Consider the following 40,773-nt stretch of genomic DNA (forward strand, 5'->3'; position numbering starts at 1 on the left):
GGCCACGGACAGCACCAGCGCGGAGAGGATGACCAGGAGCCCTATGGAGCGCGATCGCGCGCGCGGGAGTCGGAGGGAGTTCATCGGAGCGGGCCCTTCAGCGGCGGGGGGAATTGAAAGGTTTGTTGCCAGTTAGAACGCTTCCCGCCCCGCTGTCAAGGGGCGCCGACGCCCGAGTGGACATCTGCGGTGCGCAGGCCGACGGCTACCATCGACGGTGATCGTTCCCGTCAGCCGACCCACCGCCTGACCAGGGCGACGTGGTGCCCCGCACAACACGCACCCGCCCATCACGCACGAGAGAGCACCATGCCCCTCCTCCACCAGCACCACGGCACCGGTATCGACATCCGCGCCATGTCGGCTTCGGACGCCGGCCAGGTCCTGGCGATCTACCGGCAAGGCCTGGCCACCGGGGACGCCAGTTTCGAGACCACCGTCCCCACTTGGGCCGAGTTCGACGCCGCCAAGCTCGACAGGTACCGGTTCGTCGCCACCGACGCCGCCGCGGCCCCGGGCACCGACGTGCTCGGCTGGATCGCGGCCAGCCCGGTCTCCGACCGCTGCTGCTACGCCGGAGTCATCGAGCACAGCATCTACGTCAGCCCGCGGGCACGTGGCCGGGGCGTCGGCGCTTCGCTGCTGGACGCGTTCATCGCCGCCACCGAGGCCGGCGGCGTCTGGACCATCCAAGGCGGCGTCTTCCCGGAGAACACTCCGAGCCTGCGGCTGCACGCCAAAGCCGGATTCCGCACCGTCGGCACCCGCCGGCGCCTCGGCCGGTTGCACGGCACGTGGCGCGACGTCGTCCTCATCGAGCGCCGCAGCTTCACCGCCGGCGCCTGAGCGCCCGGCGGGCGGACCTGGAGGCGTTCCCGCCCCTCGACATCTGCTGGATCAGCACTCGATCGAGCGGATCCGGTCCATGACGGTGCACGCGACCGATACGAACCCCGCCAGGTCCTCGGCGGAGACGCCGTCGAACAGCCAGTTGTAGCCGTCCTCGTACTCGCTCGCCAGGCCGTCCATCGTCTCGGTCCCCTGGGCGGTGAGGGCGACCAGGACGGCGCGCCGGTCGGTCGGGTGTCGGCCGCGCTCGGCGAACCCGTCGGCTTCCAGCGCGTCCAGCAGCCCGGTGATGTTGCGCGGGGTCACGCCGATCAGATCGGCCAGCGCCCGCTGCGTCATCGGGCCGCGCTGGTGCAGCGCCCACAGCACCGACGCCCGCGCCCGCGTGAGGCCACGCGCGGCCATCCCGCGCTCCATGAACTCTGACGTCATCGCGGCCAGCTCGAACAACCGCTCCAGCGCGCCGGGCCCGGCCGCAGCTTCGGCATCAACTTCATTGTGTACATACTTCACTATGTCGTACCCTCCTGAAAGGAGGCTAGCCCGAGTCTCGGGAGGGACGCCATGAGCCACCACCATCCGCTGTTCGCCCGCTTCTACGCCCGCACCAGCCTGCTGATGGAACGCGGCCTCGGTCCGCACCGCCGTGCCCTGCTCGACGGCCTGGCCGGACGCGTCCTGGAGGTCGGGGCAGGCAACGGCCTCAATTTCGCGCACTACCCCGGCACCGTCACCGAGGTCATCGCCGTCGAGCCCGAACCCCACCTGCGCGCCCTCGCCCAGACCAGAGCCGCCCAGGACAACGGGCAGATCAAAGTGCCGGTCAAGGTCGTCGACGGCTGGGCGGACCGGCTCCCCGCCGACGACGGCTCGTGCGACGCCGCCGTCGCCTCCCTCCTCTTGTGCTCGGTGCCCGACCAGGCCACCGCCCTTGCCGAGATCGCCCGCATCCTCAAGCCCGGCGGCCGGCTGCGGTTCCTCGAACACGTCCGCAACCCGCACACCGGACGGCGGCGCCTCCAGCAGGCCCTGGACGCCACGGGAGTCTGGCCGTGGTTCGGAGGCGGCTGCCATTGCTCCCGCGACACCCTCACCGCCATCGAGAACGCCGGCTTCACCACCGGCCATGTCGACACCTTGACCAGCGCCGACACCGGCATGCCGTTCCCGGCGGCCCCGCAGATCCTCGGCACCGCCACGCGCGCGTGACCCCGGGACAGAACGGATCCATCGTGAACACGACCCCGTTGATCCCGTTGACCGAGGCCGACTTCGACGCCGAACTGGCCCGCACGGCCGAACCGCTCCTGGTCGGCTTCTGGGCCGAAAGCTGCGGTCCCTGCCGGGCCCTGGTCCCCGTGCTGGAACAGATCGCCGCCGAGCACGCCGGACGGCTGCGCGTCGCCACCGTCCGCCTCGATGACAACCCCGGCCTTGCCCGCCGCTTCCGGATCATGGCACTGCCCACCGTGATCATGTTCATCGGCGGGCGCGAGGCCAAACGCATCACCGAGGCGACCACCAAAGCCGCACTCCGCCACGAACTCGCCTCGACTGGCACGTCCCCATCGTGGTGGGGCCTGGTCGAGTAGTTCTGCGGGCACGCGCTGCGCCGGCCGTGCGTGCGTGCTGACGGCGCCCGCGATCGTGATCGGCACCTGTTGGCGCGGCCAGATGTGGCCTGTGCCGTGAGGGTGGGACCGGCACCAGCAGGGCCAACGCGCTTTGGGGCGAGATGTTGCGCTATGTCGAGAGGCTTTCGCGCTCTCCGGCTCGGTGCTAACGTCCACACTGATTCAGTGATCTATAGAAAGTTGGAGAAGCGTGATGAGCACTCCAGCCGAGCAGATCGTCCGACTCACCTCCCTCTCACCTGGCGCGGGGTGTGCGTGCAAACTTCCGCTGGCCTCGCTCGAGGAGCTCATCCGTGAGTTCGGGGAGTCGGTGCAGCCGGCCAACACGGACCTGCTCATCGGGATGGCGGAGGGCGACGACGCCGCGGTCCTGCGGCTCGACGACGACCGTGCCCTGATCCTGACGACCGACTTCTTCACGCCGATCGTCGACCGGGCCTACGACTGGGGACGCGTCGCCGCGGCGAACGCCCTCTCGGACGTCTACGCGATGGGCGGCCGCCCGCTCATCGCGCTGAACCTCGCGGCATGGCCCGGGGCGGACCTGCCGATCGAGCTGCTGGCCGAGGTGATGCAAGGGGCCGCCGCGGTCGCGAGCGAGGCCGGGTGCATGGTCGTCGGCGGTCACACCATCGACGACCCGGTGCCCAAGTACGGGATGGCGGTCGTGGGCATGGCCCACCCTGACCGGCTCTTCGCGATCGACAAGGCGATGCCCGGCGACGAGCTCGTCCTGACCAAGCCCCTGGGCACGGGAGTGATCGCCACGGCGCTCAAGCGGGGGGCGGCGGAGGAGGAGCAGGTGAAGGCGGCGGTCGATTCGATGACCACCCTCAACGCCTCGGCCTCGGAGGCGGCGCTCGCCGCGGGCGCCCGGGCCGCCACCGACGTCACCGGGTTCGGCTTACTCGGACACCTGCACAGGATGCTCCGGGCCAGCGGCGTCAGCGCCGAGATCCACGCGCGGGAAGTACCGCTGCTGCCCGGGGCGTTGGAGCTGGCCTCGGCGGGCTTCGTCTCGGGGGGAACGCGCGCCAACATCTCCTTCCTCGCCGACGCGGTTCACGTCGACGACGGCGTCAGCGAGGACCTGTCGGTGCTGTTGCACGACGCGCAGACATCCGGCGGCCTGCTGATCGCTTGCCCCGGTCCCTCGGCCGGGCTTCTCGCGGACTTGCGTGAACGCGGGCTGCCCGCGGTCGCGGTGGGGCGGGTCACCGAAGGCGCGGCGGGCGAAGTCGCGGTCGGGAACGGCTGAGCATCGATCATGAACACCGATCCCCGCCGGGCACTGCCGAAGATGGACGCCCTTCTCGCGCACCCGGACGTCTCGGCGCGCCGGAGGACGTGGGGCCACGACGCCGTCGCCGACACGGCCCGCAAGGTCCTCGCGAACGCGCGGTCGAACCTGAAGGGGGATCCGGCGCCCTCGCTGGACCAGCTCGCCGCCAACGTCTCGAAGGAGCTCGACGGTCTCGCGGCCGGGCGGCTTCGCGGCGTCATCAACGCCACCGGGGTCGTGCTCCACACCAACCTCGGACGCGCTCCTTTGTCCCGCGCCGCGCGCGAGGCGATCGAGGCGGCGGCGGGCTACTCGACCGTCGAGTTCGATCTCCGGACGGGGGGCCGGGGCAAGCGCGGGACCGCGGTCAACGCGCTGCTGCGCACGTTGACCGGCGCGCCTGCCGGGCTCGTTGTCAACAACGCCGCCGCCGCGCTGATGCTGACGCTGGGGGCGCTCGCCCGGGGCGGAGAGGTCGTCGTATCACGTGGGGAACTGGTCGAGATCGGAGGCGAGTTCCGGATACCGGCCATCATGCAGGCGGCCGGAGTGGACCTCGTCGAGGTGGGCACCACGAACCGCACTCATCTCAGCGATTACGCCAACGCCATCACCGACCGCACGGCCCTGCTGCTGGTCGTTCACACCTCGAACTACCGGATCGAGGGGTTCACCGCGCGCCCCGGACTCGACGCGCTGGTGAGGCTCGCCCGGGAGCACTCGATACCGCTCGTCCATGACGTCGGGTCGGGCCTGGTCAGTGGCGCGCTCGGGGACGAGCCCACCGTGCTGGAGAGCCTGCGCGAAGACGCCGACCTGGTCATCTTCTCGGGCGACAAGCTGCTCGGCGGTCCCCAGGCGGGCCTGGTGGTCGGCCGGGCGGAACTCGTGGGGCGGCTCGCGAGGCATCCGATCGCGCGCGCGGTGCGCATCGACAAGCTGACGCTGGCCGCGCTCGAGGCCACGCTGATGACCCATCTCGCGGGCACCCTCGACGATCTCCCGGTGTGGCGGGCGTTGCGGTTGACCCCCGAGGAGATCCGCCCCCGGGCGGAGTCGCTCGCCCAGCGGCTGGGCGGGCCCGCCATCGTGCGAGAGGGAACCAGCATGGCCGGCGGGGGAAGCCTGCCCGGCGAGGGCCTCCCCAGCATTCTGGTGGAGATCGATCCGCGTCCGGCCCGCGAGAAGACGCTGCTGGAACGGCTGCGCGCCGCCGAGCCGCCGGTCATCGCCCGAATGGAAAAGGGCAGGGTGATCGTCGATTTGCGCACGGTTCCCGTGGAGCAGGACGAGGAGCTTTCGCGCATCATCCAGAATGCCCTGAAAGAGTCGTTGGAGTCCCTTCCCGAGAAACGAGATAAATGCTAATATGAATATGTAAGTCACCTGGAGGTGTTGAGTTCCTGGTGGGCTCTCTGTGATTGCGAGATCGCAGAAGGCGCATAGCGCCTGGCGGGTTCGATTCCCGGCCGCCTCCGCCAATGTCGATCGTTGCCGACAAGGAAGAAGTGGCCTTGCGTTCTTCTGACCTCCACGGAACGCTCAGATACGCGGTGTCGTTATGGCCGCAGTCCTGGTCGGCGGCGACCCCACGGGAGCCGGGTGTCGGAGAGCTCTACGCAGGCCTGTTCGCCGATGTCATCGCCGGTTATCAGCGTCTCCTCGGCCATGATTCCAGCGCGTCGACCGTCGTTCCCGGCGATGAGGCACCGGTCTATGAGCACATTTCGTCGCCGCTGGGGCTCGCCGTCGACCGGGGAGGCGCCGGACGGTCCCTCGGGGAGGATCCGCGATGGCGGGGCTGCAGGGAGAACGGCGATCTGTACATCGGCGAGTACGACGGATGGTACTGCGAAGAATGCGGCCTGTTCTATGAACACCATGAGGTCTACGACGGTCCCAGCTGCCGTGTGCACCGGCGATCGCTTTCGCGGATAAAGGCCGACTGCTGGCTCTTTCGTCTCTCCCGGTATCAGGAGAGACTGTCCGACCTTTACGACGAGTTCGAACGGCGGTGCGGTCGGCCATTCGTCACGTCGGCCGGCCGGTTGGAGGATATCCGCAAGCGGCTCGCTTCGGGAGTACGGGACGTCCCCATCGAAGCCGTCCCCCGGAGCGCGGATCCGGCCGGTGAAAGCAGCTCCGCAAGGCGTTGTGAGCCCATCCTGGCGCTGGCGGGTTCACCCCGGGCGCCGGAGGTCACGTACGTTGTCACCGCTGATCGCGTCTGGCACTGCGCCGCCGTCTGGCCCGCGCTGCTCATGGCCGCCGGTGAGCGGCCACCGGCGGGCGTCGTCGCGTGCGGGCCCTCAGACGGGCTACCGCGCGGCGATGTACCCGCGTGGACGAGCCTGCCGCCTCAAGTGATCGCACAGGAAATCGGAGCAGAGGAACTGCGGTACCTGCTGCTGCGGGCGCCCGCCCTCGCCGTGAACGGCGTCTGCTCGGCCGAAGCGCTCCTCGACTGCTACGACGACGAGCTGGCCAGGGGCATCGGGAACCTCGCGGCCCGTGCCATCGCCCTGGCCGCGGGACCCGGAGGCGCGGGGGCGGTCCCGCGGCCGGAGATGGTCGAATTCCCCTTCGACGCACGGCTTCCCGAACCTCATCAAGGCGCGCTCCGGCCGGAGTCCCTGCTGGGGGAGATCGCCTCATTGGTGAAGGCGGGCAACGCCTTCATGGACGAGCGCCGTCCCTGGGAGTCGGAGGGGGACGAGCGCATGTGGGTCCTCTGGCACGTACTCGAACTCTGCCGCGTCGCCGGGCATCTCCTCAGCCCGGTGCTCCCCGCACGGTCACGTCGGCTCCTGGACCTGATCGGGGCGGCCGGCCAGCCGCGCTGGCCCCGTTGGGGCGGCCACGACGGGGAGTTCCATGTGCGCGGCGAGTCCGAGCCGCTGTTCCCAGGTATCCCTGGCCGGCGACGGCGGAGGCTGCTGGAGGACTGGTCCCTGCGCGGGCCGCGACGCCCCGAGATCACGGGGGAGGACTTCGGCCGGCTCGACCTCCGCGTCGCGAGAATCGCCGAGGCCGAGACCGTCGAAGGCAACGGTGGGCCGGTCCTGAGAATCAGGCTCGACCTGGGCGACACCCCGACGACCGTCTTCAGCACCAAACTGCTACCGGCGTTCGAGTCCGGGGCCCTGATCGGGCGGATGGTGGTCTACCTGGCGAACCTCGAAGAGGTCGAGATCGCGGGGTTCACATCGAAGGGAATGGTCCTGACGGCGACGGACGCGCGAGGCGAAGCACTGCTCACATTCGACCGCGTGCACGAGCCTGGAACGGTGATGTTCTGATGTCGCACCCGGCCCCGGCCTCCGCCAAGCCCGACATCACTTACGAGACGTTCTCAGAAATCGAGCTGCGCACCGCCGACGTCATAGGCGCCGAGTATTTCAGGGGAAAACCCAACCTGATCCTGCTCTCCGTCGACCTCGGGTACGAGCAGACGCAGATGATCGTCGGGAAGGGGCTCCCGGACCTTTACGAGCCCGCCGACATCATCGGCCGGCAGGTGATCTGGATGGCCAATCTGAAACCGAAGAAGATCATGGGAGGCATGTCCAAGGGGATGATCGTCGCGGTAGGTGACAACCGGGTCGACGGCTTGGTCGTTCCCGAGCGCCGCGCCGATCCGGGGGCCCGCGTTCAATGATGCGCCGGGCGAGCGCGCGGGCGTCACCCGATCCGGCCGGCGCCGTAGAAGCAGGCGGAAACATGAAGGTGCTGTTCGTCTTTCACGATTCACCGTACGGAACAGAACGTACCTACAACGGGCTGCGCTGGGCGAAACAGCTCGCTGAGCGTGAGGACACCGAGGCTCGGATCTACCTCTTCGGTGATGCCGTCATAGCGGCTGCCGCCGAACAGAGAACCCCTACCGGTTCCCACAACATCGGCAAGATGGTCGACCAGTTCGCCTCACTGGGCGGCGAGGTCGGAAGCTGCAAGACCTGCCTCAACGCCCGCGGGATCATGAGCGAGCGGCTCCGGGATTCCACCCGCCTCGCCTCGGTGGCGGATCTCGGCGAATGGACGGTCTGGGCGGACAAAGTCATCAACGTGTGACCCTGGATGCGGGCGATGGAGGATCTGGCGCGCAAGGCCGCGCTGTACGAGCAGTTCGCCCGGGTGGGCAAGGCGCTGGCGAGCCCCGTACGCCTGGAGCTCCTGGACCTGCTCGCCCAGACCGAGCGCAGCGTGGAAGAACTGGCCGGCGCGGCGGGCATGAAGATCAGCAACACCTCCGCCCAGCTGAAGCTCATGGCGTCGGCGGGCCTGCTCACGGCCCGGCGCTCCGGTACCCGGGTCTACTACCGGCTCGCGGACGAGCAGGTGATCAGCCTGATGAACCAGGTGAAGGAGTTCGCCGGCGCCAGGATCGCCGAGGTGGAGCAGGCCGCGCGCGAGTACCTGGGTGACATCGCCGCCCTGGAACCGATGGCCTGCGACGAGCTGGCCAGGCAACTGGCCGGAGGCGATGTCGTCGTGCTGGACGTCCGCCCCGAACCCGAGTACGCGGCGGGGCACATCCCCGGTGCGATCAGCGTCCCCCACGACCAGCTGGCCGCGAGGCTGGCCGACCTGCCGGTCGGCACGGAGATCGTCGCGTACTGCCGGGGCCGCTATTGCGTTCTCGCGCCGGACGCCGTCCGGACGCTGCGCGATCACGGATACGCCGCTCGCGTGCTGGACGGCGGGCTGCCCGAGTGGCGGCGGTCGCAGGCCCTGACGTAGGGGAGAGGAGCCGGGGAGCGGCGCGTGGCCGCCAGGCGGGCCACAGGAGGTCGAGCCGCCGCCCGCGAGGGTCAGACGCCCAGGCCGAATCTCTCGGCGTATCGGCGGATCTCGTCATAGTCGGACGGGCTCACCTTGGCATAGCTCTTCGCACGCAGCAGATCGAGCAGTGCGGGGTCGTCGATCCTGGTGAAGGCTCCGGTGATCTCCTGAATCGCCCGGGACCCGACCTCGGTCCGGACGACCCAGGGGTATCCGGTGACCCGGCGAGTCTCGATCGCCCGGAGCGCGCCCTTGGGGACCGATCCCTCTCCTTCGAGGCGATGGAGAATCCGGAGCTCGATTCCGCCGGCCTCCGTGGCACCGGTGAGGACCGACTGGGCCACCGCGTCATGTCCGCCCGTGAAGCTGACCTTCGACAGGGGCGGGCACGAGGCGGGGTCCCGCGAGTCGGCTTTCACGCCCGCGTCGGCCAGCATTGCGCGGGGATACAGGCTGCCGGACGTCGAGCTGATATCGCCGAAGGCGAAGGACGCCTTCGCCGCGACCAGGTCCGCGGTGGTCCGGTAGGCGGAGCCGCTCTTCACGACGACCGCGGAGAGGTATTCACGTGTTCCCGTTTCCCGGTCGATCTCGGTGACGACCGGTGTGAGCTTCACCTTGCGTTCGGCCTGGACGTAGGTCAGACCGCCGAGATAGGCCAGGTCAAGGCGATCGGAGGCCAGTGCCTCCACCACTCCGGAATAGTCCGTGGCGACGAACAACTCGATTTCGGCATCGAGTTCGCGCTCCAGGTATGCCTGGAGCGGCTTGTAGCGCGCACGCTGCTTGTCAGGTGCGATGTTGGGTATGAGGCCGACCCGCAGCTTCTTCGGCACGCCCTTCTCGTTGACCGAAGCGCCGCCGGCCGAGCAGGCGACGAGAACGAGCAGAGATACCACGGCGGCAAGCGTGGCTAAGACGCGTTTCATGATGACCCCCGGTCACCCCGATTTTTTGAGTCCGCAGTCCGCCGTCATCGGCAGAGGACACGTCAATGCGAGTGCATCGGGGCTTCCAGGCCGGCAACCGCACAGTAACAAGGCACTGAACGATCCAAAAGAGCCTACTTTTGCGTGGGCTGTCACGGACGGTGCATCTCTGCAGTTACGCGGCCTGACGGATGCACCGAAACCGGTATTAGTTGATCACCGATTGGGCTCCGCTTCTGTTCGTGCCGTGCATCGTCCGTCACCCTGTGCTGACCTTCTTCATCCCTGGCTCCGGTACTGAAGAAGGACCGAGCCGAGACCTCCCGGCGAGGCCCGGGCCTCGCCGGCCGCCAATCCGCCGTGATCATGGCCGCCATCGGCCAACGTTATATAGTTCTTTAGATTACTGCTATGGTGACGCTCGGGTAGATCGGGATCGTCCTGGCCGGCGCCAGTATCCGACCCCTGTCTTCGGAGCCTGCATGAGCGGCACATCACGACCGCGCCACCACTTACCGGGCGACCCGGGCCGCCCAGGCCCTCCTCACCGCCACCGCCCAGATCGCTTCCGCCATCGCGCGTGCGGTTCGGGGGGCTGACACGGTGCGCCTCGAACTGACGAACGTGACCGTGGAGCTCGGCACGCAGCGCCTGCGCGTGCTCGACGACTTATGCCTCGACGTCGGAGAGGGCGAGAGGGTCGCGTTGCTCGGCCCCTCCGGCGTCGGCAAGAGCACCTTGCTGCGGCTCATCGTCGGAGCACCGGCCGTCGCCCCCCGCACGGGCGCGGTCCGCGTCGACGGTGTCGACCCGTTCGGGCCCGAGCGCGAAGCCAACGTCGTCCGGCGGCAGACGGGGTTCGTCCGGCAGAGGGACGACCTGGTGCTCGGGCTCAGCGGCCGGACCAACGCCCTGATGGCGACCACACCCGGCTGGAAGGCGGGGGACTGGCTCTCGGTGTTGCGGGGCAGAGCACCCCGTGACCTCGAAGCCGCGCTCACCGACCTCGCTCGCCACTACGGGATCGAATCGCGCTTGAACGCCCGGGTCGAGGACCTCTCCGGAGGCCAGCGGCAGCGCGTCGCACTGGTGCGGGCGCTGCTTCCGCGTCCACGGCTGCTGCTTGCGGACGAGCCCACCTCCGGGCTGGACCCGGGGAACACCGACGTCGTCATGAGCGCGCTGCTGCGCCCCGGCGGCCCGACCCTCGTCCTCGCCACTCACGACCTCGCGGTGGCGCGGAGACTTCCCCGGATCGTCGCGCTGCGGGACGGCCACATCGTCCATGACGGATCGCCTCCGGACGACGAGTCCTTGGCGCGCATCTACGACCTCGAAGCCGAGGTGGGATGAGCGCCCGCGCGAGAGGCCATCACCTCGCGTAGCGAATCGCCAACGGCCGGCCGTCCCGGCGAACCCAGGGAGCACAAGGCGTGCCGAAGAGACAAGACACAGAGGCCAGCCGGGTACGCCGGATTCCAGCCGCTGAACCTCTGGCTCCTTCCCCGCCACCGCCGCGTACCCGGCATCGGCGGTTCCGCTGGTGGGCCGGGCTTCTCACCGTGGTCGCCGTCGTCTGGTCCCTGCGAGGCACCGACGTCGGTCTCGGGTCGCTCGTGCAAGGGCGGGAGGGCGCCGCCCGGCTCCTGACCGGCCTCGTTCCGCCCGACCTCAGCGAGCCCATGCTCAGGATGGTGGCCCAGGCCGCCTTCGAGACCCTGCAGATATCGATCGCCGCGCTCTTCCTCGGCGCCCTGATGGGGCTGCCGCTCGCCGTCCTCATCGCCGGCAATGTTCGCGGCCCTCGCTGGCTCTCCTCGTCCGCGAGGGTCACCGCGGCGTTTCTCAGAGGGGTTCCCGAACTCCTCTGGGCGCTCCTGTTCGTCGCGACCGTCGGCCTCGGCCCGGCGGCCGGCGTCTACGCCGTCTCCCTCCACGCCGCCGGTCTCCTCGCGAAGCTCTGCTCGGAGCAACTGGAGGCCGTCGACCCGGCCCCGGTGGAGGCGATGAGACTGACCGGGGCCTCCCGGCACGCGACCATGCTGCTGGCCATCCTCCCTCAGGCCCGCAACGGGATCGTTTCGATCCTGCTCTACCAGTGGGAGTGCAATATACGCAGCTCGGCGATCATCGGTTTCGTCGGTGCCGGTGGCATCGGGCAGGCGCTCGGGATCTCATTGCGATTGTTCCGGTACGAAGAGCTCGCCACGCTGCTGGTGGCCGTGCTCATCCTGATTCTCGGTGTGGACCGCATTTCCCGTGGACTCCGCAGCCGCATGGGTGCGGCGACACGCTAGCTGAAGGAGGTTTCGTATGGCACGTTTGGGAATGCTCATCGATCTCAATACCTGTATCGGCTGCCACGCCTGCTCCGTAGCCTGCAAGGCGGAATTCGACGTTCCCCTGGGCAGCTTCCGGGACACGGTCAAGTACGTGGAGGACGGCGCCTACCCGAATGCCACCAGGCATTTCATTCCGGTCCTCTGCAATCACTGCGAGGACGCGCCCTGCCTCAACGCCTGCCCGACGGGTGCCGTCGTGCGGCTGGACGACGGTGAGATCACCATCGACGAAGGCGACTGCAATCTCAACCGCTTCTGCATGTCCGCCTGCCCCTATGGCGCGATCTACGTTGACGAGGACAAGAGCGCCGCCCAAAAATGCACCTTCTGTCAGCACCGGACGGAGGAGGGAAGGCAACCGGCATGCGTGGACGCCTGCCCCACTGGTTGCCGGATCTTCGGGGATCTCGACGATCCCGACAGCAAGATCGCCAAAAAGGCGGCCCGGAGTGAGACCCGGTCCTGGAAGGAGGAGAAAGGTACGCGGCCGCGCGTGCTCTATATCGATCCACGCGGAGCCCTCGACCTGATCGCGGACGAAGGCGTTCAGGTGGACACGTCCGGCGAGATGAGCGGTGACTAGCGATGGCCTTCTCGGCCGCGAACGGCCATCCGCTCCCAGAACCGCCCTGGGGCGTTCTCCTCGCCGTCTACTTCGTCATGGTCGGCATCCCGAGTGGGATCACGCTCTACGCCTGGTGGATCAACGTCCAGGGCGCAGCGGTCGCCGCGCCCGTCGAGCGCTATGGCTCGTGGGCCGCGCTCGGCATCCTCGCCGCCGCGAGCCTGTTGCTGGTCATGGACCTGGGGCGCCCGAGCCGCTTCTACCTCACGCTCACTCGCTTCGACAATCTCGGCTCTCCGATATCCGTCGGTGCGAAGCTCATAACGATCAAGATGGTGCTGCTGGCCATCGCCGTCTATGCCGTCGAACAGCGAAGACGTCGGCCCGAGCCTTCTGAAGGCCAGGTGCCGTCCCGCTTCGGTACGTGGTGCATGAAGGCGGTGCCCTACCTGCTCCTGGCCACGAGCTTCGCGCTCGCGATCTATCCGGTGTCCGTGCTGTCACGATCGTGGGCGTCCCCGCTGGCGCACACCAGCGGGGCGGCGCTCATCTTCCTTCTCACCGCGCTCCTGATGGGCGCGGCCGTCGTGATGCTGCTCTCGTCCCTCTTCCCGCCGGCGCCCGGCACCCGGGCCGACCGCCGATTCTGGAGGCGCGATCCGCTGGTCCTGCTCGGCTTCTACTGCGCGGCCCTGCTCTTCGAGGGCCTGTCCCTGCACGGTGACCCCCCGAACCGCAGGCTGCTGGCCGAACTCCTGACAGGCGGCCTCGCGCCCGCGTTCTGGGGACTCGTGGTCTTCGTGGGCATCGCCGTCCCCGCGGCCGGCACCGCGCTCCGCTCCCGGCGCGCGGCCTGCTTCGTGGCCGGCACGGCGCTGCTCGTCGGCACCGCCGCGGCCCGCTACCTGGTCTTCGCGGCGGGGAGGTGAACCCCATGCCCGATCCGTCCTCTCCCGATCCGGCGCAGGGCTGGACCCCGACCCGTCGCGACGTGCTGCGCGCGGGGCTCGTTCTGGGCGCCGCCACCAGCGGATTGGCGACGATCGACGTCATCGACCGGATGCGGGAGCGGCCCGCCGCGACCGGCACCCTCGCTGCGGGGGTGCGGCGCATCCCGTCGATGTGCCAGATGTGCACCACCGCCTGCGGGATCATCGCCAACGTGCGCGATGGGAGGCTCCTGACCATCGAAGGCAACCCGGAGGACCCCAACAGCCAGGGCTCCGTGTGCGCGAAAGGAGTGGCCGGTCCGTCCGTGCTCTATGACCCCTATCGCCTTCTCTATCCGCTCCGCCGGGTCGGCAGGCGAGGGGAAGGGCGATGGCGGCGCATCACCTGGGACGAGGCGTACACGGAGATCGCGTCGCATCTGCGTGCGATCCGGGAGAGCGGGCGCCCGGAAGAGTTCGCCTTCCAGCAGGGGCGCAACCGGTCCAAGGACGTCGTGCGCCGGTTCCTCAACGCCTTCGGCACGCCCTCCCATTTCACGCATCGGGCTCTGTGCTCCCTGAACCGCCGCGCCGCCATCCTGGCGACGATCGGAGAGTCCGACTGGGACCTCGGTGACTACGAGCACAGCCGCTACATCCTGAACTTCGGCTGCAACTGGGCCGAAGCCCACCAGGGCCATATTCCGGTCGCCATTCGGATGATGCGCGCCCGCGAGAACAACGCCGCCAAGATCGTGACGTTCGACGCGCGCCTGTCGAACACGGCCGCGCTGTCCGACGAGTGGTTCTGCATCAAGCCCGGGACCGACGGGCTGGTCGCCCTGGCCATGTCGAACGTGATCTGCAGCGAGGGCCTGTGGAACAAGTCATGGTTCGACACCTGGTGCAACTATCCGGCCGACGACTATGCCGAACACCTTCGCCCCTACACTCCCGAGATGGCCGCCCAGGAGAGCGGCATTCCCGCCGAGGTCATCCGCCGACTCGCACGGGAGTTCGCCGAGGCGGCGCCCCGCTGCACGACGATCTGCAACCGCGGATCCCATGCTCACCGCAATGGCTTCTACAACGACCGGGCCATCACACTGCTGAACGCCCTGGTGGGAAACATGGGACAGGTCGGCGGATGGTGCTGGCATCCGAAAGCCGAGTGGGATGACGACCAGTTTCCCGAACCCGGACCGGTTCCACCGAAGCCCACGGCGCGAAGCGTCATCGCCGAGGCCAAGGACTGGCCCCTCGCCAACGCATGGCAGGGCAGGGAGATGAAGGTCAGCCAGATCGTCTACCAGTGGATCAAGGAGCGGAGGCAGCGGGTCTCCGCGCTCATGACCTACAACTGCGATCAGGCGTGGGCGTGGCCGGAGGCGCGGCTGGTCCGCGAGGTGCTGACCGACGAGAACCTGATCCCGTTCCACGTGTGCGTGGACGTGATGTACTCCGAGACGGCGCATCTCGCCGACATCGTCCTTCCCTGGACCACCTACCTGGAGCGATGGGACATCGATGCCAGGCCGCCCCAAGGACTCGTGGACTATGTGGGGCTCCGCCAGCCGGTGGTGAAGCCGCTGGGCGAGTCGAAGGACATTCGCGAGATTTTCCCGGCCCTCGCTCACCGGATCGGTGGCGGCATGGAGCGCTACTTCCCATGGCGCACCGCCGAGGAGTACTTCGCCGAGTACTTCCGGCCCGTCCCCGGCGGGGGCCTCGGCTACATGCGCCGGCATGGCGCGTGGCAGGACCCCGCGAAGAAGCCGCGCTACAAGCCGTACGAGCGGCGGCTGACCGCCGCCGAGCTCAAGGGCGCCGAGACCGACCCCGAAACCGGGATCATCTACAAGGGGACCGACCCGAAGACCGGACGGCGTCTGGGCATCGGAATCATGATCGACGGCGTCCCCAGGCACGGCTTCGAGACACCGTCCCGGAAGGTCGAAGTTCGTAGCGAGTTCGTCGCCGACAAGGGGAGGGCGGTCGACAGGACCGTCGATCCGCTCCCGGTCTACGACCCCATTCCCAGCCACCGAGCCGGCCTGGGCGATGACCGGCTGATAATGATCAGCTTCAAATGGAACGTCCACAACGCGCACCGCACCGGCCAGTCGAAGTGGCTTCAGGAAATCGTCCACACCAATCCCGCGTGGATCAACAGGGCCACCGCCGAGCGGCTCGGCCTGGCGGAGGGCGACTGGATCGAAGTGACGAGCTTCCGCCCGAATGACCCGATGGTCCCCAACGGCGACGGCTCGGTGCTCGGGTCACTGCGCACGCGTGTGCATATCACCGAAGGAGTGCACCCTTCGGTGATCGCCATCTCACATAACTTCGGCCGGCAGTATGGTGGCCCGATCGCCACGAACGGACGGGATCAGGCCCGAAACCCCGGGTACGGGCAATCAGCGGATGGCGATGCGGAAAACTGTTGGTGGGCGGGAACTCTCAGCGTCCCCCAGAACGACATCATGCCGATCTACCCTGACCCAGTATCGGGTCAGCAGGCTTACCATGACACGGTCGTGCGAGTTCGCAAGGCGTAATGGAGACATGAGATGAGCGGCTTCGACGATGCCGACCTGGGGGCCGCGCGCAACCTCTACGCTTTGGCATCCCGGCTGTTCGCCGCAGAGATCGACCAGCCCCTGTATCGCGGTCTGCTCGCCGCGGGCGAGGACCCGCGCCTCCGGCCGATGGGATTCGTCCTCATTGAACCGAGCCTCAGGGCGATGGGGGAGGAACGGGCGATGCTCGAACTGTCGGTGGAGTACTGCCGGCTGTTCATCGGTCCACGCCCCGCCTGCCCGCCCTACGGATCACTGCGGCGCAATGAGGCCATGGTCGGAGGGCGCGCCGAGCGGGGGATCAACCAGTTCATGCTTCGGCACGGGCTGTCCGTCCGGGTACCGGCCGCAACGCCCATGATCGCGAACGACCATCTGGCGGTGGGCCTGGCCCTGCTCTCCTACCTCCACCACATTCAATCTGCCGAGGCGACGGACCCAGACGGCGCCGCCAGGGCGAGAGACGCCGCAGAGGAGTTGTTGACCCGGCATCTGCTTCCATGGGTACCGGACTATCTCGCCGAGCTTCAGGCCAAGGCGCTTCTGGCCCCCTACAGCTCGGTCGCGCAGGTGACGGAGTTCTGCCTGCGCACCGAGGAATCGGCACTTCGTCCGTCGGGATGAAAGGGCCGGAGCGGGGCGATGCCCACCGGTCAAGCCGTGGACGTCTCCACCGGCAGTTCGTCAAGGCGCCATTCGAGAAAACCGTCCTCCAGGCAGAATGCCGGATACCCCTGCTCGCGCAAAAGCCGTACGGCCTTGGGGGCGAGCACGCAGTAGGCGCCACGGCAATAGGCGACGATTTCGAGATCGGAGGGAAGTTCGGCCAGACGGTCCGGCAGCTGGTGGAGCGGGATGGAGACCGCCCCGGGGATGTGCGCGGCCGCGTACTCGGGCTCGGGGCGCACGTCGAGGACGACCACCTCACCCGTCCTGGCGCGCTCCAGCAGGTCATCTCTGCGGACGTGCTCGACGTCCTCGCCGAGGTAATCGGTCGCGGCGCGGGCGGCGGCGGGGTAGCGATTGATCGCGGTGACCCGCAGCTCCCTCAGGAGCGCCGCGACGTCGTCGCCGGCGAGGCGGTAATAGATGCGATTCCCGTCCCGCCGGGTCGTGACCAGCCCGGCGGAGCGCATGCGCTGCAGCTGCGCGGAGGTGTTGCCGAGCCGTGCGGACGCGGAGTCGGCCAGCTCTTCCACGCTGCGCTCACCCTGCGCGAGTATGTCGAACAACTCCAGTCGCAGGGGGCTCGCCAGGGCCTTGCCGACGACGGCGAACGCGGACAGGAGAGCCTGCTTCTCCTCGCTTGACATAGAGCTATTCTACTGTTCAAAATCTATCTGGAAAAGTAGCGAAATGTGAGATCGGCCGCCCAGCGTCGCGGATCGCTCCTTCGCCGCGCACGTCCCCCGAATCGGGGCAGTGGGGCGCGGACACGGACGGAGGAGCTCGTGATCTACCTGGACCATCAGGCCACCACGCCGGTGGACCCTCGCGTGCTGCAGGCCATGCTGCCCTACCTGACCGGAGAGTTCGGCAACCCTTCCAGCTCCCATGCCCACGGCCGGCGCGCCGCCACGGCCATCGAGCGGGCCCGCGAGCAGGTCGCGCACGCCATCGGCGCCCGGCCCACCGAGATCGTGTTCACCGGCTCCGGGACCGAGGCCACCTATCTGGCCCTGCTCGGTCTCCCCGCCGCGCGGCGAGACCACGGGGATCACATCGTCACCACGGCTCTGGAGCACCCCGCCACCGCGGGCGCGTGCGGGGTGCTCGCCGATGCGGGCTACAAGGTGACGACGGTGCCGGTGGGGCCGGACGGTCTCGTCGATCCCACGGACGTCGAGGCCGCGGTCACGGACCGGACCGTCCTGGTCACCATGATCCACGCGCAGAACGAGATCGGTACCGTCCAGCCGGTCACCGAGGTCGCGGAATTGGCCCATCGGCACGGCGCCCTCCTGCATATCGACGCCGCGCACAGCCTGCCGGCCATGCCCGTCGACGTGGCCGCACTCGGTGCCGACCTGGTGACGGTGGTCGGGCACAAGATGTACGCCCCCAAAGGCATCGGCGCGCTCTATGTTCGCGAAGGCGTCGACTTGGTGCCGCAGTTCCTGGGCGGCGGCCAGGAGCGTGGCCTGCGCGCCGCCACCGAGAACGTGCCCGGGATCGTGGGCCTCGGCCGGGCGGCGCAGCTTCTCGGTGAGCAGCGCGAGGCGGACGCCGCTCGGATTCTTCGCCTGCGCGATCGTCTCCATGAACGGCTCGAAGAAGCCATACCCGAGTGCGCGGTGAACGGTTCACTCACGCAGCGCATCCCGGGCAACCTGAATGTCCGCCTGCCCGGCGTTCCGGCCGACCAGCTCATGGAGGCGGTCCCCGACGTCGCCATCTCCGCGGGCGCCGCATGCCACGCGGGCAGCACCGAGCCCTCCGCGGTGCTGCTGGCCATCGGCCTCAGCCCCGAGCAGGCGCGCTGCAGCGTACGCATCGGTATCGGGCGCTTCACGACCCAGGCGGAGATCGACGAAGCCGGAGGCCTTCTCGCCGACGGCGCTCGCAAGCTCCTCCCGGCGGCCGGGAGAGGCCGGTGACGACAGATCCGGCCACCGCCGTCCGCGTCCTCGCTTTAGGTGCGACACCGTTCCTGGCGGCCGCCGACACCGTGAGCATCGGTATTCAGGTCGTGGAGAACCTGCGCCACCCCGACGATCTGATTCCGGCCGCCTTACGCGCGATGCCGGACGTGCTCGTCATCGACACCGCAGTTCCCGACCTCGACCTGCGGGGTGCCGTCGAAGAACTTCACCGTGCGCTTCCGGCTTGCTGCATTCTGGCCCTCGTTCGTTTCGACAACGACGACGATCTCGACGCGGCGCTCGGCGCCAGAGCATGCAGCCTTGTCAGCAAGATGATCTCGCGCGAAGAACTCGAACACACCGTGAGGCGGCGGTACGAGGATCACGGCCGGTTCATGAAGCTGGGCGGGTGCAGCTAGCCTCCATGGCTCTCGCCGGGCGTGCCCGCGACGCGTGGCCGTCCGCCGGCAGTTCGGGGATCATCTGGTGGTCGCTGCTCACCTTGCGTGGTGAGGAAGGGCCAGCGCCAGTGGCGGGACGATGATGATCGCGACGACGATGTGGCTGATCGACAGGACGACTTTGGTCGCGGTGCTGCCGTCGCTGACGGCGGGCAGAACGAAGGACATCGCGCTCAGCCTGCTCGGTGCCGGAACCGCCATGGTCTACCCCACCCTCTTGGCCGCCATCGGCGACGTCACCCACCCCACCTGGCGCGCCAGTGCCGTAGGCGTCTACCGCCTCTGGCGCGACGGCGGCTTCGCCATCGGTGCCCTGCTCGCCGGGCTGATCGCGGACGCCTACGGCATCAGACCCGCCATCTGGACCATCGCCGTACTCACCGCCGCCACCGGCCTGCTCGCCGCGGTCCGGATGTACGAGACCCACCCCCGAACATGACGGGGTGAACACTGAGCCCGCCGCGTCCAGGGATCCGCGGCGGGGTTCAGCGCGTGGTCAGGGAGCGGATGGTCCTGGCGGCGGCCGTGTGGACGTCCGCCTTGGAGTGGCCGAGGTGGGTGACGGCGCGCAGGAGCGTGGGGTGGTGCGAGTTGGACCACAGGACGCCGCCGGCGCGCAGCCGGTCCCGGGCCGCGTCGCGGGCGAGGCCGAGCGGCGCGACGTCGAGGAAGACGAAGTTGGTGTCGGTTCCGGCGGGATCGACGGGCAGGCCGCCCTCGGCGAGCAGGGCGGCGAGGGTCCGCGCGTTGGCGTGGTCGTCGGCGAGCCGGGCGACGTTGTTCCGGAGCGCGTAGCGGGCGGCGCCCGCCAGGACCCCGGCTTGGCGGAGCGAGCCGCCGAGCATCTGGCGGATCCGGCGGGCGGGGGCGAGCACGTCGGCGCGGCCGGCGAGGGCCGCCCCGGCGGGGCAGCCGAGGCCCTTGGAGAAGCAGATGGCGACGGTCCGCGCCCGCGCGGTGATCCGGGCGGCCGGGACGTCGAGCGCCACGGACGCGTTGAAGAGCCGGGCGCCGTCGATGTGGACGGCGAGCCCCAGCTCGCCGCAGGTGTCGTAGAGGTCGTCCAGGGCGGGGAGGGGCCAGACCCGCCCGCCGGAGACGTTGTGGGTGTTCTCGACGAGGGCGAGCGCGGTGCGGGGCCGGTGCTCGGAGTCCCGGAGCTGGGCGATCTCGCGGACCTGGTCCCCGGTGAACACTCCGGCCGTCCCCGGCAGGCCGGTGACGACGGCGCCGGCGAGGAAGGCGGGGCCGCCCGCCTCGTACCGGAACATGTGGCTGTGCCGCTCCCCGACGATCTCCTGGCCGCGCTCCACCAGGCACAGCGCCGCGATCTGGTTGGCCATGGTCGCGGAGGGGACGAACACGGCCGCCTCCTGGCCGAGCAGCTCGGCGAGGTCGTCCTCCAGGGCGAGGACGGTGGGGTCCTCGCGCTCCTGCTCGTCGCCGAGCGGGGCGGTGGTCATCGCGCGCAGCATGCCCTCGGTGGGCAGCGTCTTGACGTCGGAGCGAAGGTCGATCATGAGGGCCCCTATCCGGCGAGGTATCCGCCGTCGACGACGATCTGGGCGCCGGAGACGAACGAGGCGCCCGGCGAGCAGAGGAACGCGACCACCTCGGCGATCTCCTCCGGCCGCCCGCGGCGGCCGAGCGGCGGCAGGCCCGAGACGCCCGAGCGCGCCCGGTCGGTCTCGACCAGCTCGACGAGCCGGTCGCTGCGCGGGGTGCTGATGTCGCCCGGGTCGACCTGGACGACCCGGACGCCCGACGGCCCGAGCTCGATGGCGAGCGCCCGGGTCAGCCCCGTCATCGCGGACTTGCTGACGGTGTAGGCGGAGGCGTCGAGCTGGCCCCGGTGCGCGGCGATCGACCCGATGTTGACGATCGTGCCGCCGCCCGCCGCGACCATGTGCCGCGCGGCCTCGCGGGCGCAGGCGAACGGCCCGGCGGTGTTGACCGCGAGGATGCGCGCCAGCAGCTCGTCGGACGTGTCGAGCAGCGGCGCCTTGGCGGGGGCGCCGGTCACGGCCGCGCAGTTCACCAGGATCTCCGGCGGGCCGTGCGCGGCGGCGGCCTCGGCGACGGCCGCGCCGATCGCGGCCGGGTCGCCCGCGTCGACGGCCATCACCTCGGCGGCGCCCGCGAGGTCGGCGCGGGCGCGTTCGGCGGCGTCCGGCCCGGCCTCGAAGACGACGACGGTACGGCCGGGTGCGGCGAGCCGCCGGGTGATGGCGGATCCGATGCCGCCTCCGCCGCCGGTGACGATGGCGCTTCTGCTCATGGAACGTTCCTCCGGGTCAGGTGAAGGAGGCGGGGAGCCGCCCCAGGTCGAAGGCGGCGAGGGCCTGCTCGATGTGCCAGGACGCGTCCGCCATCACCGGCGTGCCGTGCCCGGGGAGCAGGACGTCGGGCCGCGCGTCGCGGAGCCGTTCCAGCGACCGCCGCAGCTCCTGGACGTCGGCGTCCGCCGCGCCCGGCAGGACGATCCGTCCGCGGCTGAAGAGCAGGTCGCCCGTGCAGGCGTAGGTCGTGCCGCCCGCGGTGAACAGGTAGGCGGTGTGGTCGGCGCTGTGCCCCGGCGCCGGCAGCTCCCGGAGCGGGCCCAGGTCCGCCGCGTCCGGCGTCAGCACGTCCGGGCAGGACGGGAACCGGTAGCCGGGCGGGTAGATCCCGGCGCGCAGCGCGGCGTCGAGGCCCAGCGGGCCCGGGTCGGCGGCGCGGACCAGCTCGGCCGTGCGCGCCCCCGCGATGATCGGCGTGCCGAGCGCGGCGAGCCCGGCGGCGCCGCCCGCGTGGTCGGCGTGCGCGTGGGTGAGCACGCCGCCGCGCAGCGGAAGATCGCCGAGCGCCTCGCGGACGCGGGCGAGCAGGACCTCCTGGTCGAGGCCGCTTCCGGTGTCGGCGAGCCAGGCGCCGTCCGCGCCGCGCAGCAGGTAGACGTTGCTGTCGTAGGCGTTGCTGAGCCCGGCGCCGAGCCGCCCGCCGCCGACCAGGTCGACGTTCGCGTCAAGCCGCACGGCGGTCCGCCCCGGCGACGATCGCGGCCACGTCGCCGGGCGCCACGCGCAGCTCGTGCCGCAGCATCATGACGATCCCGGACGACGAGGCCCGCACGACCTCCGCCCGCCGCCCGCCGTCGTCGTACACGGCGCCGATCCGCTGCCCGGAGCTCACCGCGTCCCCGGCCGAGACGGACGAGGCGAACGACCCCGCGACGGTGACCAGGACGCCGGTGTCGGTGTCGCCGTCCCCGCCGGTCACGACCGTCCGGCGTCGCGGCGGCGGGCCGGCGAACGACACGGGCTCGACGGCGCCCGCCACCTCCAGCAGCCGCATGGCGCCCCGGACGTAGAGGTCGAGGTCGGCCTCGCGCAGCGCGCCGCCCCCGCCGCTCTCGAAGTAGGCCCACGGCTTCCCGAGCGCGTCGGCGTGGCTCACGGACCGGCCCGGCGCGACCGACGCGTGCGCCCACAGGTACGGGAACGGCGTCGTGCGGGCCGCGTCCAGCAGCGGGCGGCCGCCGAGCGTCCGGCCCGCGCCGAACCCGCACATCGGGGGCATCCGGTAGCGGCGCCCGGCGGAGTGCAGGTCGATGAGCAGGTCGCAGGGCTCGATCAGCTCGCGGGCGATCGCGTGGGCGATCCGCGCGCTGAGGTCGCCGCCGGGGTCGCCGGGGAAGACCCGGGCGAGGTTCACGCCGCCGTCGCCGTGCCGCGTGCCCGCCGCGAGGGCGGGCGGGTTGGCGCGGGGCAGCACCGTCACCGTGCCGTGGACGTGCGCCGACGCGAGCGCGTCCGCGACGCGGTACGCGGCGAGGACGCCTTCCGGCTCGTCGCCGTGCACGCCGCCGAGGATCGTCACGGCGGGCCCGCCGCCGGAGCCGAACCGGACGGTGTCGAGGTCCAGGTCCGGTCCGGCCGCGAGCCGTTCCTTCACCGCTGTCATCGCGTGTTCCCTTCTCAGTTCCGGCGTGCCCGGATCGGCCAGGTGTCGACGAAGGCCGTCCCGTCGTGCACCGAGTACCGGCCGAACAGGTTCACCGCGGTGCAGGCGTGGTTGGGGATCACGGCGACGCGGTCGCCGGGCGCGATGCCGTGCGGCTCCGCCGACGCGGCGAGCCCGTGCTCCTCGTACAGCTTCTCGATGACGATGCCGGGATGCCCGTCCACCAGGCCGAAGCCCGGCGTCAGGGGGGTCATCCGCTCTGCGGGCAGGCTCTTGGAGCCGGCGTCCAGGACGAGCCGGTCCGGGGCGGGGACGTCCACCACCGTGCTGATCACCGCGAGCGCGCACTCGGCCGCGTCCGGGCCGCCGAGCGCGACCTGGGTGGCGTCGTAGAAGACGTAGTTGCCGTAGCGGTACTCGTCCGCGCGGCCGGATTCCAGGCGGGCGAGCGGGGTGACGCCCGCGCTGAGCACGGGGGCGCCGATCCCGCGCTCGGCCAGCGCCGCGCGCGTGCTCACCAGGGCGTCGTCCTGCTGGTCGCGGACGGCGGCCAGCCCCGCGGCGCCGGTGGCGGCGTAGGCGTGCCCGGCGAAGGTCATCAGCCCGCGCAGCCGGACGCGCCCGCCGAACGGGGCGGCCGCGACCGCGTCGGCGGTCGGACGGCCCGGCGCGGTGCCGAGCCGCCCCGTCCCGGAGTCGATCTCCCAGTAGACGTCGAACTCCGCGCCGGCCGCCGCGAGCGCGCCGACGTGCTCGGGGCGCGAGCAGGTGACGGCGACCCCGCCGCGCCCGGTCAGCGCGGCCAGCGCCCCGGCGCGCTCGCCGGGGACGGGCGGGTAGGCGACGAGGACGTCCTCGAACCCCGCGTCGAAGGCGAGCCCCGCCTCGGCGGCGGTCGCGACGGTCGCCCGGGTCGCGCCCGCCGCGACCTGCGCACGCGCGATCTCGACGGACTTGTGGGTCTTCAGGTGGGGCGTGGAGCGCCCGCCCTGCGCGGTCACGCGTTCGGCCATGCCGCGGACGTTGGCGAGGAGCCGGGGATGGTGGACGGCGAGGAACGGCGTCGGCGGCCCGCCGTCCGCGCACACCGCGGCCCAGCCGTCGCCGCCCGCCACGCGCTCGCCCGTCTCGCGCCCGCCCGTCACGCGTCCGCCCCGGGCAGGGCCGTCCTGCCGTTGATCTCCCGCGCCAGCTCGGACACCGCCCGGCCCATCTCGCGCTCCAGGTCGGGCGACATCCGCTCGACCGACACGATCAGGCTGAGGGCGGCCGCCGGCGCGCCCGGCGGGCCGAGCGCGGACGCGACCCCGGCGATCCCGTCGAAGAACTGGCCCCGGTCCACCGAGTAGCCGCGGGTGACGGACTCCTCGACGTCGCCGGTGATCAGGGCGCGAACGTCCTCGGGCAGCGCCGACCAGCGGGGCCCGGTGCACAGGTCCCGCCTGCGGCCGGGGTCCAGCCGGGCCAGGACGGCGCGTCCGGCCGCGCCCTCCCAGATCGGCGCGGTGCTGCCGAGCCGGGCGCTCGGCGCGAACGGGATGCTGCTGTCGGTGCGCTCCACGTAGACCATCTCGTCGCCGTTCGGGACGGAGAACGCGGTGGCGGCGTCGAAGCGCCGGCCCAGCTCGACCAGCGCGGTCACGGCCTCCCGCCGCATGGTGCGGTGCGAGAGCCGGATCGCCGCCAGCCGCAGCGGCAGTTCGCCGATCTGCCAGTTGCCGGCCTGGTCGCGCTCCACGAGCCCGATCTCGGCGAGCCCGGTCAGCAGCCGGTGCGCCGAGCTCTTGCTGAGCCCCGCCCGCTCGGCGCATTCGGCGAGGCCGAGGACGGGTTCCTCCTGACTGAACGCGGCGAGCAGCGCACCGACGCGATCGACCACTTGCACCACGAACGCCTCCAAGAATGCCTTGACCGGGGAGCGGCAGCGAGATTAGGTTGCCACAACATCCCATTGAGTGGAACTCCAAACCATAGAATGGAACGCAGAAACCGTGGTGAAGATCATCCGTGGCGGCCGCGTCGTCGACCCCGGCACCGGGACCGACGCGGTGCTCGACCTGCTCATCGAAGGCGAGCGGGTGACGGCGCTGGCGGCGCGGATCGAGCCGCCGGCCGGCGCGGCGGTGTTCGACGCCACCGGCCTGCTGGTCCTGCCGGGCTTCGTGGACATGCACACCCACAGCGACTTCACGCTCCAGCACGACCCGTCCGCGCCGTCGCGCCTGCACCAGGGTGTGACCACCGACGTCACCGGGAACTGCGGCTTCTCGCCGTTCCCGCTGCCGCCGTCGAGCATCGGCTTCGGCTCCTTCTTCAGCTCCCGGCTCGACCGCGGCTTCCCCGACCTCGCGTCCTACGCGGCACACCTGGAGTCGCTCGGCACCGGCGTGAACGTCGCCCCGCTCGTCGGGCTCGGCGCCGTCCGGGAGCACGTCGCGGGCTCCGACCCGCGCCCGCCGTCGGACGAGGCCATGGCGGAGATGCGGCGGCTCGTGGCCGAAGGGCTCGACCAGGGGGCGTTCGGTGTCTCCAGCGGCCTCGTCTACACCCCGGGACGGTTCGCCGCCGCCGACGAGCTGCGCCGGATCATCGCGCCGCTGCGCGGGACGGGCCGGTTCTACGCCACGCACCTGCGGGACGAGCGGGACGGCCTGGTCGCGTCCGTGGCCGAGGCCATCTCCACCGCCGAGGACGCGGGCGTCGACCTGCAGATCTCCCACCACAAGGCGCTGGGCAGGGCCAACTGGGGGCGCACCGAGGCGACCCTCGCGATGGTCGACGAGGCCAACCAGCGCGGCGCCATCGACGTCGCCGTCGACTACTACCCCTACACCTCGGGCAGTACCGGCGTCTCCAGCCTGCTCCCGCCCGGCTCGCTGGACGGCGGCTGGAAGCTGCTGCGCGAGCGGGCCGGGGAGGGCGCCGAACGGCTCCGGCTGCTCCGCCACCTGGACGGCGCCGCGCAGTTCCGCCCGGACGAGATCATCGTCGGCCGGTCGGGGGCGCGGCCCGAGGCGTCCGGGCGGGCGCTGCCGGAGTACGCCGCCGCGCTCGGCCGGGACGCCGTGGACGTGCTGCTGGAGCTGATCCTCGCCGAGGGGGAGCGCCTCACCATGATCGTCCCGGCCGCGTCGCGCGACGACCTCGCCCGCGTGTCGGCGCACCCGGCGGCCATGCACGGCAGCGACGGCTGGCTGATGACGGCCGAGCAGGCGCGGCACGAGCATCCGCGCAACCTGGCGAGCACGGCCGAGGTCCTGGTCCCCGCGCTGCTCGGCCGGACCTCGCTCGACCGAGCGATCCGGCACCTGGCCACCGTCCCCGCCCGGCGCCTGCGCCTGGACGATCGTGGAACGTTCCGAGCCGGGTGCTACGCCGACATCGCCGTCGCCGACCCGGCCCGCGCGGCGGCCTACGAGAACGACGGGGGACCGGAGGCCCGGCGCGGCTACCCCGACCTCATGCGCTGGGTCTTCGTCAACGGCGAGACCGCCATCGAGGACTTCCGCCCCACCGGTCGGCGCGCAGGCAAGGTCCTGCGGGCGGCATGAGCATCCCGACGCGAACGGAGCAATCCATGGCAACCAGCAACCCCTCCGCGGTCACCTCGCGCGTGACCAGGCGTTCCTTCCTCCGTGGCGGCGTGGCGCTCGGCGTCGTCGCCGGTCTCGGCGGTTCGGGACTGCTCACCGGCTGCGGGTCCGGCGACGACGGCGGCGGCGACCCCAACGACCTCCAGATGCACCACGACGCGGCGGTCGGCCCGCTGTTCAAGCCGTACGTGGACCACTTCAACCGCAGCTACGCGCCGCTCAAGCTGGGCACGTCGTACGTCGCGCAGGACTACCTCACCGTCACCAACCAGCAGCTCGCCGGCGGCAACGCGTCCTACGACGTGCTCTTCGCGGACGAGGGCTACCTGGAGTCGTGGTCGAAGAACCAGTGGGTGCGCTCCCTCAAGGACCTGCCCGGCCTGGACAAGCTGGTCGCGAACATGAACCCCGGTGTGGCCGAGGCGCTCAAGGGCCCCGACGGCGACATCTACGCCCTGCCCTACTTCCAGGGCGCGGAGCTGTTCGTGGTCAACACCGACCACCTGAAGAAGATCGACGCGTCCCCGCCCGCCACCTGGGAGGAGTTCCTGGAGCAGGCGCGGGAGCTGAAGTCGAAGGGGATCAGCCAGACGCCGTACTCGCCGTACTGGATCAAGTACGCGTTCCTGATGTGGCACCAGTTCGCGGCCGAGGTGGCGTCGGAGGGCGGCGGCTCGCTGTTCGACCCGTCCGGCAAGCCGGTCCTCGTCGGCAACGCCGCCGCGCGCGCCACCCTGGAGCGCTGGCGGACGCTCTACTCCGAGGGCCTGGTCCCGAAGGACCTGTTCACCACCGACTACGGCGGCGTGACCAACATCTTCGGCGGCGGCAAGAGCAGCTTCTCGATGCGCTACCAGGCGCAGGTCGTCGGCTGGAAGGACCCGAAGCAGAGCTCCGCGGCCAAGGCCGTGAAGAATATCGCCATGCCCGGCAAAACACACCAAACGCATAGTTTCGGCGCATACTGGATGCTCTCCTACGAGACCGAGGGCGACAAGAACGCCGGGACGCTCATCGACTACCTCGGCGGCGCGGGCAAGGACGGCTCCTACCACGTGCCGAAGAACCTCGTCGCCACCGAGCTCGGGCTCTCCAGCGGCTACAAGAGCGTCGACTCCGACCCGGCCGTCCTCAAGTCGTGGGCGAAGTGGGCCGACGTGGACGCCCTGACCGCCCAGCTCGCGAAGACCGTGGCCCTCGGCCCGGTCACCACCCGGACCTGGTACCCCAAGTTCGCCGACAAGGCGTGCGCCGTGCTGCAAGAGGTCGTCCTCGGCAAGAAGTCCTCTGATGAGGGCCTCAAAGAGCTGAGCGACTTCGCGGGCGCGCAGAAGTAGCCGTGGCGACGACGCAACGAAGCGAGCCCGCCGCCGGCGGGGCGGCCAAGCCCCGCCGGCCGCGCTGGAACGGTCCGAAAGGCCGGCCGGGCGGATCCGGCCGGTCCGGCCGGACCGGCTACGGGCGCGGCGAGGCCAGGTTCGGCATCGCCATGGCCCTGCCCGCCCTGATCGTCACGCTGGTCCTGCTCGCCTACCCGCTGGCGTACTCGTTCTGGGTCAGTCTGCACGAGCAGACCCTCGGCAGCCGCGCCCCGGCCCGCTGGGTCGGCTTCGACAACTACACCGCCGTCCTGAGCGACCCGGTGTTCCTGCCGTCGCTGACCCGGACCGTCCTGTTCGCGGCCGTCGTCGTCGTGGGCACGCTGGTGCTCGGCACGGTGTTCGCGCTGGCCCTGAACCAGGACTTCCGCGGCCGGTCGGTGGTGCGGGGCGTGCTGATCCTGCCGTGGTCGCTCTCCCAGATCACGCTGGCGCTCACCTTCGGCTGGATCTTCAACTCCACCTTCGGGCCGCTGAACGGGGCGCTGAAGCAGGCCGGGCTGATCGACAAGTACGTCGCCTGGTTCGCGTCCGGGCAGGTCGCGCTGGCGGTGATGGCGGTGGCGTTCGTGTGGAGCCTGGTGCCGTTCGCCACGCTGCTGATCCTGGGCGCGCTCCAGACCGTCCCGGAGGACCTGCACAAGGCGGCGCGGATCGACGGGGCGGGCCCGGTCCGGCGGTTCTTCTTCGTCACGCTGCCCTGGATCCGCGACACCATGCTCGTGGTGTCCGTGCTCGCCCTCATCAACGCGTTCCTGGCGTTCGCGCTGATCTACATCCTTACCGGCGGCGGCCCCGGCACCGAGACGACGCTGCTGTCCTGGTGGGGCTACACCACCGCGTTCCGCGACCTCGACCTGGGCAAGGGCGCTGCGATCTTCTACCTGATGACCCTGGCGATGGTGCTGCTCGCCGCGCTGACCGCGCTCGGCATCAGGGGCCCGCGCCGCAGGCGCGAAGGGAGGACCGCGTGACCGCCGCCGCGAACCGCGCGCGCCTGGCGAAGCGGATCGGGGTGCGCGCGCTGCGCACCGGGATCGTCCTGGCGCTGCTGGCCTGGGTGCTGCTGCCGTTCTACTTCCTGCTGCTGGTGGCGCTGACGTCGCGGGCCGACTCGCTGCGCACCCCGCCGCGGTGGATCCCCGCCATGGACTTCGGGAGCTTCCAGCAGATCTTCGACTCGGCGTTCAGCGGCGCGCCGCCGAGCAACCCCAGCGACCTGATCGTCCCCGGCATGCAGAACAGCGCCGTCGTGGCCGTCTGCGTCGCCGCGCTGAACATCGTGATCGCCGCCACCGCGGGCTACGCGTTCGCGCGGTTCCGGTTCCCCGGTTCCCGCGCGATGCCGGGCCTGATGCTCGGCAGCCAGCTCGTCCCGGTGTTCGCCCTCGTCGTGCCGTTCTACGTGATGCTCCACTCGATGGACCTCGACGACACCAGGACGGGCGTCATCATCGCGCACCTCGGCTTCACGGTGCCGTTCTCGGTGTGGATGATGCGGGCCTACTTCAACGGGATCCCCGTCGAGGTGGACCGGGCCGCGATGATCGACGGCTGCACCCGCTGGCAGGTCTTCGCCCGCGTGGTGCTGCCGCTGGCCCGCCCCGGGATCATCAGCGTCGGCCTGTTCTCCTTCATGGTGTCGTGGAACGACTTCCTGTTCGCGCTGGTCCTGAACTCGCGGACGGACGCGATGCTCATCCAGCCGGCCATCTCCGGGCTCTACAACGTGCGCGAGCAGTCCTTCGGCATCATGGCCGCCGGCACGCTGCTGGCGGCACTGCCCACCATGCTGCTCGCCCTCGTCTCGCAGCGGTTCCTCGTACGCGGCCTGACCTCAGGCGTCGGAAAGGTGTGACGCGTGTCCAGTATCGAACTCCGGCAGGTCACCAAGCGGTTCGGTGACACGCTGATCGTCGACTCCATCGACCTGACCATCGAGGACGGCAGCTTCACTGTCCTGCTCGGCCCGAGCGGGTGCGGCAAGACCACCACCCTGAACATGATCTCCGGGCTGGAGGAGGTGACGTCCGGGACGATCCTGTTCGACGGGAAGGAGATGCAGGACGTCCCGCCGCACCGGCGCGACGTCGCGATGGTGTTCCAGTCGTACGCGCTCTACCCGAACCGCAGCGTCCGGGAGAACATCTCTTTCGCGCTCAAGCTGCGCAAGCAGCCCGCCGCCGAGATCGCCGCGCGGGTCGCCGAGGTCGCCGAGATGCTCGACATCAGCGCGCTCCTCGACCGCAAGCCGCGGCAGCTGTCCGGCGGCCAGCAGCAGCGGGTGGCGCTGGCGCGGGCGATCGTCCGCCGCCCCAACGTCTTCCTGCTGGACGAGCCGCTCAGCAACCTCGACGCCAAGCTCCGCGCCGACATGCGGATCAGCCTGCGCGAGCTGCAGCGCGAACTCGGCGGCACCTTCGTGTACGTCACGCACGACCAGGGCGAGGCGATGAGCATGGCCGACCAGGTCGTCGTCATGAACGGCGGCGTGGTGCAGCAGGAGGCGCCGCCGCTCGACCTGTACCGGCGGCCCGCGAACCGGTTCGTCGCCGGGTTCGTCGGGACGCCGGGGATGAACTTCGTCCCGGGCGCCCTGGAGGACGACGGCTCGTTCGCGCACGGCGACTGGACGGTCCCGATCGGCTGGACCGGGCCCGCCAGGCCGGGCGTGACGCTCGGCGTCCGTCCCGAGGACGTCACCCTGGAGCCGGACGACGGCCCCGACGCGGCCGGCAAGGTCCGGCTGATCGAGCGGCTCGGGGTCGAGGCGATCGTCGTGGCCTCGTTCCCGTCCGGCGACGTCATCGCCCGCGCCGACCCGGACATCGAGCTGGACCCGGGCACCCGGGTGGCTATGCGCGTCCGTCCGGGGAAGGTCCATCTGTTCGACGCCGAAGGCGGCGACGCGCTCGCGTGGACGCCCGCCCCGAAGATCGCCAAGGAGGTCGGGAGTGGCTGACGAGCTCGCGCTGCGGATCGGGGGGCGCGCCGTGCCCGCCACCGGGGGAGCGGTGTACGACGCGGTGAGCCCGGCGACCGGGGAGCGGATCGCCGCCATCGCACGGGCCGCCGAGCCCGACGTCGACGCGGCGGTGGCCGCCGCCGGGCGGGCGTTCGAGGCGCACCGCCAGGAGAGCGCGTTCACCCGCGCGGACTGGTGCCACCGGATCGCCGCCGTCGTTGAGGAGCGGGCTCCCGAGATGGCCCGGCTCCTGGCCCTCGAACACGGCAAGCCGGTGGGCCAGGCCGAGGGCGAGATCCGGCTGGCGGCCGAGGGCTTCCGGCTCGCCGCCGAGGAGGGCAAGCGGCTCGGCGGCGAGACCGTCCCGGTGCGCGACGGCGCCAAGCTGGTGCTGACCACCCGCAAGCCGCGTGGCGTGTGGGCCGTGATGACCCCGTTCAACTTCCCGGTGAACATCCCCGTGGAGTACCTCAGCCCGCTGCTGGCCTGCGGCAACGCGGTCGTGTGGCGTCCGGCGCCCAGCATGGCGGCCGTGGCCGGCGCGCTGTACGACTGCATCGAGGCCGCGGACGTCCCGCCGGGCCTGGTCAACCTGGTCACCGGGCCCGACCTCGGCCCGGCGCAGCGCCTGGTGTCCCACCCCGCCGTCAACGGCGTCGGGTTCACCGGCAGCTCGAAGGCGGGCGCCGAGATCGCCCGGCTCGCCGCCGGCAAGGCGCAGGTCATGGAGCTGGGCGGCAATGGGCCGATCGTCGTCCTTCCCGACGCTGACCTGGACCGCGCCGCTCCGGCGATCGCCTCGGCCGCGTTCGCCAACGCGGGCCAGTCCTGCTCCGCCGCCGGACGCATCATCGCGGCGGAGCCGATCGCGGCCGAGCTGGAGGACCGCCTGGTCGAGGAGGCCCGCCGCGAGGTGGTCGGGTCCCCCTTCGACGCCGCTACGACCATGGGCCCGGTGCACACCCGCGGCGTCGCCGACACGATGGCCAGGCACATCGCCGACGGGAGGGCCCGGGGAGGCCGGACCGCGTTCGGCGGCGCCCCGCTGCCCGGCCGCCCCACGGACCTGTACTGGAACCCCACCGTCCTGGTCGGGCTGGACGAGGACGCCGCCGTCATGAGCGAGGAGACATTCGGCCCCCTGGCGCCGGTGCTGCGCGTCGCCGACGACACCGAGACGATCATCGCCGCCGCGAACCGCGGCCGGTACGGGCTCAGCTCGGCGGTCTTCGGCCGCGACCTGGACCGCACGCTGGCGGTCGCCGGACGGCTCCGCGCCGGGCAGGTCACCGTCAACGACACCAGCAACTACTGGGAGCTGCACCTGCCGTTCGGCGGCGCGCCGGGCACCGACAGCGGCCACGGCAGGCTGGGCGGCCGGCACATGGCCGAGGCCGTCACGGAGATCCAGTCGATCTCCATCGACCTGACCCCGCCCTGGCGCTGAGGCAAAGGAGCCGACGATGAACGATCAGCTGGCGACCGCCACGCACTCCGGCGTGCTGGACGAGGTCGAGCGGCGGGTGCTCTGGCTCGCGACGGCCATCGTGGACCACGCCAACCGGGTGCGGCCCAACCCGTCCGGGCTGAAGGTGGGCGGGCACCAGGCGTCCTCCGCGTCGATGGCGACGATCATGACGGCGCTCTGGTTCCGGCACCTCGGACCGGACGACCGCGTCTCCGTCAAGCCGCACGCCTCCCCGGTGCTGCACGCGATCAACTACCTGCTCGGCGAGCTGGACGAGCGGTACCTGACGTCCCTGCGCGAGTTCGGCGGCCTGCAGAGCTACCCGAGCCGCACCAAGGACCCGGACCCCGTCGACTACTCCACCGGCTCGGTCGGCATCGGCGCCACCGCGCCGATCTGGGGCGCGATCGCCCGCCGGTACGTCGACCGGGCGTCCGGCGGGCGGCCCGCCGGACGGCAGTACTCGCTGGTCGGCGACGCCGAGCTGGACGAGGGCGCGGTCTGGGAGGCGATCCTCGACCCCGGCGTGGCCGAGCTGGGGGAGATCGTGTGGATCGTCGACCTCAACCGGCAGTCCCTCGACCGGGTCGTCCCGTACCTGGCCGCGCACCGGCTCAAGGGCATGTTCGCCGCCGCGGGCTGGCAGGTGGTGACGCTGAAGTACGGCCGCCTGCTGACCGAGCTGTTCGACCGGCCCGGCGGCGACGACCTGCGCGCCCGCATCGACGCGATGCCCAACCCGGAGTACCAGCGGCTCCTGCGCTGCGACGCCGCCGAGCTGCGCGAGCGGCTCCCCGGCGGGAGCGAGCCCGTCGCCCGGCTCGTCGCGACGCTGGACGACGCGACGCTCCTGGCCGCCCTCCGCAACCTCGGCGGGCACGACCACGGCAGCCTGGCCGACGCGTTCGCGTCCATCGACGACACCCGCCCCACCGTGATCTTCGCCTACACGGTCAAGGGCCACGGCCTGCCCAGCGAGGGCCACCCCCAGAACCACTCCTCCCTCCTCACCGGCGACCAGATGGCCGGCCTCGCGACGAGGCTGGGCATCGACCCCGCCGACCCGTGGGCCCGCTTCCAAGACGGATCGGCCGCCGCCCGTCTCTGCGCCGACACCGCCGTCCGCCTGCGCCGCACCCCCGCCGCACCGCAGCTCCCGCCCGCGCTGCCGACCGACATCGGCCGCACCCCGAAGGGCACTGCGACCACCCAGGCCGCGCTGGGCCGCCTGCTACTGGACCTGACCCGGGAGGCGCCCGAGGCCGCGGCGCGGGTCGTCACCGTCAGCCCGGACGTCAGCTCCACCACCAACCTCGGCGGCTGGGTCAACAAGGTCGGCGTCTGGTCGACCGCCGAACGCCGCGACTGGTTCGCCGACGACGGCGAGACGATCCTGCACTGGCGGGAAGGCCCGGCGGGACAGCACATCGAGCTGGGCATCGCCGAGACCAACCTGGTCGGGCTGCTCGGCGAGCTCGGCGCCACCTGGAGCCGCTGGAACAGCCCGCTGCTGCCGATCGGCGTGCTGTACGACCCGTTCGTCGGACGCGCCCTCGAACCGTGGTCGTTCGGCATGTACGCGGGCGGCCAGTCGATCCTGATCGGCACGCCGTCCGGGGTCACGCTGGCCCCCGAGGGCGGCGCGCACCAGTCGATCGTGACGCCGTCGATCGGGATCGAGCAGCCGGGCTGCGTCGCCTACGAGCCCGCGTTCGCCCTCGACACCGAATGGACGCTGCTCGCGAGCATGGCCCGCCTCGGACGTCCGGACGGCGGCTCGGCCTACCTGCGGCTGTCGACCCGCCCGGTGGACCAGACGCTCGCCGCGGTCCCGGCCGACCCGGCGGCCCGCGAGCGCCGCCGCCGGCAGGTGGTCGCCGGCGCCTACCCGCTCCGCCGCGCCGAACGCCCCGCCGTCACCGTGGCGGCGATGGGCGCCCTCGTCCCCGAGGCGCTCGCCGCCGCCGACCGCCTGGAGCAGGCCGGCGTCGGCACGGACGTGGTGTGCGTGACCAGCCCCGGCCTGCTCTTCCAGGCCCTCCGCTCCCGCCAGGGCCAGGACGACGGCCCCAACTGGATCCTGGACCAGGCGTTCCCAAGCTCGCGCGCGACGCCGCTCGTCACCGTCCTGGACGGCCACCCGCACACCCTGGCCTTCCTCGCCGGGGTGAACAACGTCCCCTGCGTCACCCTGGGCGTCACCAGCTTCGGCCAGTCGGGCTCGATCGACGACGTCCACCGCCACCACGGCATCGACACCGACTCGATCGTCCGCGCGGCCCTGGACGTCCACGCCGGGTAAGGGGGTACGGGAAGACACCGCGGGCCGCTTGCAGAATCTCGCCCGCCAGGACATGCCCGATCACTACGCTCGTGCCGTGGAGACGGCAGACGGGGTGGACGAGCCCCCAGCCCCCCCAGCAGGTCCGTGAAGCGCTGGTCTTGCTCGACCCAGAACTCGATGACGACCTGCCTGACGAAGTGTCCTGGGACGACTGGCCCGAACTGCTCGGTCGGCTCCTGGGCGAGGCGTTCCGGCAGCTCAGGCGCGGTAGTTTCGAGGACCTCGATGAGGCCCCCGCGGAGAACGCCCGGATAGTGGCCGCCTACCAGGAGACCATCGACCCGGAGAGGGAGAGCAGCGGTGCCGCCTTCGACGCCACTGTCATAGCAGCGGGGCATTTCCGGGACGTACTGACGTCGCTAAACGAGATCGACGATGCCTCCCCGGACGGCGACAGGTTTGACGCCGAGAGCAAGCGTCTTCTTCCAGTAGTTGTTCAACTCCTCAAGGTGACAGAACTGGCGTGTGGCCTGGCGGCATATCGGAGTTTGCTGACCGCCTTTCCGGGCCAAAACTTCGGCCGGACGATCCCGGAACACGTAAACGAGGCCCGCGCGGCGCTCAAGGTGCTCGAGCAGACAGCCATGGACCTGATCCCGGACGAGTAGCCCACGCCGCGCCTGCCCGGCGCCCCCAGTCACGGCTTGCCACGCCAGACACATCCGAATGAAGAGTCACGCCAACGCGATGCCGCGGGCCGCCTGACATGCCATGCCGCGACTGCAACAATCCGGCTATGGCCGATGACTCCGAAGCGCCCGGCTGGCCGCGGATCGACAGCTCCGTTCCGCATTCGGCGCGGATCTGGAACTACTGGCTGGGCGGCAAGGACAACTATCCGATCGATCGGGCGGTCGGCGAGGAAATCAAGAAGGTCTTCCCCGGCATCGTCCTGACCGCTCTCGCCGACCGGGCATTCCTCGGCCGCGTGGTGTGGCATCTCGTGCACGAGGTGGGCGTCCGGCAGTTCCTGGACATTGGCACCGGCTTGCCGACCGTGGACAACACCCATGAGGTCGCCCAGCGGATCGCTCCGGAATGCCGGATCGTCTACGTCGACAACGACCCGCTCGTGCTCACGCACGCTCGCGCCCTGCTGACCAGCAGCGCCGAAGGCGCCACCTCGTACATCGACGCTGACGTGCACGACCCCGAGCACATCCTGGCCCAGGCGCGCGAGACCCTCGACTTCGACCGGCCGGTCGCCATCATGCTCCTGGGGATCGTCCATTTCATCCTGGACGACGAGGAAGCTCAGGCGGTCGTCAAGTGCCTCGTGGACGCCGTACCCTCCGGCAGCTATCTCGCCATGACGCACGCCTGCGACTTCGTCAACGCCGAAGAGATCCACGCCAACATCAGGGAATGGAACAAGCACGGCACCCCGAAGATGACCGTGCGCTCCTACGACCAGGTCAGCCGCCTGTTCGCCGGCCTGGACCTGGTTGAGCCGGGACTGGTGTCGCTACCGCGGTGGCGCCCCGAGGCCAGCCCGTGGGGCGAGCCTCCAGAACTACCCGGAATCTGCGCCCTCGCAAGAAAGCCGTGAGACAGCCTGGCTCAGCGCTGCTGGAAAGGGTGGAGGGCCAGCCGGCGTGCTGAATGACCGCGCAGTTCACGGTGTTGCCGGACGAGATCGCGGACGGTGGTGCAGGCGTGGCCGGGCGGGAAACCGGTCGCCCGGCTGTTGAAGGGCCCCTGAGGTCTGCTGGTCCTGGCAGCGCCGGCAGATGACCCGCGAGCCGACCGGTCCCGTCTGGTGGGCGTTGTGTGGTGGTTGGTCTTCGGGTGAGCTGTTTGTCACATGCCGGCCTCCCTTGACAGGCCCTAACTGCATGTCCTTAGTTGTTGCACATTAGATGCATTAACGGAGGGGATGCATGGCTTCGTCATCGGTGGTCCGGTCGGCCGTGGTTCCGGAGACCGACGACGATGATCTGGGCGCGTCCTCCCGCCGGCGCCGGTACGTGCTGCTGCTGGCCGGGCTGGTCGCGGTCTTCTGCGGCACGGTCGTCGCGGCGGTCGGGATGGGGGCGGTGTCGGTGTCGCCGCTGACCGTGCTGGACATCGTGGGCCATCACCTGATCGGCAGCCCGGCCGAGGTGACCTGGCGGCCGTCGCACGACGCGATCGTCTGGCGGGTGCGGTTGCCGCGTGTGCTGCTGGGTGCGGCGGTGGGGGCCGGGCTCGCGGTGACCGGGATGGCGTTGCAGGCGATGGTGCGCAACATGCTCGCCGATCCGTACCTGCTGGGGGTCAACTCCGGTGGCTCGACGGGGGCCGCGGCCGCGATCCTGTTCGGGTTCGGTGTGGGGTGGGGCGAGCACGCGCTGCAGATCGCCGCGTTCCTGGGTGCGCTGGCGGCGTCGCTGCTGGTGTTCGTGATCGCGCGGACGGCCGGGCGGATCACCTCGACGCGGCTGCTGATGACGGGGGTGGCCGTCGGGTACGCGCTGTACGCCCTCACCAGTTTCTTGATCTTCGCCTCCGACTCGGCCGAGGGGTCCAGGTCGGTGCTGTTCTGGTTGCTGGGCACCCTGGCGCTGGCGCACTGGTCGGCGCCGCTGGTCGTGGTCCTGGCCGCCGTCGCCGTGGTGGTCGCGCTGCTCACGGTGTGGGGGCGGCAGCTGGACGCGCTGGCGATCGGTGACGAGACCGCGCACACCCTGGGCATCTCGCCGACGCGGTTCCGCCTGGTGCTGCTGGTCCTGGTGTCCCTGGCGGTCGGGGTGCTGGTGGCGGCGTCGGGCAGCATCGGCTTCGTCGGGCTGGTGATCCCGCACCTGGCCCGGCGCATCGTGGGGGCCGCGCACCGCCGGGCCGTCCCCGTCGCCGCGCTGATCGGCGCCATCTTCCTGCTGTGGGCCGACCTTGCCGCCCGCATGCTGCTGAGCCCGCAGGAGCTGCCGATCGGCATCATCACCGCGATGGTCGGCGCGCCGTTCCTGCTCATCCTGGTCCGCCGCCTGCACGCCGGAAGCGAGTGAGGCATTCATGATCGAAGGACGCGGGCTCACCTACGCCTACGGCGCGACGACCGTGGTGCGCGACGTCGACGTGCGGGCCGAGTCCGGCCGGGTCCTCGGGCTGCTCGGGCCCAACGGCAGCGGCAAGACCACGGTGGTGCGGATGCTCACCGGGATCGTGACCCCGCGCCGCGGCGAGGTCCTGCTCGACGGGAGCCCGCTGGGCTCCCTCACCCACCGCGCGCTCGCCCGGCAGGTCGCCGTCGTGCTCCAGGAGCCGGTCGGCGACCTGCCGATGACGGTGGCCGACATGGTCATGCTCGGCCGGGCGCCGCACCAGACGACGTTCTCCCGCAACAGCGCGGAGGATCACCGGATCGCGGCGGCCGTGCTGCGCAGGGTCGGCGCCCGGCATCTCGCCGACCGGGTGTTCGTCGGGTTGTCCGGTGGCGAGAAGCAGCGGGTGCTGATCGCGCGGGCGCTGGCGCAGGAGCCCACCCATCTGGTCCTCGACGAGCCGACCAACCACCTCGACATCCGGTTCCAGCACGAGCTGCTCACCATGATCCGCGGGCTCGGCATCACCACGGTCATCGTGCTCCACGACCTCAATCTGGCCGCCCGCTACTGCGACGACGTGCTGGTCCTCCAGGAGGGCGACGTCGTCGCGCACGGGCCGTGCGCCGACGTGCTGACCGCCGAGCTCCTCCAAGGCGTCTACGGCGTCGGCGTCGAACGCCTCGACACCTCCCGCGGCATCCAGTTCCTCTTCCACCCGCTCGACGAGCACGAATCCGCACCGGCGTCCACCGCCACCGGCTGACCCGCGCCACCACGCCGATCACCGCAAGGAGAAGTCCGCCCGATGAACAGATGCCTCGCCTGGTTCACCACCGGCCTGCTGGCCGCCACGCTCACCGCTTGCGGCTCGACCGGCTCCGGAGACGGCGGCCGGGGAGACGGGGCGGCGAACTTCCCCTTCACCGTCAAGAACTGCGGGGTGGACGTCACGCTGGACAAGGCGCCCTCCCGCGTCATGATCGTCAACAGTGCTCCGCTGCAGTACCTGTCCGCGCTCGGAGCGCTGGACAAGCTGTCCTCGCGGGCCGGGAAGTTCCCGCCGGAGTACTACTCCAAGGAGACCCTCGCCGCGGTCAACAAGGTCCCCTCCCTCACCGACCGTCTCGGCTCCGACGGGCACCTGAAGATCTCCACCGAGTCGATCATCGCGGAGGAACCCGACCTGGTGCTCGGCCTGCCGGACGGCGTCTCGCGCGAGTCCCTGGCCGCCGTCGGCATTCCGGTGCTGAACGAGCCCAGCTTCTGCCCCGACGGGATCAAGAACCCCGGCTACGAGACGATCTACCAGCAGATGCGGCTGTACGGCAGGGTCTTCGACCGGCGGGCCAAGGCCGAGCAGGCCGTCAGGGACCTTCAGAAGCGTATCCAGACCGTCCGGGCCGGCCTGCCCGACCAGAAGGGCCGCAAGGTCGCCGTGCTGTGGCCCTACCGGGGCGAGGGGACCGTCGGGGCCTACGGCGGCCAGAGCATGGCCACACCGCAGCTCAAGACGCTCGGCGCCCAGAACGTGTTCGCCGACACCGACAAGCGCGTATTCGAGGTCTCGATGGAGGAACTGCTGGGCCGCGATCCCGACACCATCATCCTGCTGCACACCGACGGCACCCAGCAGGAAATCAAGCAGGCGCTGCTGGACATCCCCGGCGCCATGGATCTGCGCGCGGTCCAGAACGACGCGATCCATGTCCAGCTGTTCAACTTCACCGAACCGCCATCGCCCCTGGTCCTGGACGGCCTGGAGCGCCTGGCGGCCTACTTCAAGGGGAAGTGACCTCCATGTCTCCGGACTCGCCGGTCCAGGACCGCATCACCCGGTACTGGGACCAGCACGCCCCCGCCTACCAGCGGTTCCAGGAACAACGGCTCGCACACCCCGACTACGACGCCGCATGGACCCGCGTCTGGCGGGACGCACTGCCCGACGACGCCGAAACCGTGCTCGACGTGGGCACCGGCACCGGCCACGCCGCACTGACCATCGCCGCCCTCGGCCGCCGGGTGACGGGCATCGACATCGCACCCGCCATGCTGGACCACGCCCGCGCCAACGCACGGCGCCGAGGACACGACATCGCCTTCGTCCAAGGCGACGCGGTCAGGCCCGCAGCGCCAGGCGCCCCGTTCGACGCGCTCGTCAGCCGCTACCTCCTCTGGACGCTGCCCGACGTCGACACCGCGCTGCGCAACTGGCGCCGCCTGCTCCGGCCGGGCGGCCGCCTGGCCGTCGTGGACGCCCCCTGGCACGCCGGCGGAATGCGGCACTCCGACACCGACCCCCGAGCCCGCGCCTACGACGCCGAAGCCCGCCGCGCACTGGCGCTCGCCGAAGCGGACGACATCACCGCCTGGCAGGAGAGGATCATCGCCGCCGGCTTCGCGGACGTCGAGGTCACGCCCCTGACCGAGCTCTACGAACTCGACGGCGTCCACGGCGTCGCGACCGACCACCACCGCACCCTGCAGCACCTGATCACCGCCCGGAACCCCGACACCCCATGACCGGCCCCAGGGCACGGGACAGCGGGGCGGAGCGGAGCCGTCACGTGCCCTGGCCGCTTCGCCCCGGAGGGACGAGGCAGGCTTGGCCCGGTCGGCGGAACTGAGGACAGGGCGGCGCAGGCGGAACTGGTCGGCTTCGGGCGGTCGACTCCACACCGCGTTCATGTCCGATGCGTCGGTTCGGCCGTGGTCAGCCGAGGGCGAGGGTCAGGAGCGGGGGGCTGGTCGGCCGGGGGGAGCCGCCCGCGGGTTCGATGGTGACCCCGAAGCGTTGCGCGTCCCCGAGGCCGACCGTGATGACCGGACGTGGCCGTCCCGATGGGGTCAGGGTTCCGGCGGAGCGCGGCCCGGTCGGGCCGAGCCACCACATCTGGTACGTCTTGGCTCCTGGCAGGTGCCCCAGCCGGGCTGTGGTGACAACGGCCTTGCCGAGCGAGCGGGACGACACGACGGTGACGGTGGCGGCTCCTTGGGCGCGGGCTGTGGAGGTGTGCGCGTCCGGTGCCGTCATCACTGCCGTGACCTGGCGGTTCAGGGCTTGTGCGTGTTCGGCGGAGCGGTGGAAGTGCCAGGTCGTGCCGCCGCCGATGAGCGCCACGACC

The 40,773-nt window shown here is 70.8% G+C and carries 41 protein-coding genes and 1 tRNA gene; 32 read left to right on the plus strand and 10 right to left on the minus strand.

Annotated elements, in window-relative coordinates; genetic code table 11:
- Positions 1–309 precede the first annotated feature (309 nt).
- The gene (locus E1264_RS09445; RefSeq protein WP_207935813.1) at positions 310–846 is read left to right on the plus strand and encodes a GNAT family N-acetyltransferase; all 537 of its coding nucleotides are present in this window, start codon (positions 310–312) and stop codon (positions 844–846) included.
- A 51-nt stretch (positions 847–897) separates the two neighbouring features.
- Here E1264_RS09445 and E1264_RS09450 read toward each other — a convergent pair whose 3' ends face one another.
- Positions 898–1,362: a MarR family transcriptional regulator gene (locus tag E1264_RS09450; protein WP_207935814.1), complete on the minus strand. Its 465-nt coding sequence runs from the start codon at positions 1,360–1,362 to the stop codon at positions 898–900.
- Between the two features lie 51 nt (positions 1,363–1,413).
- Here E1264_RS09450 and E1264_RS09455 point away from each other — a divergent pair, with 51 nt between their 5' ends.
- From E1264_RS09455 to E1264_RS09490, 9 genes are all read left to right on the plus strand, one after another.
- Positions 1,414–2,058, plus strand: coding sequence for a methyltransferase domain-containing protein (locus E1264_RS09455; RefSeq protein ID WP_132171714.1), 645 nt, complete (start codon positions 1,414–1,416; stop codon positions 2,056–2,058).
- Between the two features lie 23 nt (positions 2,059–2,081).
- Positions 2,082–2,441: a thioredoxin domain-containing protein gene (locus tag E1264_RS09460; RefSeq protein ID WP_165964085.1), complete on the plus strand. Its 360-nt coding sequence runs from the start codon at positions 2,082–2,084 to the stop codon at positions 2,439–2,441.
- A 235-nt stretch (positions 2,442–2,676) separates the two neighbouring features.
- Positions 2,677–3,741 (plus strand): selenide, water dikinase SelD, encoded by a 1,065-nt coding sequence (gene selD / locus E1264_RS09465; RefSeq protein ID WP_132171718.1) that lies wholly within the window; start codon positions 2,677–2,679, stop codon positions 3,739–3,741.
- A 9-nt stretch (positions 3,742–3,750) separates the two neighbouring features.
- Positions 3,751–5,133 carry an L-seryl-tRNA(Sec) selenium transferase gene (gene selA / locus E1264_RS09470; RefSeq protein ID WP_132171720.1) on the plus strand — a complete coding sequence of 461 codons (1,383 nt, stop codon included), beginning with the start codon at positions 3,751–3,753 and terminating at the stop codon, positions 5,131–5,133.
- Positions 5,134–5,153: 20 nt separating this feature from the next.
- Positions 5,154–5,246, plus strand: a tRNA-Arg gene (locus tag E1264_RS43235).
- Positions 5,247–6,128: 882 nt separating this feature from the next.
- Positions 6,129–7,064: a hypothetical protein gene (locus tag E1264_RS43240; protein WP_165964086.1), complete on the plus strand. Its 936-nt coding sequence runs from the start codon at positions 6,129–6,131 to the stop codon at positions 7,062–7,064.
- Complete coding sequence (locus E1264_RS09480; RefSeq protein ID WP_132171724.1) at positions 7,064–7,423, plus strand: hypothetical protein; 360 nt, start codon at positions 7,064–7,066, stop codon at positions 7,421–7,423. The genes E1264_RS43240 and E1264_RS09480 overlap by 1 nt, the downstream gene beginning before the upstream one ends.
- Positions 7,424–7,485: 62 nt before the next feature.
- A complete protein-coding gene (locus E1264_RS09485; RefSeq protein ID WP_207935816.1) occupies positions 7,486–7,836 on the plus strand; it encodes a DsrE family protein in 351 nt (116 codons plus the stop codon).
- 15 nt (positions 7,837–7,851) lie between these two features.
- Complete coding sequence (locus tag E1264_RS09490; RefSeq protein WP_132171726.1) at positions 7,852–8,505, plus strand: metalloregulator ArsR/SmtB family transcription factor; 654 nt, start codon at positions 7,852–7,854, stop codon at positions 8,503–8,505.
- Between the two features lie 71 nt (positions 8,506–8,576).
- On the opposite strand, the gene phnD is transcribed toward E1264_RS09490, so the two are convergent.
- Positions 8,577–9,476 (minus strand): phosphate/phosphite/phosphonate ABC transporter substrate-binding protein, encoded by a 900-nt coding sequence (gene phnD, locus E1264_RS09495; protein ID WP_132171728.1) that lies wholly within the window; start codon positions 9,474–9,476, stop codon positions 8,577–8,579.
- A gap of 603 nt (positions 9,477–10,079) precedes the next feature.
- On the opposite strand from phnD, the gene E1264_RS09500 reads away from it, so the two are divergent.
- From E1264_RS09500 to E1264_RS09525, 6 genes are all read left to right on the plus strand, one after another.
- Positions 10,080–10,829, plus strand: a complete 750-nt coding sequence (locus E1264_RS09500) for an ATP-binding cassette domain-containing protein (protein ID WP_165964088.1) — start codon at positions 10,080–10,082, stop codon at positions 10,827–10,829.
- Positions 10,830–10,909: 80 nt separating this feature from the next.
- Positions 10,910–11,773: a phosphonate ABC transporter, permease protein PhnE gene (gene phnE, locus E1264_RS09505; RefSeq protein WP_279490226.1), complete on the plus strand. Its 864-nt coding sequence runs from the start codon at positions 10,910–10,912 to the stop codon at positions 11,771–11,773.
- Positions 11,774–11,789: 16 nt separating this feature from the next.
- Positions 11,790–12,401, plus strand: coding sequence for a 4Fe-4S dicluster domain-containing protein (locus E1264_RS09510; protein ID WP_132171734.1), 612 nt, complete (start codon positions 11,790–11,792; stop codon positions 12,399–12,401).
- Positions 12,402–12,403: 2 nt separating this feature from the next.
- On the plus strand, positions 12,404–13,312 hold the full coding sequence (nrfD, locus tag E1264_RS09515) for an NrfD/PsrC family molybdoenzyme membrane anchor subunit (RefSeq protein ID WP_132171736.1): 909 nt from the start codon (positions 12,404–12,406) through the stop codon (positions 13,310–13,312).
- 5 nt (positions 13,313–13,317) lie between these two features.
- Positions 13,318–15,870, plus strand: a complete 2,553-nt coding sequence (locus E1264_RS09520; protein WP_132171738.1) for a molybdopterin-dependent oxidoreductase — start codon at positions 13,318–13,320, stop codon at positions 15,868–15,870.
- Between the two features lie 12 nt (positions 15,871–15,882).
- Positions 15,883–16,515, plus strand: a complete 633-nt coding sequence (locus E1264_RS09525; protein ID WP_132171740.1) for a molecular chaperone TorD family protein — start codon at positions 15,883–15,885, stop codon at positions 16,513–16,515.
- Between the two features lie 29 nt (positions 16,516–16,544).
- Here E1264_RS09525 and E1264_RS09530 read toward each other — a convergent pair whose 3' ends face one another.
- Complete coding sequence (locus tag E1264_RS09530) at positions 16,545–17,204, minus strand: metalloregulator ArsR/SmtB family transcription factor (RefSeq protein ID WP_132171742.1); 660 nt, start codon at positions 17,202–17,204, stop codon at positions 16,545–16,547.
- A gap of 138 nt (positions 17,205–17,342) precedes the next feature.
- On the opposite strand from E1264_RS09530, the gene E1264_RS09535 reads away from it, so the two are divergent.
- From E1264_RS09535 to E1264_RS09545, 3 genes are all read left to right on the plus strand, one after another.
- A complete protein-coding gene (locus E1264_RS09535) occupies positions 17,343–18,488 on the plus strand; it encodes a cysteine desulfurase family protein (RefSeq protein ID WP_132171744.1) in 1,146 nt (381 codons plus the stop codon).
- Positions 18,485–18,892 (plus strand): hypothetical protein, encoded by a 408-nt coding sequence (locus E1264_RS09540; protein ID WP_165964090.1) that lies wholly within the window; start codon positions 18,485–18,487, stop codon positions 18,890–18,892. The genes E1264_RS09535 and E1264_RS09540 overlap by 4 nt, the downstream gene beginning before the upstream one ends.
- Before the next feature lie 121 nt (positions 18,893–19,013).
- Complete coding sequence (locus tag E1264_RS09545) at positions 19,014–19,373, plus strand: MFS transporter (RefSeq protein WP_207935817.1); 360 nt, start codon at positions 19,014–19,016, stop codon at positions 19,371–19,373.
- 46 nt (positions 19,374–19,419) lie between these two features.
- Here E1264_RS09545 and E1264_RS09550 read toward each other — a convergent pair whose 3' ends face one another.
- Genes E1264_RS09550 through E1264_RS09575 form a run of 6 tightly spaced genes read right to left on the minus strand, consistent with a single transcriptional unit; the run spans position 19,420 to position 24,764 of the window.
- The gene (locus E1264_RS09550) at positions 19,420–20,454 is read right to left on the minus strand and encodes a threonine aldolase family protein (RefSeq protein ID WP_132171747.1); all 1,035 of its coding nucleotides are present in this window, start codon (positions 20,452–20,454) and stop codon (positions 19,420–19,422) included.
- Between the two features lie 8 nt (positions 20,455–20,462).
- Positions 20,463–21,212 (minus strand): SDR family oxidoreductase, encoded by a 750-nt coding sequence (locus E1264_RS09555; protein WP_132171749.1) that lies wholly within the window; start codon positions 21,210–21,212, stop codon positions 20,463–20,465.
- A gap of 16 nt (positions 21,213–21,228) precedes the next feature.
- Positions 21,229–21,948 carry an MBL fold metallo-hydrolase gene (locus E1264_RS09560; RefSeq protein WP_132171751.1) on the minus strand — a complete coding sequence of 240 codons (720 nt, stop codon included), beginning with the start codon at positions 21,946–21,948 and terminating at the stop codon, positions 21,229–21,231.
- Complete coding sequence (locus E1264_RS09565) at positions 21,938–22,876, minus strand: M14 family metallopeptidase (protein ID WP_132171753.1); 939 nt, start codon at positions 22,874–22,876, stop codon at positions 21,938–21,940. Before E1264_RS09565 ends, E1264_RS09560 begins: the two co-directional genes overlap by 11 nt.
- A 14-nt stretch (positions 22,877–22,890) precedes the next feature.
- On the minus strand, positions 22,891–24,021 hold the full coding sequence (locus E1264_RS09570; protein WP_132171755.1) for an alanine racemase: 1,131 nt from the start codon (positions 24,019–24,021) through the stop codon (positions 22,891–22,893).
- On the minus strand, positions 24,018–24,764 hold the full coding sequence (locus tag E1264_RS09575) for an IclR family transcriptional regulator (protein WP_165964091.1): 747 nt from the start codon (positions 24,762–24,764) through the stop codon (positions 24,018–24,020). Before E1264_RS09575 ends, E1264_RS09570 begins: the two co-directional genes overlap by 4 nt.
- Positions 24,765–24,867: 103 nt before the next feature.
- Here E1264_RS09575 and E1264_RS09580 point away from each other — a divergent pair, with 103 nt between their 5' ends.
- The 13 genes from E1264_RS09580 to E1264_RS09640 all read left to right on the plus strand — a co-directional run bounded on the left by E1264_RS09580 (position 24,868) and on the right by E1264_RS09640 (position 40,171).
- Positions 24,868–26,427 carry an amidohydrolase family protein gene (locus E1264_RS09580; protein ID WP_132171759.1) on the plus strand — a complete coding sequence of 520 codons (1,560 nt, stop codon included), beginning with the start codon at positions 24,868–24,870 and terminating at the stop codon, positions 26,425–26,427.
- A 26-nt stretch (positions 26,428–26,453) separates the two neighbouring features.
- Positions 26,454–27,806 (plus strand): extracellular solute-binding protein, encoded by a 1,353-nt coding sequence (locus E1264_RS09585; protein WP_165964092.1) that lies wholly within the window; start codon positions 26,454–26,456, stop codon positions 27,804–27,806.
- A 2-nt stretch (positions 27,807–27,808) separates the two neighbouring features.
- On the plus strand, positions 27,809–28,822 hold the full coding sequence (locus E1264_RS09590; protein ID WP_132171763.1) for a sugar ABC transporter permease: 1,014 nt from the start codon (positions 27,809–27,811) through the stop codon (positions 28,820–28,822).
- Positions 28,819–29,706 (plus strand): carbohydrate ABC transporter permease, encoded by an 888-nt coding sequence (locus E1264_RS09595; protein WP_132171765.1) that lies wholly within the window; start codon positions 28,819–28,821, stop codon positions 29,704–29,706. The genes E1264_RS09590 and E1264_RS09595 overlap by 4 nt, the downstream gene beginning before the upstream one ends.
- A gap of 3 nt (positions 29,707–29,709) precedes the next feature.
- Entirely contained in the window at positions 29,710–30,810 is a 1,101-nt protein-coding gene (locus E1264_RS09600) for an ABC transporter ATP-binding protein (protein WP_132171767.1), read from the plus strand.
- The gene (locus E1264_RS09605; RefSeq protein ID WP_165964093.1) at positions 30,803–32,260 is read left to right on the plus strand and encodes an aldehyde dehydrogenase family protein; all 1,458 of its coding nucleotides are present in this window, start codon (positions 30,803–30,805) and stop codon (positions 32,258–32,260) included. Before E1264_RS09600 ends, E1264_RS09605 begins: the two co-directional genes overlap by 8 nt.
- Positions 32,261–32,276: 16 nt before the next feature.
- Positions 32,277–34,583 (plus strand): pyruvate dehydrogenase, encoded by a 2,307-nt coding sequence (locus E1264_RS45890; RefSeq protein WP_132171771.1) that lies wholly within the window; start codon positions 32,277–32,279, stop codon positions 34,581–34,583.
- Positions 34,584–34,723: 140 nt separating this feature from the next.
- Complete coding sequence (locus E1264_RS09615) at positions 34,724–35,233, plus strand: hypothetical protein (RefSeq protein WP_132171773.1); 510 nt, start codon at positions 34,724–34,726, stop codon at positions 35,231–35,233.
- A gap of 128 nt (positions 35,234–35,361) precedes the next feature.
- Positions 35,362–36,174, plus strand: coding sequence for an SAM-dependent methyltransferase (locus tag E1264_RS09620; RefSeq protein ID WP_132171775.1), 813 nt, complete (start codon positions 35,362–35,364; stop codon positions 36,172–36,174).
- Positions 36,175–36,505: 331 nt separating this feature from the next.
- On the plus strand, positions 36,506–37,612 hold the full coding sequence (locus E1264_RS09625) for an iron ABC transporter permease (protein WP_132171777.1): 1,107 nt from the start codon (positions 36,506–36,508) through the stop codon (positions 37,610–37,612).
- Between the two features lie 7 nt (positions 37,613–37,619).
- Positions 37,620–38,414 carry an ABC transporter ATP-binding protein gene (locus E1264_RS09630; RefSeq protein ID WP_132171779.1) on the plus strand — a complete coding sequence of 265 codons (795 nt, stop codon included), beginning with the start codon at positions 37,620–37,622 and terminating at the stop codon, positions 38,412–38,414.
- A 42-nt stretch (positions 38,415–38,456) separates the two neighbouring features.
- Positions 38,457–39,443: an ABC transporter substrate-binding protein gene (locus tag E1264_RS09635; RefSeq protein ID WP_132171781.1), complete on the plus strand. Its 987-nt coding sequence runs from the start codon at positions 38,457–38,459 to the stop codon at positions 39,441–39,443.
- A 5-nt stretch (positions 39,444–39,448) separates the two neighbouring features.
- Entirely contained in the window at positions 39,449–40,171 is a 723-nt protein-coding gene (locus E1264_RS09640; RefSeq protein WP_132171783.1) for a class I SAM-dependent methyltransferase, read from the plus strand.
- A gap of 190 nt (positions 40,172–40,361) precedes the next feature.
- Here E1264_RS09640 and E1264_RS09645 read toward each other — a convergent pair.
- Positions 40,362–40,773, minus strand: a 412-nt coding sequence (locus E1264_RS09645) for an anti-sigma factor (protein WP_132171785.1), incomplete at its 5' end; no start/stop codon positions are given.

Source organism: Actinomadura sp. KC216 (assembly GCF_004348535.1).
Taxonomy (GTDB): domain Bacteria; phylum Actinomycetota; class Actinomycetes; order Streptosporangiales; family Streptosporangiaceae; genus Spirillospora.

What these genes read in the sequence shown, in the direction of transcription:
- selD (WP_132171718.1), top strand. Translation starts at nt 2,677, where the DNA reads ATGAGCACTCCAGCCGAGCAGATCGTCCGACTCACCTCCCTCTCACCT.
- E1264_RS09640 (WP_132171783.1), top strand. Translation starts at nt 39,449, where the DNA reads ATGTCTCCGGACTCGCCGGTCCAGGACCGCATCACCCGGTACTGGGAC.
- E1264_RS09455 (WP_132171714.1), top strand. Translation starts at nt 1,414, where the DNA reads ATGAGCCACCACCATCCGCTGTTCGCCCGCTTCTACGCCCGCACCAGC.
- E1264_RS09555 (WP_132171749.1), bottom strand. Translation starts at nt 21,212, where the DNA reads ATGAGCAGAAGCGCCATCGTCACCGGCGGCGGAGGCGGCATCGGATCC.
- E1264_RS09445 (WP_207935813.1), top strand. Translation starts at nt 310, where the DNA reads ATGCCCCTCCTCCACCAGCACCACGGCACCGGTATCGACATCCGCGCC.
- phnD (WP_132171728.1), bottom strand. Translation starts at nt 9,476, where the DNA reads ATGAAACGCGTCTTAGCCACGCTTGCCGCCGTGGTATCTCTGCTCGTT.
- E1264_RS09630 (WP_132171779.1), top strand. Translation starts at nt 37,620, where the DNA reads ATGATCGAAGGACGCGGGCTCACCTACGCCTACGGCGCGACGACCGTG.
- E1264_RS09520 (WP_132171738.1), top strand. Translation starts at nt 13,318, where the DNA reads ATGCCCGATCCGTCCTCTCCCGATCCGGCGCAGGGCTGGACCCCGACC.
- nrfD (WP_132171736.1), top strand. Translation starts at nt 12,404, where the DNA reads ATGGCCTTCTCGGCCGCGAACGGCCATCCGCTCCCAGAACCGCCCTGG.
- selA (WP_132171720.1), top strand. Translation starts at nt 3,751, where the DNA reads ATGAACACCGATCCCCGCCGGGCACTGCCGAAGATGGACGCCCTTCTC.
- E1264_RS09510 (WP_132171734.1), top strand. Translation starts at nt 11,790, where the DNA reads ATGGCACGTTTGGGAATGCTCATCGATCTCAATACCTGTATCGGCTGC.
- E1264_RS45890 (WP_132171771.1), top strand. Translation starts at nt 32,277, where the DNA reads ATGAACGATCAGCTGGCGACCGCCACGCACTCCGGCGTGCTGGACGAG.
- E1264_RS09565 (WP_132171753.1), bottom strand. Translation starts at nt 22,876, where the DNA reads ATGACAGCGGTGAAGGAACGGCTCGCGGCCGGACCGGACCTGGACCTC.
- E1264_RS09480 (WP_132171724.1), top strand. Translation starts at nt 7,064, where the DNA reads ATGTCGCACCCGGCCCCGGCCTCCGCCAAGCCCGACATCACTTACGAG.
- E1264_RS09625 (WP_132171777.1), top strand. Translation starts at nt 36,506, where the DNA reads ATGGCTTCGTCATCGGTGGTCCGGTCGGCCGTGGTTCCGGAGACCGAC.
- E1264_RS09585 (WP_165964092.1), top strand. Translation starts at nt 26,454, where the DNA reads ATGGCAACCAGCAACCCCTCCGCGGTCACCTCGCGCGTGACCAGGCGT.
- E1264_RS09545 (WP_207935817.1), top strand. Translation starts at nt 19,014, where the DNA reads ATGATGATCGCGACGACGATGTGGCTGATCGACAGGACGACTTTGGTC.
- E1264_RS09620 (WP_132171775.1), top strand. Translation starts at nt 35,362, where the DNA reads ATGGCCGATGACTCCGAAGCGCCCGGCTGGCCGCGGATCGACAGCTCC.
- E1264_RS09490 (WP_132171726.1), top strand. Translation starts at nt 7,852, where the DNA reads ATGGAGGATCTGGCGCGCAAGGCCGCGCTGTACGAGCAGTTCGCCCGG.
- E1264_RS09550 (WP_132171747.1), bottom strand. Translation starts at nt 20,454, where the DNA reads ATGATCGACCTTCGCTCCGACGTCAAGACGCTGCCCACCGAGGGCATG.
- E1264_RS09525 (WP_132171740.1), top strand. Translation starts at nt 15,883, where the DNA reads ATGAGCGGCTTCGACGATGCCGACCTGGGGGCCGCGCGCAACCTCTAC.
- E1264_RS09485 (WP_207935816.1), top strand. Translation starts at nt 7,486, where the DNA reads ATGAAGGTGCTGTTCGTCTTTCACGATTCACCGTACGGAACAGAACGT.
- E1264_RS09635 (WP_132171781.1), top strand. Translation starts at nt 38,457, where the DNA reads ATGAACAGATGCCTCGCCTGGTTCACCACCGGCCTGCTGGCCGCCACG.
- E1264_RS09530 (WP_132171742.1), bottom strand. Translation starts at nt 17,204, where the DNA reads ATGTCAAGCGAGGAGAAGCAGGCTCTCCTGTCCGCGTTCGCCGTCGTC.